Raw genomic sequence first — 57,671 nt, 5'->3', positions numbered from 1 at the left:
CATCCAGCGTTGGTCCATCTAAGAGTTCATTTACAGAGTTATCTACTTTTCGGATTTCCATGACATTGATGCAGTTTTTACTGGCAGGGGAAATCTGAATAAAAGTTCCGCCTACATTTCTTGCAGCACGATAAAATTCATGTCCTTTCAATGGAGCAATGATAAATACCTGAATGCCTTTCCTGCGCATCCGGAGAGCCATAGTCTGCATGGTGAAGGTTTTTCCGGCTCCGGATGTTCCAAGAATGGAAATGTTGGAATTCTTATACTGTTTGGAGTCAAAAATATCGGCGATGACCAAGGAGTTATTATGTTTGTTGACACCAAAAAGAATGCCGTTGTCATCACAAATGCTATAACTGACAAATGGATAACAGCTTGCTGCACCGGTAGTCAGCGTATTGCGTTTGGAAAGTTCGTAAAGTTTTTTGTCCAGGCTGACCAGCGGAAGAGAAGACAGGAATCCTTGCTCTTGCAGAAAGTAACAGGAGCGAAGATCCATGTCTTGAGAAATCAGCAGCTTTTTCATTTCCTGAATCCTCCACTGGAGTTCTTCCAGATTGTTAGCTGTGATTGTAATCAGCAGGTTCATATAGTAGAAGTCTTCATTGTTGGAGAGTCCCTGCTTTAAAAAATAACCGGAACGGATGGCAGAATCCAGATCATCGAAGTCTGCATTCGTATCGGAAGCGTCTTTGATCTTGGAACGATTGATACGAATTTGTTGTCCCAAACGCTGCTGTATCTTATCCTTTGGCTGTTTGTGGAGATAAAAATCCACATCAATTCCTTCGCCGGCATTGATAAGCAGTGACAGCCAACCAGGTGCGACTTTTGGCTTATATCCGTCACTAGGAACCAAAAGATAGGCATGATAGACACCGTTAATCAATACATAGTTACTGTGCTTGAAATCTACGGATTCCGGAGCAATAAATTCATTGATATGTATGGCATCCATTTCAGCTTCCCTGCCGGTTTCTTCATAACGAGTCAGTACCTGATTGATACGCTTTGGAAGTGGAACCTCTGTGGATTTGGTACGGTTTAACAGGGTGTAAAGGACATCCGTAGTAAACTCGTCTTCATTATCGTGGGATACCACTTCATTTCCGCATTGGTACAGGAAGGTTTTGGCGGTCTGGGCTGCGGTTTCAAGAGCTGCCAGAATTTCAGTTTCTTCTACTTTTCGATTTACATTGAATGGTTCATATTCAAAAATCAGGAAGAACCGACGGGATACAGCTTCTCTGGAGCTTAACCGGCGTACAAACTGAATATAGTCTTTCTGAAGTTGTCTGCAGTTAGGATCTGTTTCACGTTCCAGTTCCAACTGAGCCTGGTTCAGATGCTTGTTGATGTCTGCTTTTTTGGAAATCATCTTGATCTGAAGTTTAACCGGGCTGATCTTCAGATAGGAAATAAAACTGAAGATAATGCTTTGCTGCTCTCTGGTACTTCTAAGTAAAAAGTTGATTGGCTCAATTTCCAGAATCTTGACATACCGGTGATCTGTTGTGTAGATGACACCATTGGCAATCTTCTCAATCGGCAGATAATCCTCCAGAGTCATATCCCTGCGTTTTTTCTTCTTTGGTTTAGACGAAGCAGGAGCAGTATTTATATCAGAAGCCGGATGCTCACGTTCTTTATCAGCCTGTTTTGTAGCTTTGATTTCCGCTTTTTTTTGACGATTTTCTTCCTGGACTCTGCGTTTTTCTTCCTGTTTCTGGCGCTTTAATTCTGTGCGTACTGCACGTTTTGCCTGTTTCTGTGCTTTCTTTAGTTGACGATTCTCATATTTCAAGATCCGAATATCTTCACGAGCCTGCTTGCGGATTCCGCGTTTTGTGGAAGTATCAAACTGGCGACGCTCTCTTTTTTTAGAAATTGCTACATCGTGAGAAGAAATCTCATCAGAAACACAACCCTCATATTTGTCAGACTGTCCGGATGCTGTCATGGAAGCTGCTGATTTTTTCTTGGGATGTTTGTGTTTCTTTGCTTTTGGTTCTTTATTCCGCGGTTTTTTGATACGATGCTTATTTTTCGGATCTGGATTTACATCTATGCGGTAGATGACGCGCCGGTTTTTGAGAAAACGCAGGGCGTTCATTAAAAAAGCACTGATACTTTCTCCACCGATTCCAATTAAAGAAATCATAGCTGCCGGAAGGGCTGTCATACAAAGAATGATAATGCGTACCGTCAAAGACAGTGGGAGCTGAATCACTGGAACTGCAATCAAAACAGCTAAGATGCCTCCTTCAATGGCATTGCGGATTTTAAACATACCGCCCATGAAGGTTCCTTTTTCGATGAAGTTTCGAGGAATGAAGACGATGGTTTGCTTTTCAGAATCATTCATGGCTGCACCTCCTCAGCTTCCGTTGTGGTTTTGTGATCAGATGGTTGTTTTTCCGGTTCAGTTTCTTTCGTATCGTCGTAGCCGCCTTCGGGTAACAGTTCAATTTCTTCTGTTGTCAGGACCGGGAGATTTTCATCCGTTTGCTGTTCATAGGTTTTTATTTCTTCTGTACCGGGAGTTCGTTCTTCTCCATAGAAAAAGCGTCCGATGGAAGAACTGTAATAAACAGGAAGAACGGAATCATCCGATAACCGGAAAGAAAAGCCGATGTCAGAAGCATTTGGGTAAGTAGTTTTGTCTGCTAAGAACTGAACGGAAGTTATCGAAGAGTTCCCGGTATCGGTAAGATACGTTTGCAACTCCTGACGTAAAGTTTCTATCTGCCCTTTTGAGAAAAAGTTTTGCAAGGCACTAAAATCCAAAAAGGTGAGTGCTGTCTTATTTGAGGATTGTTCCGTATCCGTAGTTTCTTCCTCAGTTGGAGCAGAAGAAGCAGGCTTTTCTCCCCGTTTCTCTTTAAAAAGATGAGGGAGAACAAATCCGACTGCAATTAAAAAAACCATCATCAGGATGGATAAAATAACTTTTTTTCTATTCATAGGGTATCTCCTTTATTTTTTATCGAAGATCCAATACGCATTGGATGTCGCATGGACTTCAGACATCATATCGAACTCGCGATTGATGTAGTTTTTGGAGCTGTTGTCATTGGGATCGTTGACCAAAACCTTACTGTCTGCAGTTACGCCCCGCAGTACAATGAAATGTCCGCCGCTGGTAAACAGCCCGGCTCTTTGGGAGCTGATTACTGGATGACCTTCCGATAGTGCTTGCAGAACCTGATTGGCATCACTGGTTTGTGTGACGGAGCCACAACCGAAATGGTTGGCGGCTGCCTGAAAATAGGACCAGTAAGTACCGACTCCCGGCATATAATAGGAATTTCCACACCAGGCAACAGCATCTGCCGGAGTTATGGTAGTACCTGTAAGATAACTGGCAATCATAGCAAAGCTTGTCGGACCGCATCCGCTGCTGGCGATGGAACCCCCGCCGTATGGAATGTTTCCATAGTCTGTCTGAAGATAATGCGGGATTTGCATTCCGTTTGCAGGATAGCTGCCACCGTTGTTGGTAATCTGATAATAGCGAAGGACATGCTCTACATACTCTTTGTCTCCATAACGGTCATAAGGCCAGCTTGGTCTGGCACACATCATGTCAGAAAAGGCGATAGCGTTTTCTTTGGTATATCCACCGTCCTGTTCCATAGCCCAGTCAATGTAACCGGATCCGTAATTGTAGCCTTGGAGTGCGAGTTTGATTCGGTCTAAATCGGTAGGACCGGTACATCCTGCCTTCTCCAGTGCATACTTTAGTTCTTGGATTCCGCATTCAATGGAGTATTCCGGATCCGTAATTCCATTTGGTTTATGCGGGTATTTGGTGTTAAATGAGCCTTCCGCCGCCTGCATCACATCCAGTCCTCTGCCGCCGGATTCCTGCATCATAACGGCAAGAATCAATTCTACATATTCACTCATGCCATACTTGGCGGCAATCCGTTCGACAGCAGGACGGTAAGAGAGAACCTCATCAGATAAGTTGATTGCCATGGCAACTCCGGAAGCTGCATTCCCGAAAAAGGTGGTTAGATTTTCTGCATAATCCTGAGCAAGCTCTTTCTGCTCATCTGTCAGATGAAAAACATGATCAGCAAAATATGCATCACCTGCATATTGCACAGTATAGGTGTGTCTGGTAAAGGTAACTGTTTTTGTCTGTGGTTCTGCGTTTTCATTTCCTTCCGGACTATTTTCACCTTCTGCACCACCTTCTACGACTACTTCCATCGTGACTGTTTCTGTTGCAACATCATAAGAAAAAAGCCCATCCTTATTTTTTCGGATTAGGCTTTTTAGTTTCCTTAGATTGATGTTTTCGTAATTATCCTGACTGGCACAGAACTGGGAAATCAATAGATTGGCATTAACGGAAATATTGTATGCGTAGGAATCATTGATACTAGCAGTATCCCCTTCCGGAAGTTTTGTAATGGCAGCATTGATTTCAGAAAGAATGTCTGCATGACTTTCTTCCAGGACTTCTACAATCGCTTCGCGGGATGCTCGGATATTATCATTGATAATGGTATTGCTGTTTAAAGCGCCGGTATCTTCCATGAGACTTCCGAAGATGAGTCCCGGAAGCATGAGAATAAAAAGGACTGGAAGCAGCAATATGGCAATGATAACAATGATGATTTTTGCAATTCCATGCCGGTTGGCAATCGCAATTCCGATTGCAGCAGTAAACGGACCGCCTGCAGCACCAAAACCAGCTTTCGTTATGGTGGAAGCTGTTTTTAAGGCTTTGAGATGGGAAATGGTACTTGTGCCTACATCCATTGCCTCATCAAATCCGGATGATTCGGTTGCCATTTTTAAATGCGATCCTTTCTTGAAGGTGTCGGCGGAAGTTTCTGTACGATGGATTCGTTGTAGGCTACTTTTCCATCACCAGCATCGTATGGTGTTTTAGAAACTGTATCTTCTGCATATTGTCGATACCAGGCGGATCCGTCCACAGAATGTACGGTGTCAAAATTGCCCTGAGTAGGGGCAGTGTATTGATCAGCATGATACATGGCAAATTCCCGACTGGTTCCATCGGGGGTAGTCTCGACTCCGGTAATCCTTCCACCGCCGATTTCTACATTAGTGTAGGAATGGTCCGCTTTATTATCGGCACTGATTCCCATGTAAGACTGGAAAGCAGCTTCCGCCCCTTCTCCGGTAATGGAGCCGACTTGCCCGTAGTTCCCTTGGGCAATATTACTGATTACATTGTTGGCAAAGTCTCCGCCCTTTTCTAAGGAAGATTGATACAGAGCGTTTCCTATACTCGGTCCCTCCGTATATCCAGTAGCTGCATTGACAGCGGAGCGTTCTGCTTGACGTCCTACTGCTCCGGCAAGTCCACCGGAAAGGAAAGTTCCTCCGACGGCAGCACTTCCAGGAGAAGAAGATCTGCCATGGCTGCCACCACCATGACCACGAAACGAATTTCCAAGACTGCGCCCGGCAATTAGAAGTTCTGCCATCATATTGCCACCAGTGTTTCCTACGTTGATTCCAAGACTTGCCATGAAACTGTCAATTTTCTGCGAAACCTTTAAAAAGGCAATGGCACAAAGGAACCAAACAAAGACATTTCCGGTAACGGTTTCCTTTCCCTGTTCGGCGACTGCCTGTTCAACCTGTGCTTCTGTCAGTTCAGCGGCAAATACCGGAAAGGAGCAAAAGAGTACCGTACAGGCAGTAAGTGTCAATAAAATCATTAGCTTTTTTCTGTGTTTCATGTGTTCCTCCCTTCTATATTGACAGTGGATTTGCAATGAAAGTGCCGACCATGGAAGTGAACAGACGTAAGCACCAGGCATTCATCAAAAGAAGAAAAAACTGTCCACCAAGCATCCGAGACCAGCTTTTAAATATGTTTCCGGTTGCCTGAGACGCACCTGTTGCAAAGGCGACTGGTGCAGTATAAATTAGAACTCCCAGCAAGATGTAACGTTCTGCAGCCTCGAAAAGAAGCTTGATGTAATTCCAAGCAAGGATTAGCACTAAAATCAGAGCAACGATAGCAACAGCGCCGTTGGCACACACACCTAAAATGACGGTGATGACAGAGTTGAAGGAACCAAATTCTAAAGGTGGCAAGTCTTCTGTAAGGATCCAACCATAGGGAGTTCCTGCTATATCTAGCAGAAGATCTACAATGTCTTTTGCATAGAAGGTAAGGAAAAGGAACATAAAGGTCCGAAGCGAGAGTTTGATGGGATCTTCCGCATCAATTCCCGTACCCATAAAATAGTTCTTAAAAAGCTGCCATACCCAGTTCAGGAGAATAAGTCCAATCGCCAGTGCCAGAAAAATCTGATACATAGTTTCGGCTGCCGGAAAGTAACGGAGAAAGGTATCCATAGAGCATCCCAATGCACCTAATACAGAGGTGGTAATCAGATCCAGAATATTCATGACCTGTTCGGCAATCCATTCTACAATTCCGTCAAGTATTCCCATAATGACGACTCCTTTCTCTGTACGTTATCCATTCCATTTTCCACCTGCGAAGAATGGTGTGATGTAAGCCATGATAAATCCGAGCCCATTCAAGATAGCCCAGGTAATGATGATTCGTTTGAGCCATGCGCGGGATTCATCTACGGTTTTTCCGCTTTTTGAAAAATTCATTAGTAATAGTGCAACAGATGCGGTTACGACAGCAGCAATCGTGGAAATTAGAATGATCTGGTTGTATACGTCTTTCATGATTTCTGAAGCTTTGTCCCAGATAGTAGCAGCCATAACTGGCTGCACATTACAGGCAATCAGGGTGAACATCAGAAAGCCTGCGTACAGATATTTTCCATAATCCCGATGGCGTTTTTTGCCTGGCGGTGAATCTTTGAATACATGATATTTCATGCAAAAACCTCCTTCATATAAAGAGGGCAAAGTGAAATACATCACCTTGCCCTGTGCTTATAGTTTCCTGCCTCAATAGCTTCCGGCTGGTCAATACATTGGGAAGCATTTTATATTCAGTTGTAACGGACTCCTTTCCTGCAAACAAAAACACGCCTATACCCGGAAGTGAGGCTGATTTCCGGAAAAGACGTGTCCTGCTTTGCATATTTTTTTGACAGTATCATTCTAGCATGGGTAGATTTCCCTGTAAATCGCAGAACTGTGCCAGATAATGACATTGATGTGCCGGATTAGAGACAAAGAGAGAAAATAGCATTTGAGGGAGATTGCGGATGAAAAAGTGTGAGTGTATAATAAAAACTAAAAGATTCGCTTATAGTGAGGAGATGAGAAGAATGCTCGGTGTATATTTAAGTGGTACGGGCAATACAAAGCATTGCGTGGAAAAATTAACAGCTTTATTAGATCCATCTGCAAAGGCAATACCAATAGAGAGCCGTAACACTGGTGAAGAAATAAAAAGAAATGATATGATTTTACTGGGGTATCCGACACAGTATTCTAATGCGCCATATATGGTGAGGGACTTTATTAAGAAAAATCCTACTTTATGGAAAGATAAGAAAATATTGTGTGTTGCGACGATGGGGGCATTTAGTGGCGATGGTGCTGGCTGTACTGCAAGATTGTTAAAAAAATATGGAGCAATTATTCTTGGAGGACTTCATATAAAGATGCCGGATTCTGTTTGTGACAGTAAATTATTAAAAAAGTCTATTGAAGAGAATAGGAAAATTGTAAGAGAAGCGGATGAAAAAATAGAAACTGTTTCACAGGAAATTAAGCGTGGAAACTATCCGAAGGAAGGAATAACCTGGATTTCTCATTTGGTAGGACTATTTGGACAAAGACTTTGGTTTTATGGAAAAACGCAGAACTATACAGATAAGCTGATGATTCACGAAAGCTGTATTGGTTGTGGATTGTGTGCAACGTTATGTCCAATGCATAATATTTCAATTTCTAATGGAAAAGCAATGAGTGGTAAAAATTGTACGATGTGCTATCGCTGTATTAGTAGTTGTCCGCAAAAAGCAATTACCTTATTAGGAAAAGAAGTGAAAGAACAGTGTCGATTTGAAAAGTATTATTAGGACGGACAGAAATAGAAAGTGAGGGGAAGGTTATGAAAAGTATTCTAAAATCCATAGGATATATACTCTTTTATATGGTATTCCAAATGATCATAATGTCTATGGTTTCAATGGTAGTAGGTACTGCAAGTGGAAGCAAAGAGCAGATGGAAATGTTTGTGAATAACAATATGATGCTTTTGACTGTAATTAGTAATATTTTAACTGTTATTATACTAATTCTTTTCATTAAACTTCGTAAAAAAGCTTGTTAGAAGAACTTCAGGCAAAAAGAGTAGATATTAGAAACCATATTCTACCTTGTGTAATTACATTTACATATTCTATGGCGTTTTCATTACTTACCTATAATATGAGCTTTGAAAATACTAAGATAGTACAGAATGGAGTGGAGTATTATTCTGGGTTAATGCCACACTTGGGAATGATATTGCAAATCATAGCTCTTTTACTCGTAGCACCAATAACGGAAGAATTTATTTGCAGAGGAATTATTTTAACACAACTACGCAAGGAACATGGGGTAATGGTTTCGATTGTGTTAAGTGCATTACTTTTTGCATTTCTTCATATAATGGCAGGCGGTGTGGTTTTAGTATTGGCTTCATTAATAGTAGGTGTGATATTGGGAGTAATTTGTATAAGAACAAAATCTTTGTTACCTGCAATAGCAGCACATATATTTGCAAATCTACCTGATTTTATAATTCCGATCCTACCTGAATTGACAGCGACATTACGATATGGATTAGTAATAGTATTCGCTTCAGTCTTTGTATGCGTAATTTATATATTTATGAAGAAGAAATAATTGATAAATTATAGGTTTTAGAAAAAGGAGGAACAGTATGAAAACTATTTTTCAAAGGGACAAAATAACAGAGCCGGCGTTGTTCACACCAGTTGATACTACGAAAAAAATAGAGAACTTTCCAGAAATCTGTGTTTCCACATTCTCGGAAAAAATCATTCAAAAATTTTCTTCTTTAAAAGATGTAGAAAAAATTGCAGAGCTTTACACAGCAAACGGAGCGATGCCCGTTTATAAGATGAGATATAAAAATCAAGAGATTGCGTTTTATTTGTCCAGAGTCGGTGCGCCGGCATGTGTGTCTGGATTTGAGGAAGTTGTAGCGATGGGAGCAAAGAAGTTTGTCTTATTTGGTTCCTGCGGGGTGTTGGATGACGAGAAGGTAAAAGATCATATAGTGATTCCAGTTTCTGCAATTCGTGACGAAGGAACAAGCTACCATTACATAGCGCCATCAGAGGAAATAGACATGGAGGATCATGCGATTTACGTATTAGAAGATGTACTGAATGCCTGTGGATATTCTTATGTAAAAGGAAAAACATGGACTTCAGATGGAATTTATAGAGAAACTGTACCTGTTATTCAGGAACGTAGAGAAGAAGGCTGTCTGGTGGTTGAAATGGAATGTGCATCTATGCTGGCTGTCTCCAAGTACAGGGAGATTCCGTTTGTGCAATTTTTGTATGGAGCAGATAATCTAAGTTCAGAAAAATGGGAAATGCGGGATTTGGAATTATATGGGTTTACTGAGGCAGAGAAATATATGTTGCTGGCATTTGAAATTGGGTTAGTATTGTAAGCGATTACAGGAGAAGTTATGGATAATAAAATTAAAGTAGGATTGGAAGATGAAAAAGTTAAAAGTTCTAATGAAATAAATGATGAAGAAAGACAAAGTAATTCAATGATTGCACTAAAGGATCTTCTTCAGCATAAGAACTATGTTGTTGTATTAGATGCAAATATTCTTTTAAAAATATATCGTTCATCGCCAGATTATGCGGAATTTGTTTTGGAATGTCTAGATAGTATAAAGGATTATGTTTGTATTCCATTTAATGTTTATTGGGAATATGAGAAACATAGAAAAGAAGAATATAGTAAAAAACAAAAATCCATAAAGAAATCGGTTGAAGCGTGTAGTCAACTTGTTTCAATTATAGAAAATAAAATAAAGAGCCAATGTCATGAACTATCAAGAAATGGTTATCCAGATATAGATAGACTTGTTTATAATTTGATAGACAAGGTTGGCGAACTTCAAGATGAATTTGATTCATATTTTGAGGAACACCAAAATTTGGATTTCTTGAATAACTGGGACGAAGATAAAGTTCTTAATTTAATGAATTCATTTCGCAAAATGCCCGAACCTTCTGCATCCTTTATATATAAACTATGCAAGGAAGGTGAGTATAGATATAAGTCACAAACACCTCCGGGGTATAAAGATGCAAAAAAAGATGGCGTTAGTAAGTATGGAGATTTAATTGTTTGGGCTGAGACGTATGAATACGCGGTATTGAATAATAAAAACATTATCTTTGTTACAGATGATGTGAAAGAAGATTGGTGGGAAAAATTAGATGATGGGAGAATTCTATTTAGAAAAGAATTAGTTAAAGAATTTTTGCGTAAGACCAAGATTAGAAAAGACACAGGCAAAAATTTAAAATTGATTCCGTTGGTTGGATATGATCTATATCAAGCAATTGCGAGGGAGTTTATGATTGAGGCTCCAGATGCAATATCATTGATTTTGAATGCTACAGATGAATTTTTTGTAGATGAAGTACAGAGGCAAGTATTTGAATCTGTTTGGAGCGAAATTGCTTACTCTGGAACAAGTTTTATTGATGAGAATAATTCTCATATTGGTTCGGAGGGAGTAGATGAGTGGGAGTTAGATGATGTTGAATTTGATGATTTTGAAAGAATAGATGTAGATTCTGGTACGGCAACATATATTATTTCTTATTTTATAAGAATATCAGGTGTATCATATGAATACTGGGGAAGAGATGACGATACAAAAGAAATAATTACTTCTCCAGGAAGAAGACATGAGTGTTCTGGTAAAGTTGAAGTGTTAGTCACAAGAGCATTGGATACAGTAATTAACTGGAATGAGAATTTTGAATATCAAGATGCAGAGATTGAGACTGCATCTATTACAGAGGAGTCGTATGAGGATGGCGATTCTGATTTTGATATATATTGTGCGGAATGTGGAAAAAAAATAGGGTATGAATGGGAATCATTTTATAGAGACTATAAAGGGGATCCTATATGCGATGACTGCATGACTACGAATGAAAATGGATTTGTGTGTCCAGGATGTGGAGAAAAGTGCCCTGAAGAAATGAGAGGGGGATCAGGTACATATTGTATTAAGTGTGAAGAAAAATACGATGTCTGATTGAACTATTAGGGAATAGAGTATAGAAGCGATTGAAATGACTAATTATTAGTTTTACTCATTTGTAAAGTACTTGAAGCTTTCAGCCTTCAGTTGTGTTGAGTAAACAATGGCAATTAAAAAAGGGGGACTTGATTTCTCATGCCCCCCAGTGTATAATCTAATCAAGAAAGGTAATCAGATGCAAGATCTGATGCCCTCAGTAAAATTTAATTTATTTCTATGTTAAGACATAGCATCCATCAAACTTTCTCAGGGTTTATCGTGGATGCTATTTCTTATTATGTCGATTATCTATGTAAGTCAGAGCCGCAAAAACTACTAAAAGCAATGTAAGTACTTCCATTGTGTTCATGGGGCATCACCCTCCTTTAAAGACTAGAGGGCTGGTCGAAATTGCATCCGCTTCTCTTTCCCGATTAGTTATACTCGCTCAGTATAACATGAAGAATTTCATATCGCAAGAAAAGATGGAAAGATCGGTATTCTTTTCTTGCTACGCTTATAATTAGATATTTTGTTTGATAATTCGTGTAATGATGCCAACAGCTACATTACGGTCTTCATCAATATGGGTGACAACAAAGGAAACAATGTCTTTTTTCCCAACAGTGCGGTTATCATAGCAACTATGAGCAATAGCGTTGACACCCAGTTCTAACCGTACAAATACGGTCCCTTTGTGGATGTCTTCCACAGTACCGGCATATTTGCCCTGAACATGACATTTCTTTAAGTTTTCTTTGCTGGTATTTCCTTCTACACTCTTTACATCTGCCTGAACTGAGAGTGTAGAAGGTGTATCACCTTCTACGTTCAGAATACGTACCAAAATGTGTTCCCCTACATGGAAACGTTCCCTGGCATCACCAAGCCAGTCGAAGGATAAATCTCTGGCAGGAATGGAAGTTTCTATACCAAAAATTTCAGCGCGGACAACCTTTTCAGCAACCGCAATGACTCTGGCTTGCACGATACGATCCACGTATACTTTGGTTTGCCCGGAAACATCCTGATCCAGATAGAAGATTTGGCGTTTCTTCAGCATGGCTTCTTTGCGACTTGCAACAATGCTGCGTGTTTTGGAATCCAATCCTTTAATGATAAAATCTATTTCACAGCCGAGCATATTGTTGAGGACTTTATTTTGACGCAAAGACAGCGATCCATAATCGTGTGCCTCATCTTGAAGGAGGTTGATCATCATTTCTGTGATTGGAATGACTGCCCGAAATTCTTTGTAATAGATAACAGCAATCAGATTGCCCGCTTCAGTTTTTTCGATACCACCAAGTGTGCCGGTTAGGATTTTTCTGGTGCGGTAGGCATTCTGGATGTCGTGCCAGATAAGATCTGCTTTTGATTGGGCAGTTTCTAAGACTGCATCAGAATCAAGGGTTAAGATGGCTGCGTTTGTGTTTGTTACATCGTTTGGCATAATGTGTCTCCTTTCATACTTATGACATAATTGATTTTTTATCTAACGGAACCATTTCAGAGTCTGGGAAATTATCTTCCGAGTCCTCTGAGAGAAATTCTGGATTGAATTCGTCATAGCATGGTTCCTGATAAACAGGTTCAGATATATATAGTGGCTCCTGCACTTTTTTTCTGGCTGTATTTCCAGACGCAGAGCCGCGTTTTTTTCGCGTGGCAGTAGCCGGAGATTTTGGCATATAATCCGATTCTTCATGAATTCCGTTTTCACGCCACGCCGGAATATGATCTGATGCTTTTCGTGGAATTAGTTTCTTTGCGTCCGGATGCAGTGTATAATCGTATTTTTCCACACGAAGTACCTTCTGTCCGCGCAGAATAATCAACGCTTCATCGAGTGGGAGGCGTAAGATTTCATCCGGAGTTAGGAGCTTGCGTTTTCCGATAGATTTTGTACGGCGGTATTCCGGCGTGTAATCGGAGACTCTCCAGCTATTGAGTTGTTTGGCTTCGCTGCTGACACCGACAGTTACATCGCCACTCCGATTACTGATAAATGTAGCTGTAACCTCATCAGTACATCCCAAAAATAACTGAGTATCACAGTTGCCGATGATTTCCTGCCATTGGTTGAATGGATAGCGGTTCTGCATCTGAGGCAAATTTTGAAAGATACAGGAAATGCTAAGATTACGGCTTCGGATTACACTGATTTTCTTATTCAATTCCAGAATAGCCCCAGTGTTGGCAAGTTCATCAGCCAGTATATGTACAGCAACAGGTAGCTTTCCATCTTCTCCATACTTGTCTGCATAACGAACCAGTTTGATAAAGATGAAAGTCATAAACAGAGAGGACAAAAAATCAAAGGTACTGTCCTGATCAGAGGTAATGCAAAAGTAAGCACATTTCTGTTTCCCTGGAAGTGCCAGATCTATTTCATTATAAGAGGTAATTTGCCGAATGAGTTTATTCTGAAATACCTGAAGTCTGGCACCTAAGCCGATAATAACACCGCTTCGCACAGTATCACTAGCCTGCTTGTAGATACAGTAGGGAACTTTCGCTGGATGGGATACCGGAAGCAGATCGAACAGGCTGTTTAGTTCTTTTTCTGAACTCATAGTCAATAATTTGTAAACCTGTCCGATATTTTTTGCTTCTGCAGGAAATCCTTGATCCACATAGAGGACTAAGGCTTTTAGCAGATTCATCTCCGCATTATCCCAGAAATGATCTCCTTTTCCGGAACCCGTATTCTGGATAATGACATCTGCAAATACTTGAGCCATCGTTTCCTGCCCGTTGATTTCACCCAGACAATTCCAACTGTCGGAGTTTTCCGGATTGACCAGATTAAATGCTTTTACTGTATAACCTTCATTTTCCAAATAAACAGACATACTTTCATAGAGTTCGCTTTTGGGATCAGTAATGATTAAACTTTCTCCTCTGGCAACACACTGGAAGATCATATTGCGGGCAAAGGCGCGGCTTTTCATACTTCCGGATGCGCCGTAGACAGCAATGTTTCTATTTAGCCGCGTTTTATTTGGAAGACATACAGCTTTCCCATTCAGTTTTCCCAGAATGGTTCCCTGATTTTTCTTTACATCTCCAGCTAATTCCAAAACTTTAAACATTTCATCCGATGTCATAAATCCGGAAGTGCCGTAGGTTCCCTGCGTGGAGTAATTAAAATTTCGGTCACGATCACTGATTTCTCCATTTCGGTCATTTCCCATTCGCATCAGCAGGAAGGTAATCAGTCCAAATACAGTCAGACACAGAAAAATCCCATACAGATTGTACGGGAAATGGTGTAGGATTGTATGGATACAGTCAAGCGGATGAAGGGAGGCTGGTTTTGGATAAGTACCGTTCCCGGCAAAGTTTCCAGCCGCCGTCCATTCCTGATAATTTTTTATGAATTGTGCTACATACCCTCCAGCATAGACGGTACAGGCACAGATGGGGAGCAGATAAAGAAGCTTCCACCAGTTACGGCTTTTCATGGAAAAACCCCCTTTTGAATTTTTGAAAGTCAATACTGGAAAACTGTATATCTGCGGTTAGATATTTCCGCAGACAAGGAATCTGAAAGTCAAAGCATACCAGGATTCCTGAAAGATCATATACATTCAAACCAGTATTGAAACGGTTGATTCGTTGCATGTCAAAATCATAAGCAAGCAGGACGGGATGGTTCTGGCTATCTATGCCATCATGCTCAATCGGTAGTTCTTCTTGGTGAGAGAAATAGTCTGATAACAATAACCGATCAAGTTGCTGCAGCATTTGTGGTCGCACAAGCAGACGCAACAGATATTCGCCATAAATATTATTGGGCAGATAGTGGAAATGCTCATAGGTAGTATCTAAAAGAAAGAGCGATTTTCGGTATCCGCCAGTGCTTGTCAGTAAATGATAGGCAGTATCCATATCTTTTCCGGTCATAATTGCTCGTACAGCAGGTCTTCCATGGTAGGGGCGTCCCTGCAGGTAATGCTGCAGAAAAGCAGTAAGTCTCACTTCGGTCTTATATTCCCATTTCAGGACACTGTTCCCAGTATTATAGAGTGCGTAAACATACTGTGGGGATAACAGAATCCCGACGCTTCGAGAATTTCGGATTTTCGTTGTATCATAACCGAGAGTTTTTATTTCTCTGGAACTGTAAAAAAGTGGAAGATCTTGTATAAAGGAGCTGTCCGCTTCGCAAGTCCTGCTGAAAATATTAGGCTTTACATCATAGAAGATAGGAATGTTGGCATGTAGTAAAGTCAGATAGATTTCAGCTTTTTGATGCAGACGGATTCTTCTGGGAAGTTCGCTGCGGATCAGATTTGTTTCTGTATTTCCAGTAAGATAGTCATGGAAACGGGGCATATTTTGTGCGAGCAGGAGTTCTTTGGCATGTTTGGTTAAGCGATAACCTCTTAGCCGGTCCCGGTAATGCGTTCGGATCAGCTTTTCGTTTTTCAGCTCAGTTATGATTTTTTCGGCATAAGAGCTGCTTTCTATCAGCCGGTGTAGCTGATTGACCGGAAATTCTCCACTAATTCCGACCATTTCCAGAACCTGATATTTCATAGAGTCTGGTTTTATCAAAACAAGTCACCTCAATTCAGTTATTACCTATGCCAGCCTATACTTGGGTAGCCGGGAAGTATTTTCTGGCATAAAAACAGCAGAGATTATAAGGTCTCTGCAGAAAGATTACCCATGTCGGATATTTGTGTGGAAATATCACGAAATTTCCGATATGGTTCTTATACACTTTTGTCGGCTTTTTATCCAACCGGCAAAGGCTTCGCAATCCATGATAGACACGATAGTATGGTCATGGGTTCCCAGTTCCGTTGTATGATAAGAGTCGCATAATAATCCGGTATCATCTACCAATACATAGGCAGCAATGGTGTCCAGAATTTGTTTAAACTCCAGATTGTCATAATCGCGGACGCGATGCAGTGAAAGGTTCTGGTCATATATCTGGCTAAAACAAACTACACAGTTTTGGTATAGTTGAATGGGATGTTCCAGAATGTAGGTCTGCAAGGCAAGATTTAATGGTTCATGTAGGAAAGCAGTATTGGTTCTTACCTTCCGTTTGGGTAAAAGACCAGGTAGTGTAATGGTTAGTATTTGTTCGGAACTGGAAATTTGGATTCCCTGTACATCTGCAGCCTGTTTCAGATAATCTGATTTTCCACTGGAAGAAATAGTGAATACCAAATTCCTGAGTTGGCATGTAATACGTTCTGATCGCAGGGCAGCACTGGTGCTTAGTTCCTCATAACGCTTGCCATATACTTTTATGTCTGTGGTCTTCAGTGCAAAAAGCGTGTTGTTTAGCCTTTGTATTTCATCTTCAATCTGTTGAAGACGCTCGTAAATGGTTTTATTATTCATAGGACCTCATTTCTTTGTATAGTAACTGACAACTCCGCTGGTAGTATCCACTAAGCAAAAGGCTACCACATTGTCTATGGTGACCTTTCTAGCCTGCCCCTCATTTTCTAAGACAACCAGCCGTTTTACTTGGTCTGCAGATTGTGATTCCATTACATGATTGATAAGATATTCCTGTTCCAGTGGAATATATAAAATCTCATACCATTCATCTTTTGAAAAAAAGTTGAGTTTTATTGGAAAATCTCCGCTTGTATGGTAGACAACTGCTTTTTTGAAGTCCAATAGAACCCAGAATGCGGCGATCATGCCATAATCCGGATTGGATGCTGATTCGGCAGTGTCACAGAGTAGGTCATTCTCTTTGTCGTGGATAATCCTACCTTGTTTGACAAGACTGGTAATCAGAGATTTGATAGAATCTCTGTTTTTGGGGAATAGCCGTAAAGCTTGTTCATACAAAAGTGTGTGATATGTAGTGATAAATCGCAATAGTTCGGCTCCTTCCCCATTGTAGAGTTCGTTTCGTGTTTTCATGGGTATCTCCCTTCTGTTCATATATAGAAAATGTACTTACGCTGTACGTACAATCTACGTTTCTTATTTGATAGAAGTATGCTGTACGTATAGCAGAAGGAATCTTGCTGTCAGCGATTGGTTTTCGGGTACAAAAAAAGCACCATATCAGGTGCGGGAAAAATAGGAATACTATAAGCAATACCTATTGTAACATGGGTAAAATTCCCCTTCAATCGCAGAAACAGGTCAATGTAGTGACAATATTATGCCATCTCTATTCTGGGAAGAATTTATTTAGCGTATCTAAGGTTTCTTTTGCAGAAAATCCCCAAAGGATACTGCTTAATGCATTGATTGCTGCCTGGCGTTTTCGGTAATAAGTGCGGTAGGAGATGTTTGCAATATGTTCTTCCAATGCCTCCAGAATTTCATCGGTATTCTTCAACTCCTGTGGTGAGAGGAAGGCATAGTATAAAATCCAGTAATACTGTTCTCCATGTTTGTGATTTTTGCGGAGAAGATCAACGGAAGAGAGCAGCAACTTGATCATCTTATTGCTTCTGGAGATACTTTTTGCCCATTCCTCTATTTGGCTTCCGGTTAAGTCGGCACCAGCGGTATAGATAGAGTCCAGAAATTCGTCTATGCTGGTCTTATATTCCAGTTGAAACTGTATTTCTACTTGCCGGACAGCCACCTTCAGACTGTAAGTAGAATCCCGATAGCACCGAAGCAGTTTGTATGTATCGTGATACAGCGGGTTATCTTCGGGTGATACAACAGGTGGATAATGTTTTCCTGCCATATCTATTCACCTCCCTTCAGTAGTATTTCCGGTATTTCGGAAAAGGATGGACTAGAAGATTGTGTTTGTGTTCGCACAGACGGAGTGGTTTTAGCTTTCGGTTTTTGCGGTTTGATCTTTAGTTCAAAATGGTAAGATGCACTTCCCAGAGGGCAGATAATACGTAGTGAATATCTATATACTATATCCTTGCAGGCTGATAATGGAGATAATATATACTTGGCTTTTGGGCATCGACAGCACACAATGCCTTGTGTTTCCAGCATTTCAGCCACTTTTCGGACGATGGTTTTTGTGTGCGGTTCTGGAACGCAAAAGCCTTCTTGTGAAACGATGATTTGTTCATCAACAACAGATTCCGGAACGCAGGAAACGGTAGTTTCTTCAGTAGGTACTTCGTCAGGAATGTGAATTGGCAGTTCCATTTTCATAGCGATTTCCTCCTTGTCAATCATTACGTCACTTATATTAAACATGACAGACAGATAATTATTGAGATAGATCATGCTGCCATGTTTTCCAGAATAAGAGATTAAAGTTATCATGTCATTGTTTTCTAGTTTTTTTAGCAGACGTGAGACGGAAGATTTGGATTGCTGCCAGCGTTCTGCCAAGTATTGATAACTGAAGAGTGGATTGCCGGTCTGATTTCTGAAGTAAACAACCGGACCGGAATCAGAACAACGTACAGACGGATCATTATAGACTGCATGGATCCAAAGATCCAGAAGGGCATCCATCTCGGAACATTTTCCCATGTGAATCAGCTTATGAACATTTGTGATTGGAAAGAAGAAAAATCCAATGTCTTTTTTGCAGGGAAAATTGTAGGAAAGCGCTGTATTGTCTTTGGGCCAGTCCACGATCTTGTATCTGATGATGCGATTTTTCTCATGCAAGGTGTAAGTCAGGAAATTTTGTTCTGCCAAGGTATCCAGAACAGAAAGGACCTGGTGCTGAAACCGGAAACGGAACTGATGCTGCAGTTCTTTCAGTGTGCAGATCCATTCTCCCGGAGCAACAGTATAGGTCAGATGTTCTATGTTACGGTAGGATGAAGAGTAGTTTGCATAGGAGCAGAGAATCAGGAAATAAAAAAGACAGGAACTTCCGTTTGTACGAATGTTTCTGTCCTTGATGAGCGTTTGTATAAATTCCCGGTAAATCCGGCAGCGTGGAAAATCCACAATTTGTTTTAATTCTAATTGGTAATCCATAGACAATAATTCCTTTCTAATTGCGTAATAAGGTTTATGTGTGGTAAAATACTCTAAAAGAGTTCCGTGCATAGTGTGTATGCATATAGTCTTTTTACGTTCTTTGTGGGAAGAGAGCCTGCTAATTGCTTGGTGGCTGAACGTAGTTCAAATCAAATTGTCGCTAATTAAATGCTAAGTACACAGCAGAATACGTCAGGGAATGGGATGGAATTTGAGGCTATTCCATCCCGTTAAAATCCTCAAAAAACCCAGGAAATTAGGGACTTCGCAGGGTATGAGAGGAGCTTAGGTGATACGTTAGTTAATTTGGTTGCAAGTTCTCCTAAGACTAAATTATAGGTTCGATTCCTATACGAGACGCTGATACAAGCGTTCGACTGTTAGCTGAAAAGCAAATAGTGGGGCGCTTTTTTTGAAAAATATCGCTTAAAAAAATAACATTCGAGAATGAAGTTCAGCTAATACAATTCAAAAATGATTAGCGACAGCTAATGACAAACGAAATGCTCGTTTGGAACTGATTTGAAAAAGAATCGGATCCAAGGTTCTGTTTTGTTTGAGGACAGCAAAGTGATTCATCAATGCAAATAAATGAGAAATTGGAGGATCATTTTACATACTGTTTACAAAACTTTGATAGCAAGATATTACGGGAAAAAGTATAATATCAAACATGTGGAGGATATCTCATGGCTATTAAGTTATATTTGTTTGTTCTGGCATTTTTATTTTCTGCATTTGGATTACATCAACTTTTAACAGGGAAGCAAACTGTTATCTCAAAGAAAATACTACAAAAATATAATCTGTCCCCCAATTTTATAAAAAAACATGGATTGCTATGTCTGTTGATTGGCTGTATTATTTTCGGAATCGTGATTTTTTATAGTATATCGAATAATATTTATATTTTGTATGCAGGAATCCTTATTTTAGAAATATTGTATTGTATGGAATTATTTTTGATCATAAAAAATCAAAAAAATATAGATGGTATTCGGTTCAGAACAATTGGGAGAGCGTGTTTTCTGCTATTATTTACAACGATTTTTGTTGTATATTTCCGACCGATTCCTTTGTCTGATTTATTAGAATCTGCTGAAACTATTCAAGTATCTATACAAGAACCGGGAATTGATAACAGTAGTACAGCTTATGCCAATGGATTTGATTGTGTCAAATTATCTGTTCAGGAAAAAGAGGATGTTACTACAGCAGCAAAATAGTATAGTTATAACAGAAACTTTTCATCCTTGTTCAAATATACTGGCAGTAAGAATGATATCCCGGCTAAAGTAGTGATGTTGTATGTACAAGAAGATTCTCAAATAAAAACAATTTGTATTACTTCTATGCAGGAAATAATTATAGATAATCATTCTTATACAATGGTAAATTCATGGGAATTTATAGAGGTCCTTCAATCGCTTTTGTAAAATTAAAATGAATTTTTGGCTCTAAATCAACAGTTGGGGTGGGATTAAAAAATCCCACTCTTTTGTTGTATTTGAAGCTGAGTATGAAGATTGTATGTCTTTATGTCCGGCACTTTTTTATGTTTTTTTATTAGGATGTCATTATATAATTCCTCCTTCGTAACATAACTTATAATTCGGGTTCTGAGTGCTTTTTCTGAATCGGATTGTGGAGAATTGCTTCCACATTTTGGTTTACAGTTTTCAAATCTTTTGCCAGATTCTTTAAAGATTGAAGGGATGATTTTTGCTGGTTGATCTGTTCCTGTAAGCTGGCTTTTTGTTCTTTTAATGATTTGATAGAGAGCATTTTTCCATCTAGATAAAAAGATTTCAGCCAGTCAAGGGCTTCTTCATATGCTTGAATATCAGCGGAGTGTTCCTTTCGGAATCTGCCTTTGTTTTTTGCTTTTAAAAATTCAGTATAAATTGTCTTGTGTGCAAAATATTGTCCAGTGTAATGAATCTGACGGTTGATGTTTTTCAAATCCTCGTTCATTTCCATAAGCTGATTAGTTGCCTGCTCTAACTGTTTTCGATTTTTGGAAAAGGTATCTTTTAACTCGGTTTGGGTATTGTATCCGTGTTCCTGTACATATATAATGGTATTTGCCATTTCTTGAAGGTTGGATATTTTTACCTGATGCGCATATCCAGGACTTTGCATTGCTTTTACATTTTTCTGCAGATCTACTACCAGCCGTAAATGCGATCTGACATAAAGAATGGTCATCGGATCTTTTCGTAAGAAGAGCTGTTCCAAATGTTCTTTCCCATATTGGGTTCCGAGTGCTTTTTCTGTTATCCGTTTGTTTCGATCCGGATGGAGATAGCGATATCTTCCTCTTTCTTCAATGACAGAAATCTGATATTTTTCAAAAAGCAGTGATTGGAATTCCTGAAAGTTTTTGGAATACAAGCTGCATTCTTCGATAGCATTTCTGAGTACTTGTTTCTGCGTTTAGAATGTGGTGGAAGTTGGTTTTAATCCATCAGCAATGATTTTTTTATTTATCTCTTCTAATTTTTTCTGTCTGGATTTTTGAGCCATATATTCCGCCTGTGTCACTTGAGTGGAAGGCAGAGCAGGAGCAATTCGAGGTCAGTTGAAAAAGTTGATTGAAGATTAAAATCTTTCACCAGTTGTATTTCATAGTTTCAGACATAGCAGTGTAAACTATAAATTAAAACTAAATGGTGGAGACATCAAAGCGGTTCAGGGAGATTCCGGTCATTCACAGGTTGATATAGTAACAGAGGTATATTCACATATCATGGCTGAGGATCGACAGAGAAATGCAGAATTACTTGCAAAGGTATTGGCAAATCCGGAAATGAAAGCATTGCTGACTTCATTGGCGAAAGCAATCAAGTAATGAAAAATAGTGAAAAAATAGTGTAATTTTAGTGGAAAAATAGTTTATGAAACGATATAATATATGGAAAAAATGGAGGTGGAAAATATGATTAAAGTTACACTAACAAATGAAATTTTAAAAAGGATATCGGAAATAGATGAAAAACGTTTTTCTCTCAGCACGATAGAAATACCACCTGTTACAAAAAATAGACTTAGAAAAAATTCTAAGAAAAAGAGTTCTTATGCTTCTAATAAGATTGAAGGGAATCCATTGACTGAAAAACAGGCAAATGAAGCTATTGAAAGTGATCCTCACAAACATTTTTTTAAACCAGAACAAGAGGTTCGTAATTATTTTCTGGCTTTAAATCTTTTAGAAGAAAAGTTGAAAAAGAAAGAACACTTTTCAAAAGAGATGATTCTGGAAGTGCAAGCAATGGTCGAAAAAGGTGCTTCAAAAGAAAAGATAGGATTAAGAGGTCCTATGCCACCAGGGATGTTATTTGCAGTATATGATTCAAAAACAGGAGCAGCGGAATATATTCCACCAGAGTATATAGATATACCAAACTTGTTGGATGAACTTGTGGAATATGTAAATACTACAGATGACCACCCGCTGATTATTGCTGCTATAGTTCATTATCAATTGGTTACTATTCATCCTTTTGAAGATGGAAATGGGAGAACAGCTAGGCTAATGTCAGGATATATCCTCGATTATCATGGCTATGGTTTTAATGGGATAGGTTCTCTGGAGGAATATTTTGCTTATGATTCAGATGAATATTATGCATCGCTGCAAATGGGATTGCCTGCTTTGTATTATTCAGGAAGAGAAAATCCTCCTCATCCGGAAATTTGGGTCAATTATTTTTTGAGAATGATGGAATTGTATTCTAAAAAGGTATACGAGTTATCCAAAGAATCTGAGAATGATGAGCTAGATGGAAGTCTGTCTTATTTAAATGCAAAAGAAAAGGAATTCTTAGTATTTCTATTAAAAAATCGATTATACGAGTTTACACCAATTGAGGTAAGCAAAATAATTGGAGTAACAAATAAAACGATTATTAATAGATGTGTGAAACTTGTAAATAGTGGTTTATTGATTCCGATCATTGTTAAGACAAGAGTTAGATCCTATCGGTTAAGTGACTTCTCAAGAATAAATGAGAAGAAGATTTTGAAAAAATTATCGTAGCCCATAGAGAAATGCAGAGTTACTTACAAAGGTATTGGCAAATCCGGAAATGAAAGCATTGCTGACTTCATTGGCGAAAGCAATGAAAAGTTAGAATGGTTTAATATTGTGTTTTTATATATTTGAAACGGCAGTTTTATCCAATTATTGAAAGTTTCATTCTGAATAGGGTATAAATATAGACGAAAAAAGGCTGGATGATGAACCTAAGGAAAGTCGGTGTATGATGTTGTTAAAACCTATGTAACTGAAAAAAATAGGTGATTTAACCGGTTCGGAGGTTATTGCAGCATGTCCGAGAGATAGTCGATTAGCTGTTTTAAATGAATTGAATAAGCTTACAAAAAATGAACGGATTACAAATGATTTATTGAATAAGTAATTTGGCGATAGGGATTATTATAAGATGGATTTAGTGGCAGATATCTTAGTGGAAAAAGAAATCAGCGGAATATTGCTAGAGAAAAGAATAAAGGATATAATTTGATTGAGATAGAAGAGAATCGCCTTCTTTTACAAATTTTCGGAGAGAGCTTCAATGGAACTGATGCTCAAAGATGGGAGTAGTTCTCGAATATCTTGCTTTGTGAACTTTCCAATCTTATTTTGTGTTGTCTTTCTTACCATTTCCACTGCTAGTAGCTCTATTTCTACAATAGAGAATCTGTCTTCAATCCTTATAAGCAGCAAGAACGGTGCTCAGAATATATTTGATGAAAGGAACTGCATCTTCACAGCCTTCATATCACCCATCCTGGGATCTTGCAAGTGCATCATAGTAAAGGTCCTTCGCTTTTGCAATTTTGGCTTCCAGAGAAATGTATTTCCCTGCATAGCAAGCAGATCTTTCAATTTGAATTCTCTCCTAATTATTTATAATTATTTATCCAGTTTCGAACCATTTTCCCTTGAGAAACTCTATACTTCTTCGCTAAAAAGTCAGACCTCTTTCCACAAGATAAACATTCAAGAACTATTTGTTTCTTGAATTCAAATGAATAATATTTTGCAATGAAAAAATCGACCTCCCAATCGTTAGATTTTTGGTCTAACTTTTGGGGGGCGGTTTAAGTTGAATAAATAAGGAAGAGCCTTTTTAGATTTGATTTTAATTTATTAATATGACGATCAGTCTTAATATAGAAAAATTTCAAATTCTATTTAAAGGGTACAAAGAATCTTGCCTCTATGTCCGAAATATCCTTTTTCTTTAATAATAGAGAAATGAATATTAAAAGAAGGATGTTAATTCCAAATGCCCACATAAAACCAGGCCAACCAAGTGGAGATACATTCATAATACGTGTGGCAAAAAGAATAATTGTACCGGCAGTAAGTCCGGCGATAGCACCCTCTTTTCTAACACCTTTCCAATAAAGTCCGGCGATAAAAGGCGGAGCAAGCTGCGCAAGACCTGTATAAGCCACATCCTGCACTAGCTGTACTAGGGTCTGAGGTGGCCGCAGAGCAATAAGGCTGCATATTACAGCTATAGCTATAATGATTATACGAGAAAGAAACATATTTTGTTTATCAGTAACTTGATCTTTTCGTTTGAAGAGTATTAAATCTTGTGAAACAATTTGTGATGTAACCAAAAGCATAGCATTCATGGTTGAAAGCCCGGCGGACATTGCTGCTCCCATGATAAGGGCGGCAACGAGCCAATGACTGTAGCGAGTCATCATCATAGGAAGAATATTATCTGCGGCGGTGACTTCTGAAGCTGGAATAAGAATATGACCTGCCAGACCAATAAATAAAGCTGCTACTCCGTAAATAATTATCATAGACAGCGGAATACTGAATGCCGAACGGGACAAGGCTTTTTCATCCTTTGCCATTAAGGACTTATTCCACACATGTGGACAGAGCCATAAACCAAAAGGAAGTACAATAAATTGCATGATCCAGTATTGATCGGTGTAAAGCCCTTTAGGACCTGGGCGACTTAAAAGTTCAGGTAGGGAGGAAGCGGTTGTATTGAACAAAGCGTCAATCCCTCCTGAAGGTCCAAGGGCAATATAAGCGGCAACAACGATGCCTACTATAAGGATAATAGCCTGAATAGCGTCTAAGAGTACTACACCGCTGGCGCCTCCGATCAAAACATATAAGAGGGAAAAGACAACAGAAACAAAGATCGCTGCTTCATAGGGAACTATTTCTCCGGTAACCATAGATAGAGCACGTGCATTGCCGACATATTGCATGGCGAGGAAAACCATGGTCATAAGGACTGCAATACAGGAGGCAAGCACTTTCAGGTAAGAGCTTTTATATCTATCCTGAAAATAATCGCCAATGGAGAGATAGCCGTATTTTTTCGCCTGTCTGCGGATTTTATTTCCAAAATACAGAATCATCAGACAGACCCACATTTGGCTTAAAACAATGGCGAAATAGGAGATACCATGGTTATAGTACATTCCCGGGGCTCCCAGAAATGCAAAGGTACTCATCACGGAAGCGATCATAGTCAGAGGAAGAAGTACGGAACTGACACCGCGGCCGGCTAAGAAGAATCCCTCCGCGTTTTTTTTATGTTTTTTTCTTCTCCCGTTTATAATCGTAACTATAAGCATAAAGAAAAGATAAGTAATAATTATCAAAAAACTAAGTATCTGTTTATTCATTCGTTCCCCTCCTTTTCCTGTGATACTTTGACAAAATGTCTGCAGACACAATATATAAAGATCAGGTCTATAAACATCAATATCCACCAATAAGCAAGAGTGACAGGTAACCATCCAAACAGGAGAACAGGGGATTGTTTTGTAAAAGGAAATGGGATGAAGCCTAAAAGAAACAGTACAATGAAAATAGGAATAATGACTTTATTATTCATAGACCTTGGTCTTTTGCTGTTTTCTAAACAGATATTTCCTTTCATATGGTTTTCTTTCATAATTTTTCTCCTCATTAAAGTATTAAATTTTATTTGGAACAGCAGAAATAAATGGATCCATTTTAGTTTATTAAATTTTCAAAGTGCATGCATTTGAAAAAAAGTTTTCAGAATTTATGTATTTAATCAGTGAAATGTGAAATAAATTATCTGTACTTAATATATAATGCCAAAATAGTTTTGTCAATAAAAAAGATAATTTATTTTAAAAAAAGATAATCTTTTTCTATTGACAGATAAAAAATATTTGATAGAATAAAAGACAGAAAAAAGTGTATGCATTTAGAGCAGAAACAAAATTTAATCAGAGAGAAAAATGAAAAACAATGGAGGAAATTAAGAATGAAAAAATTAGATTTAAGCGGCATTCCTGCTATCGATAACCATTGCCATCCATTTCCATATGGACGTGAAGCAAAAGATTTTGAACGTGCTCTTTGCATCGGGCTTTATCCGGTAGAATCTGAAGATATGAGACATACGATACTATATCATATGATGACCAATGAGTTAAAAAGATTTTTCAAAATGGATGCAGGAGCTTCGCAGGAAGAAGTAGTCAAACAGCGTAATAAAGCGCGCAGTATGAATACTTACGTGCAAGATTTGATCAAAGATGCCGGATTGGAGGCCCTTTTAGTAGACTTTGGATACCCGATCACGCGCAAGACTCTGACTAGCCAGGAAATCAGCGATTTCTATAAGGAAGTGGGAGATACAAAGGTATATGGTATCAATCGTATTGAATGGGTGGCAGAAAAAATTCTCGCAGAAGAACCTTCTTTTGATGAATTTACGCGGCGGCTGAAAGAGGATACAGTAGCAATGATTAAAAATGAAAATCTTGTAGCAGTAAAATCTGTGATCGCATATTTGACCGGATTAAAGGTAGAAGTATTATCAGAAGAAGAATTCCGCAGCGGATACTATGCATATCTGGCAGATCCGCAGGATATAGTTGCCGAAAAGAAAGTACGTGATTATACTTTCCTAAAAGGGTGTGAGATTTGCAGAGAACAGGATGTGCCGCTGCAGATACACACGGGTTTGGGGGATAGTCCCGACTGCAATATGTTACAGTGCAATCCTCTTCTTCTTTTTGACGCAATAAATTCTTCCTACTGTCAGGGAACAAAAATAGTGCTTATTCATGCGTCCTATCCATATTTGGAGGAATTGGGGATACTTCTGAACCACTACACAAATATCTATGCAGATGTCAGTTCCATGATACCGTATGCAAGTTTTGCCGCAGATGACAAGCTATTAAAGCTTTTTGAAATGGCTCCGCTCAATAAGATATTCTATGGAAGTGATGGTGCAGGAGTTCCTGAACATATGTGGCTGGCGGCTAGATTTGTAAGAAAATCTCTGGCAAGAGCGTTGGAGACGCTTATGGATAGAGGATATATTACCGAAGAGTATGCAATGAAGGCGGCACGTAACATCCTATGTGATAATCTGCGCCGTGTATATAAAATATAGTTCGCAGGATAAGCAGATAAATATAATTTTATTAACAAAAGGAGCATAAGCGAGGAGCAATAGCTTTGTGCTCATATGGACAGTGTAAAAAATATATGGTAAAATAGATTGCAAAACTACCCCGGATGACGTGTCATTCGGGGTATTGGAAGGAGATGACGGATTTGAAGTTTGACTTATTAGAACGGATAGAACAACAGTCATCAAATTTTACTAAAGTATTAACAAAAATTGCGGCGTATGTAAAGAAAGAGTATCTGCGTATTCCCTTCCTTTCTATTCAGGAAATCAGCAGTGAATGTGGAGTCAGTGCGACAAGTATTCACCGGTTTTGTACAAGCCTTGGGTACAGTGGTTATTCTGAATTACAAAAAGTAATACAAGTCTTGATGCAGAAAGAGCTGGTTATAAAAGAGACAGAGACGTATCGTGGCTGGGGGAAAGAAGAAGGAGGCATTCTAAAAAAACAAATTGAATCTAATACAGAGATATTAAAAGAAATGTATACAGAGGATTTGAATGAAAATTTCTTGAAAGCTGCAGGCAAAATAAAAAATGCGCGCCGGGTATATATCTTAGGCTTACGAGAAGCCTATTCAGTGGCATTTTATCTTTATCATCTTTTAAGCGATTACATGGATAATGTCATATTACTTACTATAGGTGTGGATGATATATATGACAGGATTGCCAATGTCAAAGAAGGAGACGTCCTGGTTGCCATTGGATTTAAGGCATATACGAAAAATACAGTAGATGTGATTCGATATTTTCATTCTCAGAAAGCAAGTACGATCGCACTTACAGATTTGTATACATCACCACTTGCCATACAGGCAGATATCAGCCTCATTCCAGGAAACAAAACACCCTCTTATGGATATGTTATGGCGGTTACAATTATAAAAGCACTTTCTGTCGAAGTCTTAAGTTTACATAAGAACGAAAGGATGAACGAAAACTTTAAACAAAAAGAAGAGCTGTTGAAAGCAATGGATATCTATACAGAGTAAAAAGATAAAAAATAGTAATATAGTTATTATATGGAAATAAGAATACGAAAAATCAACAGAATGCCATATTTTATAAATGGCATTTTTTTAAGTATTAGGAAAGTTCTCTCTTTTAGAAAAAGAGAAAAACAGTCCATATCCAGAAAGTCACTGTCGTTCATGTATTTAATATGATAGTAGGTCATGCTTTCCAGATGAGATTCGATGTATTGCTTTCTGAGTTTTTCTGCAAGTTTATGTTCATTTATGGGTTTCAGGGGAATGCGGTCTCCGTTTCATACTTGATATTTTGATTAATAATTACAGGAAATAGAGCCTGCTGCTATGGAGGTTAAAGAATGAGAAAATCAGGAAAACAGATTTTACTTATGATATTGGCTGCTGTGCTTATACTACAGCCATCATGGAAAGTACTGGCAGAGGAAGTGCAGACAGATCAGAATGTGTCTGAAGAAGCAGAAATGACAGAAGAAGAAAAGCAGGCAGCAGAAGAAAAAGAAAAACAAGAATCCTATGAGACAGTGCCGGATACAAATGTAATAAAAGATTGGCCTCAGGGACCAAACATATACGGAGCGTCTGCGATTGTTATAGATATGGACAGCGGCGCCGTACTTTATGAAAAAAGAGCAGATGAAAAACAGTATCCTGCAAGTATTACAAAACTTCTTACTACTTTAGTGGCACTGGAAAATGGAGAACTTGCGGATGAGATTATTTTTTCGGAAGACAGTATTTCTTTTTTGGAATATGGGGATGCCAGTATAGGAATGACACCTGGAGAAATTCTGACATTGGAGGAAGCTTTATATGGGGTACTTTTAGCGTCCGCAAATGAAGTTTCCTATGCGGTGGCAGAAAACATCGGACAGAAAATGGGTGGAGGATATGCTGCTTTTATCCAGAAAATGAATGACCGTTCAATAGAGCTGGGCTGCACAAGATCGCATTGGGTCAATGCAAATGGGCTCCATGACGAAGAACATTATACGACAGCACACGATATGGCGCTAATTGCTTCCGCAGTTTATAAAAAAGAAGTATTTCAGACGATCATGCAGTCTCTTTCTTATACGATCCCTCCGACTAATTTGATGGAAGAAGAAAGGGTGCTCTGGCAAAATCATAAAATGCTCTGGCCAGAAAATTATTATTATTATGCATACTGTACCGGCGGAAAAACCGGATATACAGATCAGGCTAAGACCACTCTTGTAACAATGGCAGATAATGGCTCTATGCGGCTGGCAGCAGTAGTTTTGCACGACTATGGCGTATCTGTTTATGATGATACACGGGCAATGCTGGATTATGCTTTTGAAAATTTTACCAGGCTCCCTTTAACAGTTGAAGAAAATACAGAGTTGAAAAAGAATATAGGATCTTTTAAAGATAATGCATATGTGACGGTACCATTGGGAGTAACTCTTTCGGATCTGGAGTCAGAGATTACAATTATGGATGAGAAAGACAGGACAGGATTTGTTACGTACACATATAAAGGCGAAAATGTAGGAAACGCCCATGTGCAATTGACAAAAGAATATATGACAAGTCAAGGAAGCGAACAGGATATAAAGATTGAACAAAAAGAAAGTGAAGAAAAGAAATCTCCTGAAGCAGGCGATTCCGACAGGAACATAAAGGCAATAGTCAGTATAGGTATTGCATCTATATTACTGGCGCTTATATTGATGATAGGAATGAAATATAGAAAAATATAAATTTAACGTAGCAACAAGCAGTGCGAAAAGGAACAGTTCATGCCCTGTGTCATGCTTGCATGTAAATAGGGTGTGAACTGTTCCTTTTCATTCGGCGACTGCCGATAGCGAAATGAAGCGGAAGCGAAATTGAGCTGACACTGCGGAAGCGTTCAAAAGAAATAGGAAGTCAAACGACAAAAGGGCGCATGAAATGTGTATTTTACATCGCTCGTCAGGGTTGCACCGAAATTCCTCGCTCACGCAAAACATACCTTATCGTGCATAGCACGCCTGCCTGAAAGGCATGTGTTGCGATATGCTCGAATGAGTGCACATTTCATGCATACACTTTCGCCGCTTAAGTTCATGTTCCTGTTTTAAAAAATCGACTTCACGCTGCTACAAACTTCCAAGCAGAAGTATCTATTCCCTTCCGATTGGAGATGTACAACAACGTGAAGTCGTCTTTTTTTCTGAAATTTAATTGAGGAATCTACCTTCTGATAGTGGAGTGAAACTTCTGATTGGAAGAGACAGCGAAGAACCACTATGTCAGATAAGCAGGGCATTGACAGGAGCGTTCCGAATACAGTTCGCCTGGTTCTTAGCGCAGTACATCTGCGTGTTCCAATGGACACGTCGATGTTCTGTGCTTAGAATCACTCGAACGGATGAGGTAAAGCGGGTCCTGTCCTGTGTTCTGACATAGTGGTTCTTTGCGTACCTTCTATAATAAATTTTACTCTTTCTCTATAAGGCAGTTCGTCAGTTAAATTTATATTTTATTTTTTATGAATTTCTGGACGGTTTCTATATCTGTTTCCAACATTTCTGCGATTTCTTCTGCAGAATATCCCTTTTGGACTTTCTTTTTTACCAATTCCTCTAGTTTTTGCAGTCCGCCCTGTGCCAGCCCCTCTTTTAATCCGGAAGCATGACCTTCGCGAATACCTTCTTCGCGCGCTTCATTTCGTTCTATAATTTTTTCTTCCCAAGCCTGCATATACTTCACCCCGATCTTTTCACTGGATTTGATCGCCCGGATGCGTTTCTGGATCTTATGGATCCGTTCGCTGGCGCAAGTTCTGCTTACTTCTTCCGTGGTGTGCTCCATATACTTGAGGAGATCTACCAGTTCTTCTGACACACCTTCTGCATTCTTTCCATGTGTGTTTAGGAAGATACGGACAGCGTTGTCTCCCAGAGAAAGTTCCGGCACCTCTTCACACTGCATGCGGAAGGTATAGCGGTACAGCCCGTAGCCGAACAGGTCAAAGGGACAGATCAGGATGATATACACGGGATTTAATTTGTGGAAGCCTACATTTCCCGGAGTTAATAGATTCGAGTCGATCAATGCTTGGTAGAAGCGACTTCGTTTTGGAAGGTTTCCTGTATTCTTCTGTTGGACTTCTGTGTTATAGACCGTGTCCTGCTCATCCATTGCCCATACATCCAGCCGCACATAGCGATTCAGAGGATGGGTGCGCTGTTCCTTTTCCGTCTGGGGAAGCAGTTTTAATACGACTTCTTTGCCTAAGATGATCTCCAGTATATCCCGCATAGTATCCGGGTCGTCCGCCGCCTGTGCGAATAAAAAACGATCCAATAGGTTCAAATCCTTCAATGGTTTTTGTCTTTGTTCCATATGTACTTTTCTCCTTCCATTATAGGGAAAAGCCCACTGGTTTACAACACTTTTCCCTAAATTGCCTGCGACGTGGATTTTCATTTCAGCGACATATATTTTCCTGCATCTACGTGTGGCATGACACTGAAAAAATTTGTCCGGCACAGGTATGTGATCTTGTTTCTTTGGGTAAATGTTTGCGAATATCCCGGATAAAGATCCGGATATACCGACGTTCCAGTAACTGGATAAATATAGAATGATCTGTATAAAGCAGATCATCAGACTGTGTTTTAGAAAAACACAAAATTTTTTTCTAGATGCGCATCTAAAAAGATACTTTCACTCTAACACAACAAAAGATAAACTACAACAAAAAATATAAATTTGAGCGACCCGGAATCAAAAGCTGTTGTCAAACTTTTGGAATGATGTTTCATAAGTGGTCAGCACAGGATACTTATGATAAAATGGAAATAAGTAGTTGTGCAGTTTCTATATAGATGGAGCCGAAAGGAGGATAAGGTCATTGAAAAGATACAGATGCAGTGTTTGCGGGTATATTTATGATGAAGAGTTGGAAGGAAACCCTTTTTCAGAGTTAAAGGAATGTCCGGTCTGCCATCAGACAACAGAAAAGTTTACTGTTTATAAAGAGGAAAAAACAGGAAAAGTACAAGAAAAGAAAGAAGTAAAATTGGAATATCCAAAGGAATTCGTCCGACAGGATGAAGACAGCAGATATATGCAAGAAATCCATGAAATTGCAGTGACCGGGAAAAGTATCTCGGCTTCTATGGGAACAGAACTGCCTATGCCAAACTGGGATGATATTCTCTTATTAGGCGCACAGTTGGATCCTATGCCCTTAGAAGAGAGTGCGGCGGTGAGGACAGAGACGGTGATCGGAAAGCACGCACGTAAACCTCTTATCCTGAAAAATCCGGTTTACATTTCCCACATGTCCTTTGGAGCCCTTTCAAGAGAGGCAAAGATATCCCTTGCAAAAGGCTCTGCTATGGCCCACACTGCTATGTGCTCAGGAGAGGGAGGTATTCTTCCGGAAGAGATGGAGGCGGCGGACAAGTACATTTTTGAATATGTAGGAAACCTGTATAGCGTTACTCCAGAAAATCTGCAGAAGGCGGATGCAATTGAGATCAAGATCGGACAGGGTACAAAGCCGGGAATGGGAGGACACCTGCCGGGTGAAAAAGTAACGAAAGAAATCAGTGAAATAAGAAATAAACCGATAGGAAAAGATATTATTGCACCTGCGAGATTTCCGGGCGTTGAGACAAAGGAAGATTTAAAGAACTTGATCAGTCAGTTAAGATATGCTTCTGAGGGAAGACCCATAGGAGTGAAGATCGCAGCAGGAAGGATAGAGAGAGATTTAGCTTTTTGTGTGTATGCAGAACCGGATTTTATCACGATAGATGGAAGAGGAGGCGCAACAGGTTCTTCCCCCAAATTATTAAGAGATAGTGCAAGCGTTCCGACGATTTACGCATTATACAGAGCCAGGAAATACCTTGACAGTATCCATTCAGATATTAGTCTGATCATTACAGGAGGCCTGCGTGTATCTTCTGATTTTGCCAAGGCGATCGCCATGGGGGCAGATGCTGTGGCAGTTGCTTCTGCGGCTCTGATCGCAATGGCATGCCAACAGTATAAGATCTGTGGGACGGGAATGTGCCCTATGGGTGTTGCGACACAGGATAAGGAATTGAGATCTCGTCTGCATGAAGATGCGGCGGCAGCCAGAGTGGCAAATTTCTTAAACGTTTCTCTGGAAGAATTAAAAATGTTCTCCAGAATTACAGGACATGAGGATATCCATGATTTGTCCGTGGAAGATTTATGTACAATAAACAGGGAGATCAGTGAGTTTACGAATATTCCACATGCATAATGTATGGAAATAACGTGTTTATACTCTTGACTATTTTTAATATTCTACTTATAATAACCATGTATAAACAGAAAGAAAAGGCTGTGACAAAGACAGTAGACTATATTTGAACGTTAAAGCGAGCCGGGGAGGGTGAAAGCCTGGTACCAGTAGGATATTTTCGAATATCACTTTTGAGCCGCAGTTCTCGAAACGAAAGATTTTCTTTTGCAGAAAACGAAGAAGGAGTAGAGACTGACGCAGGTTCCGGCGTTATGAGGGACACATATACAAACCGTCAGGTTTAAGTATGTCGTAACAGGTGGTGAAACGTAAGCAGAAGGCTTTCGTCCTATTACAGGGCGAAGGTCTTTTTTATTCCATAGGGATTTGCTTCCTATGAAATAAAAAGGCTCCGCAAGGAGGCGCACTCGTGTGAAGATGTAACATGCCGCAAGCGATCCGCTTGGCGCAAAGAAAGGAAGAAGAAAATGTATAAGAAAGTTTCCACAGACATGAATTTTGTAGAAAGAGAAAAAGAAATTGAAAAGTTTTGGGCGGATAACCAGATATTCCAGAAGAGCATGGAAGAAAGAGAAGGCTGTCCGGAGTATACATTCTATGATGGACCTCCGACAGCAAATGGAAAACCCCATATTGGACATGTGCTGACCCGTGTGATCAAAGATATGATCCCAAGATACCGTACAATGAAAGGGAGTATGGTTCCAAGAAAAGCGGGATGGGATACACATGGTCTGCCGGTAGAGCTGGAAGTAGAGAAGCTGCTGGGATTAGACGGAAAAGACCAGATCGAAGAATATGGTCTGGAACCGTTTATCGACAAATGTAAAGAGAGTGTATGGAAATACAAAGGTATGTGGGAAGACTTCTCTAGTACGGTTGGTTTCTGGGCGGATATGGAACATCCATATGTCACATATGACAATAATTTCATCGAGTCTGAATGGTGGGCATTAAAACAGATCTGGGATAAAAAGCTGCTCTATAAAGGCTTCAAGATCGTACCTTACTGTCCGCGCTGCGGGACACCGCTTTCGGCACAGGAAGTGGCACAGGGCTACAAGGATGTAAAAGAACGTTCTGCGATCGTAAGATTTAAAGTAAAAAACGAGGATGCATATATCCTTGCATGGACGACGACGCCTTGGACTTTGCCGTCCAACTTGGCTTTGTGTGTACATCCTTCGGAAGTCTATCTGAAGGTAAAGGCAGCAGACGGGCGGGTATACTATATTGCAGAAGCGCTTGCCGATAAAGTACTCGGAAAACTATCAGAAGAAGGAAAACCTGCCTATGAAGTATTAGAGACATATGTGGGAACAGATCTGGAATATAAAGAATATGAGCCTCTTTATCAGTGTGCTGCAGATAGCGCAGAGAAACAAAAGAAGAAAGCCTTCTTTGTCGTATGCGATACCTACGTAACGATGACAGACGGTACAGGTATTGTGCATATTGCGCCGGCATTCGGTGAAGATGATGCCAGTGTAGGAAGAAAATATGATCTGCCATTTGTGCAGCTTGTAGATGAAAAAGGAAATATGGGAGAGACGACTCCATTTGCAGGCGTATTTGTGAAAAAAGCAGATCCTATGGTTTTAAAAGATCTGGATGAAAGAGGACTGCTTTTGGATGCTCCAAAATTCGAGCATAGTTATCCGCATTGCTGGAGATGCGACACACCGCTTATTTATTATGCACGTGAGTCTTGGTTTATCAAGATGACAGCAGTAAAAGAAGATCTGATTGCCAATAACAACACGATCAACTGGATCCCGGAAAGCATTGGAAAGGGACGTTTCGGAGATTGGCTGGAAAATGTTCAGGACTGGGGGATCAGCAGAAACCGCTACTGGGGAACTCCGCTGAATATATGGGAATGTGAATGTGGACATATGCATTCTGTGGGAAGTATCGCAGAGTTAAAAGAGATGTCTCCAAATTGTCCGGAAGATATAGAACTGCATCGTCCGTATATTGATGATGTGACGATTACTTGTCCGGAATGTGGAAAACAGATGCGCCGAGTGCCGGAAGTGATCGACTGCTGGTTTGACAGCGGCTCTATGCCATTTGCACAGCACCACTATCCATTTGAAAATGAAGAGATATTTAAACAGCAGTTCCCGGCAGATTTTATTTCCGAAGCAGTAGATCAGACGCGTGGTTGGTTCTATTCTCTTCTGGCTATTTCTACGCTCTTATTTAATAAAGCGCCATACAAAAATGTTATCGTGTTGGGGCATGTGCAGGATGAAAATGGACAGAAGATGAGTAAGTCTAAGGGAAATGCCGTAGATCCGTTTGATGCGTTGGAGACATACGGAGCAGATGCGATCCGTTGGTATTTCTATGTCAACAGCGCTCCTTGGCTTCCAAACCGTTTCCATGGTAAGGCGGTGACGGAAGGACAGCGCAAATTTATGGGAACATTGTGGAACACGTATGCATTTTTCGTACTTTATGCGAATATAGATGAGTTTGACGCTACAAAATATACATTAGAATATGAAAAATTATCTGTTATGGATAAATGGCTTTTGTCTAAACTAAATACGTTGATCCGCACAGTAGATGAAAATCTTGCCAATTACCGGATTCCGGAATCGGCAAGAGCGCTGCAAGAATTTGTAGATGATATGAGTAACTGGTATGTAAGAAGAAGCCGCGAACGTTTCTGGGCAAAAGGAATGGAACAGGATAAAATTAATGCATATATGACATTGTACACAGCGCTTGTCACAGTTTCCAAAGTAGCTGCTCCGATGATTCCGTTTATGACCGAAGAAATCTATCAAAATCTTGTAAGAAGTATTGATAAGACGGCTCCGGAAAGTATACATTTGTGCGATTTCCCTGTTGCGGAAGAAAAATATATTGACGCAGATCTGGAAGCGAATATGGAAAATGTTCTGAAATTAGTCGTTATGGGGCGTGCATGCAGAAATGCATCTAATATCAAAAACCGTCAGCCGATCGGACAGATGTTTGTAAAAGCGGGATTTACACTTCCGGAATTCTACCAGGATATTGTGACAGATGAGCTAAATGTAAAGAATGTAAAATTTACAGAGGATGTCAGAGAATTTACTTCATATAGTTTTAAACCGCAGTTAAAGACCGTAGGTCCTAAATATGGTAAAATGTTAGGCGGGATCAAAGCGGCGCTTGACGCAGTAGATGGAAACGCGGCTATGGATGAGATAAATGAGACCGGCGCGCTGAAGCTGTATGTGAATGAACAGGAGATCACGCTATTTAAGGAAGACTTACTGATCGATACAGCACAGATCGATGGATATGTTTCAGAAAATGATAACGGCATCACGGTCGTACTGGACACAAATCTGACAGAAGAACTTTTAGAAGAAGGATTTGTGAGAGAAATCATCAGCAAAGTCCAGACAATGCGTAAGGAAGCAGATTTTGAAGTTATGGATAGGATCTGCCTGACTTACAAAGGAAGTCAGAAAGCCGAGGAGATCTTTGCAAAATATAATACGTCTATCGGCGGGGAAGTATTGGCAAAAAGTGTTGTAAATACACAGCCTTCCGGTTATGTAAAAGAGTGGAAGATCAATGGAGAAGCCGTTACAATGGGCGTTGAGAGAGAGGATATGTAACATATATGTATGGTAAAAGATTTGAAAAAGAAACATTTAAAACAGCAGTAAAAGATAACGTGAAGACCCTTTATCGCAAAACGATAGACGAGGCTACGCCGCAGCAGATATTTCAGGCTGTTTCCTATGCGGTAAAAGAAGTGATCATTGATGACTGGCTGGCGACGCAGAAGGCATATGACGAGGCGGATGCGAAGACAGTTTACTATATGTCTATGGAATTTCTGATGGGGCGCGCTCTTGGAAATAACCTGATTAATATGACTGCATACGGAGAAGTAAAAGAAGCGCTTGCGGAGATGAACATAGACTTAAATGTGATCGAGGATGAAGAGCCGGATCCGGCTCTTGGCAACGGCGGCTTAGGCCGTCTTGCCGCCTGCTTTTTAGATTCCCTTTCTACATTGAATTATCCGGCGTATGGCTGCGGGATCCGTTATCGTTACGGTATGTTTAAGCAGAAGATCGAAAATGGATACCAGGTAGAAGAACCGGACAATTGGCTCAAAGAGGGAAATCCATTTGAGTTGAGGAGAGAAGAATACGCAAAAGAAGTACGGTTTGGCGGTAATATCCGGTTCGAGAAAGATCCGGAGACAGGGAAGGATATATTTATCCAGGAGAATTATGAATCTGTTTTGGCGATTCCCTATGATATGCCTATTGTCGGATATGGAAATCATGTAGTGAATACTTTGCGTGTATGGGATGCAAAGGCGATCACCGATTTTCAGCTGGATGAATTTGACAGAGGAAATTATCACAAGGCGGTAGAGCAGGAAAATCTGGCGAAATTGATCGTAGATGTCCTTTATCCGAATGATAATCACTATTCCGGCAAAGAATTACGTTTAAAACAGCAGTATTTCTTTATTTCCGCAAGTCTGCAGGCAATGATAGCAAAATACAAGAAGAGGCACAGTGATATCCGGAAATTATACGAGAAGGTGGTCATTCAGATGAATGATACACATCCGACGGTAGCAGTTCCGGAGTTAATGCGCCTGCTGATCGATGAGGAAGGACTAAACTGGGAAGAAGCATGGGAAGTTACATCCAAAACCTGTGCTTACACAAACCATACGATTATGGCAGAAGCGTTGGAAAAATGGCCCATTGATTTATTTTCCCGTCTTTTGCCGCGTATTTACCAGATCGTACAGGAGATAGACCGCCGGTTTCTTATTCAGGTGAGAGCGAAATATCCGGGCAATGAAGAAAAAGTCAAGAAGATGGCAATTCTTATGGATGGCCAGGTGAGAATGGCAAATATGGCGATCATTTCTGGTTTTTCCGTAAACGGTGTGGCAAAGCTGCATACGGAAATCTTGAAACACCAAGAATTGAAAGATTTCTATGAGATGTTTCCAGAGAAATTTAACAATAAGACAAACGGTATCACACAGAGACGTTTTCTGGCACATGGAAATCCGCTGCTTGCCGGCTGGATCACAGATAGGATTGGGGACGGTTGGATCACAGATCTGTCGAAAATAGCAAATTTGAAGCCTCTTGTCAATGATGAGCAGGCAAGACGGGAATTTATGCAGATCAAGTATAAAAATAAAGTACGCCTGGCAGAATATATTAAGAAGCATAATGGAATCGAAGTAGATCCCCGTTCCATCTTTGATGTACAGGTAAAACGTCTCCATGAATATAAGCGGCAGTTTTTAAATATTCTGCACATTATGTATCTGTATAACCAGATAAAGGAGCATCCGGAAATGTCGTTTTATCCAAGAACTTTTATTTTTGGAGCAAAAGCGGCTGCAGGATACCAGCGTGCGAAGGAGACGATCAAGTTGATCAATTCGGTTGCAGATGTCGTTAATAATGATAGGAGTATCAATGGAAAACTTAAGATCGTATTTATAGAAGATTACCGTGTATCCAACGCAGAATTGCTTTTTGCCGCTGCAGATGTAAGCGAACAGATCTCTACCGCTTCAAAAGAAGCATCTGGAACCGGGAACATGAAATTTATGCTGAACGGCGCTCCCACGCTTGGAACAATGGATGGGGCTAATGTAGAGATTGTACAGGAAGTCGGAGAAGACAACGCGTTTATTTTTGGTTTAAGCTCCCAGGAAGTCATTGATTATGAAAATCATGGCGGCTATAATCCTTTAGATATTTACTTTAACGATTGGGAACTAAAACGAGTCATTGATCAGTTGATGGATGGAACATATGCGAATGGCGATCATGATATGTATAAGAATCTGTATAATTCCTTATTGAATACACAGTGTACTGCGCGTCCGGATGTATATTTTATATTAAAGGATTTCCGCTCTTATGCAGAGGCGCAGAAAAAGGTCGAGCAGGCATATCGGGATGAACAAAGATGGTCTAAAATGGCTCTTCTCAATACTGCGTGCAGCGGTAAGTTTAGTTCAGACAGGACAATAGAAGAATATGTGGAAGATATATGGAAATTAGAAAAAATACAGGTTCCGTCAGGACAGTTTTTTTAGCCTGATGGTGGATAGCAAAAGGAGATGTGGTTTTGGAGTATAGTTATGAATATAGTTATGATATGCCACTGGGAACACAGGAATCAGCTATAGCAGGTGTTTTATCGATTTATCTGATCATTCTGCTTGTCTGCATGGTATTTTATTTGCTCAGTTATATTTTTAAGGCGATCGGGGTTTATACGATGGCAAAAAGACAGAGAATGGATTACCCGTGGCTTGCTTTTATCCCATTTGCCAGAACATACTTGCATGGAGAACTGGCGGGGCGTATCGGGTTAAAAAATAAGACGATTAAAAATCCAGGTATTTGGCTGTTGGCATTTCCATTTATTTATGGGGTTATAGGAATTGTGTTCTATATTATCTTTATTGGGATCATGGGAATCAATGCCTTTATGAGTTTTGCAGGCTACGCGGATGGAAATGTGGGGAGCGCGGTATCTTTTGGAGTAAATTCCATTATAGGGATGATCATCTGGCTGCTCCTATTTGTACTGGTAAGTATACTGTACGAAGCAGTTTATAAAGTACTGGCTATACTTATAAACCATCAGATATTTATGAGGTTTACTTCCAAGAATATGTCGATCGCACATGCAGTGCTTAGTGCAGTGGTCCCACTATATGAGTCAATTTGTTTCTTTGTGATGAGAGATAAGGGGTATAATCCGGGAATGGAGCCGGATATACCGACACCCCCGGTGACACCGCTTCCTCCGATACCGCCTGTACCCCCAGTACCGCCGGAAGCAAAGCCTACGGCGCCATCGACACCACCTACAGAAGAAAAACAGTCTGTATCACCGGGACTTCCGGAAGACTCGGCAAAGTTGGATGCTAAGGAAAAAACAGAACAGGAATAAAGAAAAACAGCTCTTCATATATTAGAATATGGAGGGCTGTTTTTATGGGACAACGGTATATAAGACAAAAATTAAAGGCGCTTGGCGCTTTTATATTTATTCTTATTTTACTGCCTTATGTTATTTCTGTATTTGTAAACGGAGCAGATGAAAAAGAAGACAGGGCAGAGAGAGTATATGTGCGGGTAAAGATACACAGTGCGGATCAGCAGAAAGTACTCGAAGTTCCCTGGAACGAGTATTTCCTTGGCGTACTGGCAAAAGAGATGCCGGAGGATTATGAAGATGAGGCGGTAAAAGCACAGGCAGTACTTGTAAGGACAATGCTTTATAAAGAAATCGAGGAAGCAGAAGATCAGATCTTGACAGAACCCTATCTTACTGCGGAAGAACTGGAAAAGAAATGGGGGGCAAAAGAATATAAAAAGTATTATGAAAAATATTCGAAGGCTTTTACAGAGACAAAGAATCAGGTTCTATTCTATAATGATACTTATGCATGGACGCCTTTTCATCAATCCAGTACCGGGACTACGCGAAGCGCTCAGGAAGTACTGGGGACAGAAGAGTATCCCTATTTGACGGCAAAAGAATGCACACAGGATAAAGAGGCGGAAGATGAAATGCAGGTACATACTTTTTCTTATAAAGAAATACAGGAAAAGTGCAAAGATTTTCTGGTAGCAGAAAAAGAAGAAACGGCAAAGAAAGGATATTCGTTTTCTGATCTAGAAATACTATCCTATGATTCGGCGGGATACGTTTTGGATTTCAAAATAGGAGAAACAGTATGTACAGGTGATCAGTTTCGAGATGCGTTATCGCTTCCGTCCAGTGCGTTTTCTCTAAAAGACAGTGAAGGAAAGCTGAAGATCACGACGACAGGAAAAGGACACGGACTAGGGATGAGCCAATGGACGGCAAATGAATTGGCAAAAGAGGGGAAGACGTATGAAGAAATCCTGCAATATTTTTTTGAAGGTACGAATCTGACAGATGTAGGAGAAATATTTGCAAAAGCAGAATAACCCATTGCTTTTCTGGCAAAAATAATGCTAGAGGTGATGATAATGAATAAAAACGAAAAGCCTTCTATTTTCAGAAGTAAAGGCGCCGCGGCTGGCGTTGTGATCTGTTTTGTTGCAGTGATTGCGATGGTTGGAACATTTACATTCAACAAGTATGAAAAACAGATGGATGAACAGGTGGCGAAAGCTGAAAAACAGGCAGAAGAATTAGCAAAAGACAAAAGTAAAGAGACAACAGCAAATGATATTGTCCTTCCGGAAGCAGACAGAGATACATCTATGCAGACAGAAGAACAGACAGAAGATACACAACTGCAGCAGACAGAAGGAGAACAGGGGGGAAATACAGACGCAGAGACGGCCGGCGATACATCAAATGTTTGGTTTTCAGAAGAAAGTGTCCTTGCATGGCCGGCAAGCGGAGCAGTACTGATCAATTATAGTATGGATCAAACTGTATTTTTCTCAACACTAGAACAATATAAATATAATCCCGCTCTGATCATTGGCGGAGAAGTCGGAGAAACGATCGCTGCTTCTGCGGCGGGCATTGTGATGAATATTGAAGAAAGCGCGCAGACAGGTACTACTGTGACACTGGATATGGGAAATGGATATGCTGCTGTTTATGGACAATTAGCGGATGTCTCGCTGGCAGTGGGAGACTATGTGGGTACAGGAGAGACACTTGGAACTTTAAATGAACCAACAAAATATTATACAGTAGAGGGACCGAATTTGTATTTTGCAGTGACAAAAGACGGAACCCCAGTCAATCCTCTTGACTTTATGTAAAAACTGCGGCGGGATCCTGTTCCTGCCGTATCTTTTATTTTATAGGAAATTCCTTCTTAATTTTTGCTGAGGATCCGGTATTCTATATGCTATAATAAAAATAGAATTTACAAGATAGATGAAAGCGGCAAAGAGGAGAAACATATGAACTATACATATATTGTAAGATGCAAAGACGGAAGCTTATATACAGGATGGACAAATAATCTAGAGAAACGGATAAAGGACCATAATGACGGAAAAGGCGCAAAATATACAAAATCACGCCGTCCGGTCGTTCTCGCCTATTACGAGGTGTTTCAGACAAAAGAAGAAGCTATGAAAAGAGAGTGTGCGATCAAAAAATTGAGCAGAAAAGGAAAAGAAAAACTTGTGGAAAAGAAAGAATGTGTATTCGAATAGAGTATTCGGACAGAGCAGTTGCTTTCATATATAAAAAGTACCTTGATCGTTTGACATAACTTGCTGTATGCCTTACTATCAGGGTACTTTTTAGTTTTCAGCTGTTTTTGCGGCAGTTCAGACGCCATATAAAAATCGGCTGGCTCTAGTAATTTTCAACCTTTCTTTCAAAATAAGCTTTTGGATGTGCACAGACAGGGCAGATTTCGGGTGCCTCTTCACCTTCATAGATAAAACCACAGTTGCCGCATTTCCATCCAAGAGGAGCTTCGCCTTTGAAAGTCTCGCCGGCACGGAAATGTGCTAAAAGTCTGTTATAGCGTGCTTCGTGAGAAGCTTCTACTTTTGCTACGCCACGGAATTTTGCTGCCAGTTCCGGAAATCCTTCAGCGTCAGCTTCTTCAGCCATACGTTTGTACATATCGGTCCATTCGTAGTTTTCACCGGCTGCTGCGTCTGCAAGATTTTCCTCTACATTTCCGATTCCGTGGAATTCTTTGAACCACATTTTTGCGTGTTCTTTTTCCTGTGCGGCAGTTTCTTCAAAGATATTGGCCATCTGTACATAACCGGCTTTTCTTGCAGCAGATGCATAATACGTATATTTATTGCGGGCCTGAGATTCCCCTGAAAATGCATCTATAAGATTTTGTTCGGTTTTTGTTCCTGCGTATTTGGACATATCATTTCCTCCTTTTTATTTATGAATACTGGCATACTGCTGTTGGCGTTACAATTTTATTATAAAAGTTTTTTTGCAGGAAAACAAATCTTTTTTCTAAGATACTATTGATCGGCTGATTTTTACAAAAAGGTGTATATGGGATTTACTTAAGCATAGTATCCCCTCTATGATCACGAGGCTGTTTATGCCCATATATACTATGGTAGATACGGGAATTATCCTTCTTTGTTTAGGTTCTGATTGGTATTTTTTTATTCCCGCAGAATATGAAACAGATTCTATTGGAATTAAAAGAAGCTGCAGAAGAGGCAGTAGAAAGTACAAATCAACAGCTGAAAGCAGAAAATACAAAATAAGAAAGAGAAAAAAGAGCACTGCAATATTTTGCAATGCTCTTTAAATATATACTTACTGATCAAAGATAGAATTAGCCAAAATATCTCTTTAACAGACCCTCGAAAGCCTTACCATGGCGAGCTTCATCTCTTGCCATTTCGTGTACAGTATCATGGATCGCATCCAGGTTTGCAGCTTTTGCACGTTTTGCAAGATCGAATTTTCCGGCAGTTGCTCCGTTCTCAGCATCTACTCTCATTTCAAGATTTTTCTTTGTGCTGTCTGTTACGACTTCACCTAACAATTCTGCGAATTTAGCAGCGTGTTCTGCTTCTTCGTAAGCAGCTTTTTCCCAGTACAATCCAATCTCAGGATAGCCCTCTCTGTGAGCAACTCTTGCCATAGCAAGGTACATTCCAACTTCAGAACATTCTCCTTCAAAGTTTGCTCTTAAATCAGCAAGGATATCTTCGCTTACACCTTTAGCAACACCTACAACGTGCTCTGCAGCCCATTCTCTGTCGCCTGTCTGCTCTTTGAATTTCTCAGCCGGTGCATGGCAAACTGGACATTCAGCCGGTGCAGCCTCTCCTTCATGAACATAACCACATACTGTACATACAAATTTTTTCATAGTTTTCGTCTCCTTTTCTTAATAAATATATTTTCTATGACTTTTTAATGCAGTCACCGCATTTACCATAAAAAAGTATGGAACTGGATTGGATCATGCCGTCAAAATTTTCTCCGGCTGTTCTATTGAATTCTTCGATATTTTTTACATCGATCTCTAGATCCAGTAGCTGTCCACACTCGGTACAAAGAAAATGATTGTGTGGCTCAAGCCTTCCATCAAATCTGTCGCCGCCGTCGGGAGTTGGTATCTTGATCGCTTCTCCAATTTCTGTGAGCAGATTTAAATTCCTGTAAACAGTTCCAAGACTGATATTGGGAAATTCTTTTTTCATATGAAGATAAACCGTATCGGCGGTTGGATGTTCCTTTGTCGTTGAAAGATAATGTTTGATGGATTCTCGTTGCCGACTATATTTTAAAGTTGCCAATGGAATCCCCCTTTCATGCTAAAACGATAACAGTAACAATTACTGTAATTAAAATATAGTACATAAAAATGAAAATGTCAATAGTAAAATCAAAAAAATATAAATTAAAATTAAATAGGAATAATTCGGACAAAATGTTACAAAATAGTTAATAAAAAGTTGCAAGAATTGTTTTTTTCTATATGTTATATGTCGAAAGTGTCGATATATGTATATTAAATAACTATAAAATTGGTTGACAGTCCAAGTATGTGTTGCTATAATGGCAACGTAATAAATTTAACAAATGTGTAACATTTAGAACTTCCTACAAAAGATAAAGACTGAAGATCAAGGAGGTTTTATATGAAAATGACACACATAAGGCAAAAGATAATTATTTCTGCCCTAGCAGGAGTAGTTATGATTCCGGGGAGTGCGATCACGGCAAGAGCCGCAGAACATAAAACAGAAGAAAGTTCTGTTTTGCCCGTCGCAGGAATCGAATCGGTACTGACAGAATGTTATGAAACAGAAGTAAAAGAAAATTTGAATCTGTATTTAGTGCCAACAGCAGAGGGTGAGTATTCAAATATGGCATTTTCTAATGTGGGTGATTTTACCTACATTAGAAGTGCACCGGATGAAACCAGTGACTGGGTTGGAAAATTATATAATGATTCTGCGGCAGAAGTATTAGAATACCAAGGTGACTGGGCAAAGATAAAATCAGGCGATGCGGAAGGATATGTACCGGCATCCTCTCTTTATATAGGAGAAGATGCAGAACAGCATGAAGACGAATTTCAAAAAGAAAAGATGAAAGTAGAGGCATATGTACTGAATGTACGTGCCGGACAAGGAGTACAAGCCGATATACTCACACAAGTGGAATTAAATGAAGAGTATACGGTAACAGGGGAGCCTGTAGATGGCTGGTATCCTGTAGAAATAGGAAATATTTCCGGATGGGTCTGCGGAGATTATATTACAGTTGAGACAGCCTATTCCTACGGTGAGACAAGAGAGGAAGAAGAGGCAAGAGCAGCAGATGAAGAAAATAAAGTACAGCAGCAGGAGGCAGATGAGTCTCAGACGCAGGAAACCGTTGCCGCGCAGACGCAAGAAACGACGGGACAGGCTGTTATTGAGTATGCCTGCCAGTTTATCGGAAATCCGTATGTATGGGGAGGAACGAGTTTAACAGAGGGGGCGGATTGTTCAGGCTTTGTACAGTCTGTATATGCGCACTTTGGAATTTATTTACCAAGAACAACATGGGATATGGAAAGTGTAGGATATCCAGTCAGCTATGATGAGGCCCTTCCGGGTGATCTGGTATTATACGACGGACATGTTGGTTTATATATGGGAGATGGAACTATCGTTAATGCAATGAATGAAGCAGATGGAATCGGTATTTGCAGCGCCACATATACAAATATTATTACAATAAGAAGAATTTTATAAATCACAGATCTGGACAAAAACTGTACTCTGAAAATTAAAAAAGGAGTGCAGTTTTTCATGTCATTAAAAAGAAAAGATAGAAGAAAAATGAAAAGTAAAAACGATATGTGGAAAACAATACCAATATACAAAATGCACAAATTTGTTTAAAATTGTAAAAAAGCGTCGAGGATGGTAAAAAAGAAGTTTTCAACTTATCCACATTTAAAACAGAAAAAAACGTGGAAAACATTAGATTTTAAAAAAGTTATCCACATTATCCACATAAAAACATGTGTTTTTGGTGAATTACTCATGAGGAAAAAAGAACGAGTGTTTTGGTGAGTTATAATGAAATTGGGAATTTGTCGAAAAAAATCGGAAAAAATCTTGACTTTTAAGTAGTCTAAAAAAGTGAAAAAATTAATTTATTTTTCTGACGGTTGATAATTTGAAAATTAGGGATTATAATTAAAATCACTGAAAATAAAAAGGAGGAAATAGAAATGGCACAGATTTCTAAAAATACAACAATTGGAGAATTATTGAATATTTATCCGGAGGCAGCGCCTATTCTTATGGAGATAGGCATGCATTGTCTAGGGTGCCCATCCGCACAGATGGAATCTTTAGAAGAGGCAGCGATGGTTCATGGAATTGACGGGGATCTGCTGGTTGAGAAGATCAATGCAGCGATGGCGGCAGGAAAATAAAATATCGCAAATAAAAATACCGTTCGGGTTTTATACCGAACGGTATTTTTTTGAATCATATAGTATCTGCATTATAATGCGGATAGCTTTTGTACTGCATTAGCTGATATAAAGATTTCACAGTGTTCTTCTAAAAATGCGAGTATCGCAGCAGAGCCCTTTTCAGGAGATCCATACTCAGAAAGCATATTGCAAATCTTATTAAATTCATTCCCTTCGTGTTCTGCTTGTGCAAGAGCCAATATATACATGCGGCTTTCCGTATCATGATATAAAGTATTAGAACCTTGATATATCGGCGCAATCAGACGTGCCGCCTGGATTACGGCGTCAATTGTTTCAAAAGAAAACAAACGCACTGTAAAAGGTGGCGAAACCTCGCCGGTTTTTTTAGAGTCTGTTTTTGTAGTGGTGTTTGCTGCCGCTTCTTTTACCTTATTTAACAGGTTAAGAAATTCTTCTGCGCCCTCTAGTTTTTCCAGTGTGTCAGAGTTCATAGAGTCTGTGTCACCGGAGGAGGTAAATTTCGAAAATCTGGTATCTAATTCTTCGGGATCCTCCACCTTTGTTATGATCAATACAATAGAGTCGGCAGAAGCGGGAATCGCTTCGATCATTAAAGGAATATCCTCTGCTTCGAAACCAAAGTCAAAGGAAGCCTGCTGCATCATATCACGAAATAAAGATTTTGCTTTCTCTGTACCATATGCAAGTTCGCTCAATTTTAGATGGCGTGCGGCCAAATCAGCATGTGTCAAAGTACAACGAATTTGATTCTCATTCAGTTTTTCTATTTTCATATGATCACATCCTTATGAATTGATATATCAAATAGTATATCTTCTCACTATTAGTATAAACAAAAAATAAAAATATGTAAAGTGAAATAAATATAAGATTTAGGTTATCAACAAAATAGATGGACTTATGAACAAAAAACACATTGCAATCAAAAACACAAGTATCTATAATGGCAGTTACAGAAGATAGTATTCCTTGGTAGATATGAGTTTATACGGAAGGAGGAATACCAGTTACTTTTCTTAAATTTCTCGGTACAGTATATTTGTTTCTTCGATAAAGAGGGGGCGAATATATACCTTATTGGGCAAGATGCTCGTCTGGGTATAAAATCTATAGTCCTATGTCAGGACAAATTCAGCAAACAACGATGTTATCCGATGTGATTCATACTATCTTCCATCAAATGTCAGAAAACCGGCAGTATGTCACAAACACCTCTGTATGGTTTTATTGACAGATTTAACATATTTACCAGAATCGCCAGGGAGAGGAGGAGACCATGAGTAGGGATGAGTCAGTTTATAAAGAATTATTTGCAGAGTTAGAAAATTATGAAAAAAACGGAGTGAGTATTTTGATGGAAGACTGCAAGGCAAGTCCTATGCAGATTGTGACAGCATGCATGCTTAAAGAAGAAGGCAGCTATATGCGGGATTATGTACTAAATCCGGAAGGAAACATAGAATCTTTGGCTTTTATCAATATCAGCGGAAACAAATAGACATGGAATACCCCTTTACATGTTGGACAAAATAAAAAGTATATTCTGCAAAACCGCTTAAAATGTCATAAAAATGCCAAAATACTAATGACGGATATAAAAAATATGGTATAATAGCGAAGAAAGCGTATGATATGCTTATACAAATATGCATTTGAGGAGCAGCCGTAATGAGACAATAGTCGAAATGGTATGATATACGCAGATCTGTGTTTAAATATAAAGAAACATAGAATATTAAGGCCTGATTTAGGAGGTGCGGCATGGACGAAAGAGAAAGAAGAGGTGTGCAGACCCGCAGGGCGAGACAGCAGGAAATACAAAGAAGACGCCCAAGCAGCAGTGCCCGAAGGACCGGGGGAAGACCGGAGGCAGACAGAGCGGCTGGAAATCCAAATATGCAGAGAACAAGGCGCAGAAGCAGCCGTGCGAGACGTAGAAGAAGGAATTTGATCATCCGGACGTTTCTCTTTATTATCGTGCTTATTGCATTGATTGTAGGAGTTATATTTTGGAAGAAATACGGTTCATCGAATGAGAAGGCCGATTTGAATCAATACTACGGGTTAGTCAATGAGGATGATATGGCAGTTATAGTAAATAACCAGGTGATACGCAGCACGGATGATGCGGAAGCAGTATCTCCGGGAAAGATGTTTGACGGGATCCCTTATGTAGAATATTCCGTAGTCAGGGACAATATCAATAAAAGGATTTATTGGGATTCGAATGAAAATGTGCTTCTTTATACACTTCCTAATGGAAATGTGGCTGTAGAAGTGGGAAAGAAAGAATATACAGAGATTAATGAGACGAAAACCGAAGAATATGTGATTTTAAAAACAGAAGGTAAGACGGCATATATAGCACTGCCATTTATCGAAAAGTATACGAATATGGTATATTCTGTTTATAAAAAGCCTGGCAGAGCAGTGATCACCAGCGAATGGGGAAAGGTGCAGACGGCCAAATTAAAAAGAGATACAGAAGTCCGTTATCAAGGCGGTGTAAAAAGTCCGATTTTAACAGAAGTAGAAAAGGCGGATAAAGTAACTGTTCTTGAGGATGAGGACAATTGGAAGAAGGTTGCCACTGCGGACGGTTTTGTGGGCTATGTAAAGACGAGTTCTTTAAAAGATGAGAAAACGGAAACTCTTTCCAATGATTTTGAGGAACCTGTATATACAAATATCTCAGAAGACCATACGATTAATATGGCATGGCACAATGTGGAAAATGAAGATGCAAATAATTATGTTCTTGAGACAATAGCAGGGACAAAAGGACTTACAACGATCGCGCCGACATGGTTTAATCTTGCGGATACGGAAGGAAATATTTCATCAATTGCAAATTCTAACTATGTAAATTATGCACATCAATCTAAATTAGAAGTTTGGGCAGTATTAAGAGATTTTCATGGTGGGATTAATTCCTATGACGAGACATACCAGGTATTAAGTTATACTTCAAAGAGAACAAATGTGATCAATCAGGTTATTGCTGCTGCATTACAGTCAGGGGTAGATGGAATTAATTTGGATTTTGAGCTTATTTCAAGCGAATGTGGAGAACATTATATCCAGTTTGTAAGAGAATTATCAGTAAAATGTCGGCAGAACGGACTGGTTTTTTCTGTGGACAATTATGTTCCGCAGCCCTATAATGCACATTATGACCTAGAAGAACAGGGGATTATGGCAGATTATGTAATCCTCATGGCATATGATGAACATACAGAAGGTTCGTATGAGGCGGGTTCGGTATCCTCTTATGATTATGTGAAGACGGGTATTGAGGATGCGCTGAAAATGGTGCCAAATACAAAATTAATTGCCGGTATTCCATTTTATACACGGTTATGGTTGGAAACGCCAAAGACAGAGCAGGAGCTTGCGGAAGAGGAAGGTACAGAGGCGGCTGATTATCCAAATAAAGTGACCAGTTCGGCACTAGGAATGGATGAGGCCGTCGATACGCTCCAATCTGTAGGCGCCCAGGCGGAATGGGATGATAAGGCAAAGCAGAACTATGCTTCATGGGAGACGGATGAAGGCACATATAAAATATGGCTGGAGGACAGTGCTTCCATTGAGGAAAAATTAAAATTGATCAAGCAGAATAAATTAGCAGGTGTTGCTGAGTGGAAACTTGGTTGGGAAAATGCAAGTGTTTGGGATTTGATTCTTCAGTATGTAAACTAGATATAAAATTTCATGAAAGGGACATCCTTCTTTCGCATATAGTATACTATGTGGAAAGGAGGATGTTTTTTGCAAAGAAAAGTAAAAATCGCGGGAGTGATATTGCTGCTGCTTGGAATAGTGATTGCCTGCCGAATAGGCGGAGAATATTTATATGATCACATAAATACGGAAATAGAGACGGCAGGAAAAACGATATCGGACAGAGAAAAACCTGTAGTTGTCGTAGATGCGGGACATGGTGGCGGTGATCCCGGCAAGATAGGAGTAAATAACGCAAAAGAAAAGGATATAAATTTAAGTATTGCTGTATATTTGAAGAAATATCTGGAAAAAGAAGAGATACAGGTAATTATGACAAGAGAAGATGAGGAAAGATTGGCAGACTCACAAGTAGGAGATTTAAAAGCAAGGGTAAGAATGATCAATGAACATAGTCCTGATCTTACAGTCAGTATTCACCAGAACAGTTACCATGAGTCTTCTGTTCATGGCGCGCAGGTATTCTATTATACACATTCACAGGAATCTAAAAAGGCAGCGGAAATTATGCAGGAATCGATAAAAACAGCAGATAAAAGAGGGAGCAGACAGGCAAAAGCAAACGATACATATTATCTTTTGGAAAAGACGAAAACACCGATTATTATTATGGAATGTGGTTTTTTGAGTAATCATGAGGAAGCGGAGAAATTGGTTACAGAAAAATACCAAAAAGATGTGGCAAAGTCGATTTCAAATGGAATCGCAGAATACCTGGAAAGCAGATAAAGTAGTTTTTTTTTAAAGTAAATAATGGTATAATGAAGCGTATGAGAACAAAAATAAAAAAAGTGGATAAAAATAAAATTGAAGAATCTATTATACAGGAAGCCGGAGAGATATTAAGGCAGGGAGGTCTTGTTGCTTTTCCTACAGAGACAGTGTACGGATTGGGGGCGAATGCTCTGGATGAAGAAGCGGCAAAAAAGACATATGCGGCAAAGGGCCGGCCATCAGACAATCCTTTGATCGTTCATATTGCAGATAAGGAGGATCTGAAAAAAATCGCAGCTCATATCCCACCGGAAACAGAAGCATTGATGAATCATTTCTGGCCCGGACCTCTTACGATGATATTCAAGAAGAGTGCAGTGGTCCCCTATGGAACAACGGGAGGCTTAGATACAGTGGCTGTTCGTATGCCAAGCGATCCGATTGCTGCGCAGCTTATTAAAGCAGCAGGAGGATTTGTGTCTGCACCGAGTGCGAATACTTCAGGTCGTCCAAGTCCTACTGCTGCAGACCATGTCGCGGAGGATCTGGATGGCAAGATAGATATGATATTAGATGGCGGCAGCGTGGAAATAGGCTTAGAATCTACAATATTGGACATGACTGTAATACCGCCTATGATCCTGCGGCCGGGAGCGATCACAGCAGATATGTTTGAAAAAGTAATAGGCACAGTTGGTGTAGATGAGACATTATTAGGAAGTGAAAGTGACAAACCGCCTAAAGCTCCGGGAATGAAATACAGGCATTATGCGCCTAAGGCAAAATTAATGATCGTAGAAGGAGATTTAAGAGAAGAAATTTTGGCGATCCGACAGCTGGCATATGAAGGATATAGACAAGGAAAAATGGTTGGGATCATTGCTACAAACGAGACAAATCAATTTTATAAATATGGTGTGATTAAAAATATTGGAACAAGAGAAAATGAAAAAACAATTGCAAGGAACCTGTATCGTATTTTAAGAGAATTTGATGAAGAAAATGTAGAGGTGATATACAGCGAATCTTTTGCGATGCGGGGCTTGGGAAGGGCGATCATGAATCGCCTGGAGAAGGCGGCCGGGCATTTGCGCCTGTCTGCTTCAACAATCGTGCAGGAACAAAAATATCGAAGGATATTGTTTGTCAGCAGCACCGATACAAGTAGAGGCCCGATGGCGGCTGAACTGCTGCGTGCACAAGATCTGGAACAGGAATATGTGATTGATTCTAAAGGTTTGATCGTATTGTTTCCAGAGCCCGTAAATCAGAAAATAGAAGCAATCATGAAAAGTGCTCGATTGAGTCTTGAGAAACATTTTTCTTGTCAATTAAAAGAAGAAGATTTACAGGAAGACACTCTAGTATTGACAATGGATGTAAAGCAGAAGAAAAAGATTTTGGCAGAGTTTCAAAATACAGAAAATGTATATACGTTCAGTGAATTTGTCGGAAACGAAATAGAAGATGACATTCCTAATCCGTATGGACAACCGCTTACATCTTATGGTGAGTGTTATGAAAAAATGTTAAAGTTAATTGAAAAGTTAACAAATAAATTAAATTCATATACTAAAGGAGGAAAATGATGTCAAAAATTCACGTGATGGAGCACCCGTTGATTCAGCATAAAATCAGCTACATCAGGCGGGAAGACGTAGGTACTAAAGAATTTAGGGAAGTAATAGGTGAAATTGCCGGATTGATGTGTTATGAAGCCACGCGCGACCTGAAATTAGCGGATGTGAAAATCAAAACTCCTATTACGGAAACCTGGGGGAAAGAACTAACAGGCAAGAAATTAGCAGTAGTGCCTATTTTAAGGGCGGGCCTGGGAATGGTTGACGGGATGCTTTCTTTGATCCCAACCGCAAAGGTAGGGCATATCGGACTGTATAGAGATCCAGAGACATTTCAGCCGGTTGAATATTACTGTAAACTGCCGGCGGATTGTGAAGAACGAGAAGTGTTTGTAGTAGATCCAATGCTTGCAACAGGTGGTTCCAGCACAGCGGCAATTCAGATGTTGAAAGAAAAAGGGGTAAAGCACATTCGTTTTATGTGTATTATTGCAGCACCGGAGGGTGTTAAGAAGATGCAAGAAGAGCATCCAGATGTAGATCTATACATTGGTGCACTGGATGAAAAATTGAATGATCATGCATATATCGTCCCAGGTTTGGGGGATGCCGGGGATCGGATTTTCGGGACGAAATAGGAGGAGATACAGATGTCTGGAAAAAGGAAAGACTATTTGTCATGGGATGAATATTTTATGGGGGTAGCCATGCTTGCCGGTATGCGATCAAAAGATCCCAACACGCAGGTGGGCTGTTGTATTGTGAGTAAGGATAATAAAATTTTGTCCATGGGTTATAATGGTTTTCCGATTGGGTGTTCAGACGATGAATTTCCTTGGGCGAGAGAGGGGGAAGACCCTCTCGAGACAAAATATGTATATTCCACGCACAGTGAATTGAATGCGATTTTAAACTATAATGGCGGAAGTCTGGCAGGGGCAAAGTTATATGTCTCCTTATTTCCCTGCAATGAATGCGCAAAGGCGATCATCCAGTCGGGAATCAAAGAAGTAATATACGACTGTGATAAGTACGCAGATACTCCCAGTGTGATCGCATCCAAGAGAATGATGGATGCTTCCGGAGTACATTACCGCCAGTATCATCATACAAACAGAGAAGTAAAGATTTTTCTGTAACATAATTATAGTATAAATAGAAAAAAGAGGTGCTGATATTGTGGCGATTCGGACAGTAAATGTAAAGGAAATAACTGAAAATATAAAAGAGATGTGTATAGAGGTGAACCATCATCTTTCTTCTGATATGGTTAAAGCGATGAAACAGGCAGAAAAAAAGGAAAAATCGCCTCTTGGATGTCAGATCCTGGAGCAGCTTCAGGAAAATTTAACGATTGCGTCGGAAGATATGATTCCCATCTGTCAGGATACGGGAATGGCAGTTGTTTTTCTTGATGTCGGACAAGATGTACATTTCGAAGGCGGAAACCTCGAAGAAGCAGTAAATGAAGGGGTACGCTTGGGATATCTAGAGGGATTTTTGAGAAAATCGGTTGTGAGAGATCCTATTGTAAGAGAAAATACAAAAGATAATACACCGGCTGTTCTTCATACAAGAATCGTGGCCGGAGATAAGGTGAAAATAAAAGTTGCGCCGAAAGGTTTTGGAAGTGAAAATATGAGCCGTGTTTTTATGCTGAAGCCTGCGGAAGGGATCGAAGGAGTAAAAGAGGCGGTGCTGACGGCGGTAAAAGACGCGGGGCCAAATGCATGTCCACCTATGGTAATAGGGGTTGGAATCGGAGGTACATTTGAAAAATGTGCTTTAATGGCAAAAGAAGCGCTGACACGGCAAACAGGTCTACATTCTGAAATTTCTTGGGTAAAAGATTTGGAAGAAGAATTATTGAAAAGAATAAATGAACTGGGGATTGGCCCTGGCGGACTAGGAGGCACTGTTACAGCTTTGGCGGTCCATGTGAATACGTATCCAACTCATATAGCAGGTTTACCTGTCGGAGTAAATATCTGTTGTCATGTAAACCGTCATATAACACGGACAGTATAGAGCGAGGAGGTTATTACGGTGAACAGACATATAAATGTACCTATTACAAAAGAAACAGCCCAGACTTTACAGGCGGGAGATTATGTATATATCACAGGAACGATCTATACAGCACGAGATGCAGCTCACAAAAGAATGTATGAGATATTACAGGAAGGCGGTACTTTGCCATTGGATATAAATGAGCAGGTGATTTATTATATGGGGCCATCACCTGCCCGTGAGGGCCGGCCTATTGGTTCGGCAGGACCGACTACGGCAAGCCGTATGGATAAATATGCTCCACAGCTTTTGGATTTGGGGTTGGGTGCGATGATCGGGAAAGGAAAGCGCAGTCCGGCAGTAATAGATGCTATCATAAGAAACAAAGCAGTGTATTTTGCGGCAGTAGGAGGCGCAGGAGCTTTGCTTTCTAAATGTATTAAAAAATCAGACATTATCGCATATGAAGATTTGGGGACAGAGGCTATACGTAGACTTGAAGTAGAGGAATTTCCGGTTATCGTGGTAATAGATTCGAAAGGAAATAATCTTTATGAAACAGCTATTGAGGAATATTGTCTGGAAAATACGTGTGATCGAAGATCGGTATAACAATAGAGGAAGGACAAAAAATTAATGAAACGCATTTTACTGATGGTATTTCGCAATATTTTACTTGTGCCCTATATGTGGGTACGTTTATGTTATAGGGCTGCTCATACAGAAAAGTATACAGAAAGTGATCAATATGCTTTTTTGAAATGGATAGTTATTCATGCCAATAAAGGAGGAAATGTACATATTGATGTACACGGGACGGAAAATATTCCAAAGACCGGAGGCTTTATGCTTTATCCAAATCACCAGGGGTTATATGATGTCCTTGCTGTTTTAGAAGCGTGTCCAACACCGTTTTCGGTGGTTGCAAAGAAGGAAATAGCGAATATTCCGTTTTTAAAACAGGTATTTGCCTGCATGAAGGCATATATGCTTGACAGAGGAGATGTACGTCAGGCAATGAAAGTTATACTGGATGTGTCAGAAGAAGTAAAAAAAGGAAGAAATTATTTAATATTTGCGGAAGGAACAAGATCGAAACAAGGCAATCGTATCGGAGAGTTTAAAGGAGGAAGTTTTAAAGCAGCAACAAAAGCAAAATGTCCAATTGTCCCGGTTGCCTTGCTAGATTCTTTTAAACCATTCGATACGAATACGATCACCCCTGTAATTGTACAAGTACATTTCTTAAAACCTCTCGAATACGAGGTTTATAAAGAAATGAAAACAACAGAAATAGCGGTGTTGGTTCACGATGAAATACAAAAAACGATTGACGCAGCGCAAAATATTTCTTCTTTATAGAAGGAGAGGAGTCGCAGGAATTTCTTTAATGAAAGAACATGTTGGTTTTACGTGCTGTGATCTGCGTATAGAAAGAAGATAAATATCAGAAAAACTTTTATTTTACCGTTGACATTATAAATTCACTTTAGTATAATAAGTCTTGCGTTATCGTATAGAATAGAATATTTACTATAGATGAGTTCTATAGCAGATTTCAGAATCAGGAGAAATACTCAAGAGGCTGAAGAGGCGCCCCTGCTAAGGGTGTAGGTCGGGAAACCGGCGCGAGGGTTCAAATCCCTCTTTCTCCGTTTGATATTATCCAGAAACTACTGGCATAACCAGTAGTTTTTACATTTCAACTATTGGATTGTATGGGTGATTTCATAAAAACACTAAATGTAGTATGTAAAATAGGTGTCAGAAAAAAGTTTAAAAAAAGTTAAAAAAAGGCTTGACAAAAACTGGCAGCAAATGATATTATGTTTAGGCTGACTCGTGAGAGAAAGCGAAACAAAGCACCTTGATAACTGAACAATAGACAACGATCCTTGAAAATTCTTAAGAGAAAATTCAAAGAACGGTTTGAAAAACGAACCAAGAACAGTAAAGAGGGAAAGAATTGCTAGTAGTGATTTTTGACCAAGACAAACACTTATAACGAGAGTTTGATCCTGGCTCAGGATGAACGCTGGCGGCGTGCCTAACACATGCAAGTCGAGCGAAGCGCTTTAGTGGAATTCTACGGAAGGAAAGTGAAGTGACTGAGCGGCGGACGGGTGAGTAACGCGTGGGTAACCTGCCTCATACAGGGGGATAACAGTTAGAAATGACTGCTAATACCGCATAAGACCCCAGTACCGCATGGTACAGAGGTAAAAACTGAGGTGGTATGAGATGGACCCGCGTCTGATTAGCTAGTTGGTGAGGTAGAGGCTCACCAAGGCGACGATCAGTAGCCGACCTGAGAGGGTGACCGGCCACAT

Annotated in this window: 49 protein-coding genes, 1 tRNA gene, 1 rRNA gene and 1 pseudogene (1 of these 52 running past the window's edge); 31 read left to right on the top strand and 21 right to left on the bottom strand. The window is 39.7% G+C overall.

Annotated features, from left to right (window positions below; all coding sequences use genetic code 11):
* The 6 genes in view from BN3282_RS04510 to BN3282_RS04485 are tightly spaced (at most 24 nt apart) and all read right to left on the bottom strand, a layout consistent with a single transcriptional unit that may run on beyond the window.
* A protein-coding gene (locus BN3282_RS04510; protein ID WP_059066975.1) for a TraG/VirB4 family ATPase crosses the window boundary here: on the bottom strand, positions 1–2,368 show its 5' portion. 869 nt of this gene lie to the left of the window's left edge; only the first 2,368 of its 3,237 coding nucleotides appear in the window; it begins with the start codon at positions 2,366–2,368; its stop codon lies beyond the left edge, outside the window.
* Complete coding sequence (locus BN3282_RS04505) at positions 2,365–2,967, bottom strand: DUF5038 domain-containing protein (RefSeq protein ID WP_059066973.1); 603 nt, start codon at positions 2,965–2,967, stop codon at positions 2,365–2,367. The genes BN3282_RS04510 and BN3282_RS04505 overlap by 4 nt, the downstream gene beginning before the upstream one ends.
* Positions 2,968–2,979: 12 nt before the next feature.
* Positions 2,980–4,809 carry a lysozyme family protein gene (locus BN3282_RS04500; RefSeq protein WP_059066970.1) on the bottom strand — a complete coding sequence of 610 codons (1,830 nt, stop codon included), beginning with the start codon at positions 4,807–4,809 and terminating at the stop codon, positions 2,980–2,982.
* Positions 4,810–4,811: 2 nt separating this feature from the next.
* Positions 4,812–5,729, bottom strand: coding sequence for a hypothetical protein (locus BN3282_RS04495; RefSeq protein WP_059066969.1), 918 nt, complete (start codon positions 5,727–5,729; stop codon positions 4,812–4,814).
* Positions 5,730–5,742: 13 nt separating this feature from the next.
* Positions 5,743–6,453, bottom strand: a complete 711-nt coding sequence (locus BN3282_RS04490; protein ID WP_059066967.1) for a conjugal transfer protein TrbL family protein — start codon at positions 6,451–6,453, stop codon at positions 5,743–5,745.
* Positions 6,454–6,477: 24 nt separating this feature from the next.
* Positions 6,478–6,858, bottom strand: coding sequence for a hypothetical protein (locus tag BN3282_RS04485; protein ID WP_055158027.1), 381 nt, complete (start codon positions 6,856–6,858; stop codon positions 6,478–6,480).
* A gap of 398 nt (positions 6,859–7,256) precedes the next feature.
* On the opposite strand from BN3282_RS04485, the gene BN3282_RS04480 reads away from it, so the two are divergent.
* From BN3282_RS04480 to BN3282_RS04460, 4 genes are all read left to right on the top strand, one after another.
* The gene (locus BN3282_RS04480; RefSeq protein ID WP_055158025.1) at positions 7,257–8,015 is read left to right on the top strand and encodes an EFR1 family ferrodoxin; all 759 of its coding nucleotides are present in this window, start codon (positions 7,257–7,259) and stop codon (positions 8,013–8,015) included.
* Between the two features lie 352 nt (positions 8,016–8,367).
* Positions 8,368–8,826, top strand: coding sequence for a CPBP family intramembrane glutamic endopeptidase (locus BN3282_RS04470; RefSeq protein ID WP_205408522.1), 459 nt, complete (start codon positions 8,368–8,370; stop codon positions 8,824–8,826).
* A 37-nt stretch (positions 8,827–8,863) separates the two neighbouring features.
* The gene (locus tag BN3282_RS04465) at positions 8,864–9,628 is read left to right on the top strand and encodes a nucleoside phosphorylase (protein WP_059066962.1); all 765 of its coding nucleotides are present in this window, start codon (positions 8,864–8,866) and stop codon (positions 9,626–9,628) included.
* Positions 9,629–9,646: 18 nt separating this feature from the next.
* The gene (locus BN3282_RS04460; RefSeq protein WP_059066960.1) at positions 9,647–11,248 is read left to right on the top strand and encodes a PIN domain-containing protein; all 1,602 of its coding nucleotides are present in this window, start codon (positions 9,647–9,649) and stop codon (positions 11,246–11,248) included.
* A 508-nt stretch (positions 11,249–11,756) separates the two neighbouring features.
* On the opposite strand, the gene BN3282_RS04455 is transcribed toward BN3282_RS04460, so the two are convergent.
* The 7 genes from BN3282_RS04455 to BN3282_RS15295 form a co-directional block, all read right to left on the bottom strand.
* The gene (locus tag BN3282_RS04455) at positions 11,757–12,686 is read right to left on the bottom strand and encodes a S1 RNA-binding domain-containing protein (RefSeq protein ID WP_059066958.1); all 930 of its coding nucleotides are present in this window, start codon (positions 12,684–12,686) and stop codon (positions 11,757–11,759) included.
* Between the two features lie 19 nt (positions 12,687–12,705).
* On the bottom strand, positions 12,706–14,700 hold the full coding sequence (locus BN3282_RS04450) for a VirD4-like conjugal transfer protein, CD1115 family (RefSeq protein ID WP_059066956.1): 1,995 nt from the start codon (positions 14,698–14,700) through the stop codon (positions 12,706–12,708).
* Entirely contained in the window at positions 14,687–15,778 is a 1,092-nt protein-coding gene (locus tag BN3282_RS04445; RefSeq protein ID WP_242866600.1) for a hypothetical protein, read from the bottom strand. The genes BN3282_RS04450 and BN3282_RS04445 overlap by 14 nt, the downstream gene beginning before the upstream one ends.
* 156 nt (positions 15,779–15,934) lie before the next feature.
* Positions 15,935–16,600 carry a DUF6100 family protein gene (locus tag BN3282_RS04440; RefSeq protein ID WP_059066955.1) on the bottom strand — a complete coding sequence of 222 codons (666 nt, stop codon included), beginning with the start codon at positions 16,598–16,600 and terminating at the stop codon, positions 15,935–15,937.
* A gap of 6 nt (positions 16,601–16,606) precedes the next feature.
* Positions 16,607–17,137 carry a DUF5697 family protein gene (locus BN3282_RS04435; protein ID WP_059066953.1) on the bottom strand — a complete coding sequence of 177 codons (531 nt, stop codon included), beginning with the start codon at positions 17,135–17,137 and terminating at the stop codon, positions 16,607–16,609.
* Between the two features lie 256 nt (positions 17,138–17,393).
* On the bottom strand, positions 17,394–17,924 hold the full coding sequence (locus BN3282_RS04430; protein WP_055158014.1) for a hypothetical protein: 531 nt from the start codon (positions 17,922–17,924) through the stop codon (positions 17,394–17,396).
* A gap of 2 nt (positions 17,925–17,926) precedes the next feature.
* Entirely contained in the window at positions 17,927–18,355 is a 429-nt protein-coding gene (locus BN3282_RS15295) for a hypothetical protein (protein WP_242866599.1), read from the bottom strand.
* Positions 18,356–18,541: 186 nt separating this feature from the next.
* Between BN3282_RS15295 and BN3282_RS15290 the strand changes: the two genes are divergently transcribed.
* Both BN3282_RS15290 and BN3282_RS04420 read left to right on the top strand, forming a co-directional pair.
* On the top strand, positions 18,542–18,982 hold the full coding sequence (locus BN3282_RS15290) for a hypothetical protein (RefSeq protein ID WP_242866598.1): 441 nt from the start codon (positions 18,542–18,544) through the stop codon (positions 18,980–18,982).
* An 851-nt stretch (positions 18,983–19,833) separates the two neighbouring features.
* Positions 19,834–20,370 (top strand): hypothetical protein, encoded by a 537-nt coding sequence (locus tag BN3282_RS04420; RefSeq protein WP_059066951.1) that lies wholly within the window; start codon positions 19,834–19,836, stop codon positions 20,368–20,370.
* Positions 20,371–20,749: 379 nt separating this feature from the next.
* On the opposite strand, the gene BN3282_RS15285 is transcribed toward BN3282_RS04420, so the two are convergent.
* Positions 20,750–21,286: a hypothetical protein gene (locus BN3282_RS15285; protein ID WP_242866597.1), complete on the bottom strand. Its 537-nt coding sequence runs from the start codon at positions 21,284–21,286 to the stop codon at positions 20,750–20,752.
* A gap of 421 nt (positions 21,287–21,707) precedes the next feature.
* Between BN3282_RS15285 and BN3282_RS15395 the strand changes: the two are divergent.
* Both BN3282_RS15395 and BN3282_RS04410 read left to right on the top strand, forming a co-directional pair.
* A pseudogene (locus tag BN3282_RS15395) lies at positions 21,708–21,995 on the top strand (tyrosine-type recombinase/integrase); the annotation flags it as partial.
* Positions 21,996–22,082: 87 nt separating this feature from the next.
* Positions 22,083–23,183 carry a Fic family protein gene (locus BN3282_RS04410; protein ID WP_059066949.1) on the top strand — a complete coding sequence of 367 codons (1,101 nt, stop codon included), beginning with the start codon at positions 22,083–22,085 and terminating at the stop codon, positions 23,181–23,183.
* 1,157 nt (positions 23,184–24,340) lie between these two features.
* On the opposite strand, the gene BN3282_RS04405 is transcribed toward BN3282_RS04410, so the two are convergent.
* Both BN3282_RS04405 and BN3282_RS15185 read right to left on the bottom strand, forming a co-directional pair.
* Positions 24,341–25,819 carry a sodium:solute symporter family protein gene (locus tag BN3282_RS04405; RefSeq protein WP_059066947.1) on the bottom strand — a complete coding sequence of 493 codons (1,479 nt, stop codon included), beginning with the start codon at positions 25,817–25,819 and terminating at the stop codon, positions 24,341–24,343.
* Positions 25,816–26,091: a cation-translocating P-type ATPase gene (locus BN3282_RS15185; RefSeq protein ID WP_242866595.1), complete on the bottom strand. Its 276-nt coding sequence runs from the start codon at positions 26,089–26,091 to the stop codon at positions 25,816–25,818. Before BN3282_RS15185 ends, BN3282_RS04405 begins: the two co-directional genes overlap by 4 nt.
* 342 nt (positions 26,092–26,433) lie before the next feature.
* Here BN3282_RS15185 and BN3282_RS04395 point away from each other — a divergent pair, with 342 nt between their 5' ends.
* The 3 genes from BN3282_RS04395 (at position 26,434) to BN3282_RS04385 (ending at position 30,313) form a co-directional block, all read left to right on the top strand.
* A complete protein-coding gene (locus tag BN3282_RS04395) occupies positions 26,434–27,576 on the top strand; it encodes an amidohydrolase family protein (protein WP_162858214.1) in 1,143 nt (380 codons plus the stop codon).
* Between the two features lie 164 nt (positions 27,577–27,740).
* Positions 27,741–28,589: a MurR/RpiR family transcriptional regulator gene (locus BN3282_RS04390; RefSeq protein ID WP_059066943.1), complete on the top strand. Its 849-nt coding sequence runs from the start codon at positions 27,741–27,743 to the stop codon at positions 28,587–28,589.
* A 338-nt stretch (positions 28,590–28,927) separates the two neighbouring features.
* Positions 28,928–30,313 carry a D-alanyl-D-alanine carboxypeptidase family protein gene (locus BN3282_RS04385; protein ID WP_059066941.1) on the top strand — a complete coding sequence of 462 codons (1,386 nt, stop codon included), beginning with the start codon at positions 28,928–28,930 and terminating at the stop codon, positions 30,311–30,313.
* A 757-nt stretch (positions 30,314–31,070) separates the two neighbouring features.
* Here the strand turns inward: BN3282_RS04385 and BN3282_RS04380 are convergent.
* Positions 31,071–31,943, bottom strand: coding sequence for an Rpn family recombination-promoting nuclease/putative transposase (locus BN3282_RS04380; protein WP_059070268.1), 873 nt, complete (start codon positions 31,941–31,943; stop codon positions 31,071–31,073).
* Between the two features lie 511 nt (positions 31,944–32,454).
* On the opposite strand from BN3282_RS04380, the gene BN3282_RS04375 reads away from it, so the two are divergent.
* From BN3282_RS04375 to BN3282_RS04345, 7 genes are all read left to right on the top strand, one after another.
* A complete protein-coding gene (locus tag BN3282_RS04375; RefSeq protein ID WP_059066938.1) occupies positions 32,455–33,843 on the top strand; it encodes a glutamate synthase-related protein in 1,389 nt (462 codons plus the stop codon).
* A 470-nt stretch (positions 33,844–34,313) separates the two neighbouring features.
* Positions 34,314–37,469, top strand: a complete 3,156-nt coding sequence (ileS, locus tag BN3282_RS04370) for an isoleucine--tRNA ligase (RefSeq protein ID WP_059066937.1) — start codon at positions 34,314–34,316, stop codon at positions 37,467–37,469.
* A 5-nt stretch (positions 37,470–37,474) separates the two neighbouring features.
* The gene (locus BN3282_RS04365) at positions 37,475–39,949 is read left to right on the top strand and encodes a glycogen/starch/alpha-glucan phosphorylase (protein ID WP_059066935.1); all 2,475 of its coding nucleotides are present in this window, start codon (positions 37,475–37,477) and stop codon (positions 39,947–39,949) included.
* 32 nt (positions 39,950–39,981) lie between these two features.
* Positions 39,982–40,815: a hypothetical protein gene (locus tag BN3282_RS04360; RefSeq protein ID WP_059066933.1), complete on the top strand. Its 834-nt coding sequence runs from the start codon at positions 39,982–39,984 to the stop codon at positions 40,813–40,815.
* Positions 40,816–40,859: 44 nt separating this feature from the next.
* Positions 40,860–41,843: a SpoIID/LytB domain-containing protein gene (locus tag BN3282_RS04355; protein ID WP_059066931.1), complete on the top strand. Its 984-nt coding sequence runs from the start codon at positions 40,860–40,862 to the stop codon at positions 41,841–41,843.
* Positions 41,844–41,885: 42 nt separating this feature from the next.
* Entirely contained in the window at positions 41,886–42,638 is a 753-nt protein-coding gene (locus tag BN3282_RS04350; protein ID WP_059066929.1) for a M23 family metallopeptidase, read from the top strand.
* 144 nt (positions 42,639–42,782) lie between these two features.
* Positions 42,783–43,040: a GIY-YIG nuclease family protein gene (locus BN3282_RS04345; protein ID WP_059070267.1), complete on the top strand. Its 258-nt coding sequence runs from the start codon at positions 42,783–42,785 to the stop codon at positions 43,038–43,040.
* Between the two features lie 145 nt (positions 43,041–43,185).
* On the opposite strand, the gene rbr is transcribed toward BN3282_RS04345, so the two are convergent.
* The 3 genes from rbr to BN3282_RS04325 form a co-directional block, all read right to left on the bottom strand.
* Positions 43,186–43,722, bottom strand: coding sequence for a rubrerythrin (gene rbr / locus BN3282_RS04340; protein WP_059066926.1), 537 nt, complete (start codon positions 43,720–43,722; stop codon positions 43,186–43,188).
* 430 nt (positions 43,723–44,152) lie between these two features.
* Positions 44,153–44,695, bottom strand: coding sequence for an NADH peroxidase (locus BN3282_RS04330; RefSeq protein WP_059066922.1), 543 nt, complete (start codon positions 44,693–44,695; stop codon positions 44,153–44,155).
* A gap of 34 nt (positions 44,696–44,729) precedes the next feature.
* Positions 44,730–45,125, bottom strand: a complete 396-nt coding sequence (locus BN3282_RS04325; RefSeq protein ID WP_059066920.1) for a Fur family transcriptional regulator — start codon at positions 45,123–45,125, stop codon at positions 44,730–44,732.
* Between the two features lie 345 nt (positions 45,126–45,470).
* Here BN3282_RS04325 and BN3282_RS04320 point away from each other — a divergent pair, with 345 nt between their 5' ends.
* A complete protein-coding gene (locus BN3282_RS04320) occupies positions 45,471–46,574 on the top strand; it encodes a C40 family peptidase (protein WP_059066918.1) in 1,104 nt (367 codons plus the stop codon).
* A gap of 485 nt (positions 46,575–47,059) precedes the next feature.
* Positions 47,060–47,266 (top strand): DUF1858 domain-containing protein, encoded by a 207-nt coding sequence (locus BN3282_RS04315; RefSeq protein WP_059066916.1) that lies wholly within the window; start codon positions 47,060–47,062, stop codon positions 47,264–47,266.
* A 71-nt stretch (positions 47,267–47,337) separates the two neighbouring features.
* On the opposite strand, the gene BN3282_RS04310 is transcribed toward BN3282_RS04315, so the two are convergent.
* A complete protein-coding gene (locus BN3282_RS04310) occupies positions 47,338–48,066 on the bottom strand; it encodes an adaptor protein MecA (RefSeq protein ID WP_059066913.1) in 729 nt (242 codons plus the stop codon).
* A 503-nt stretch (positions 48,067–48,569) separates the two neighbouring features.
* Here BN3282_RS04310 and BN3282_RS04305 point away from each other — a divergent pair.
* The 11 genes from BN3282_RS04305 to BN3282_RS04255 form a co-directional block, all read left to right on the top strand.
* Positions 48,570–48,791, top strand: a complete 222-nt coding sequence (locus tag BN3282_RS04305) for a hypothetical protein (protein ID WP_059066912.1) — start codon at positions 48,570–48,572, stop codon at positions 48,789–48,791.
* A gap of 263 nt (positions 48,792–49,054) precedes the next feature.
* Positions 49,055–50,995, top strand: coding sequence for a glycosyl hydrolase family 18 protein (locus BN3282_RS04300; RefSeq protein ID WP_059066909.1), 1,941 nt, complete (start codon positions 49,055–49,057; stop codon positions 50,993–50,995).
* A gap of 69 nt (positions 50,996–51,064) precedes the next feature.
* Positions 51,065–51,766, top strand: a complete 702-nt coding sequence (locus BN3282_RS04295) for an N-acetylmuramoyl-L-alanine amidase family protein (protein WP_082667467.1) — start codon at positions 51,065–51,067, stop codon at positions 51,764–51,766.
* Between the two features lie 41 nt (positions 51,767–51,807).
* The gene (locus BN3282_RS04290) at positions 51,808–53,340 is read left to right on the top strand and encodes an L-threonylcarbamoyladenylate synthase (RefSeq protein ID WP_059066905.1); all 1,533 of its coding nucleotides are present in this window, start codon (positions 51,808–51,810) and stop codon (positions 53,338–53,340) included.
* Positions 53,340–53,969: a uracil phosphoribosyltransferase gene (upp, locus tag BN3282_RS04285; protein WP_059066903.1), complete on the top strand. Its 630-nt coding sequence runs from the start codon at positions 53,340–53,342 to the stop codon at positions 53,967–53,969. The genes BN3282_RS04290 and upp overlap by 1 nt, the downstream gene beginning before the upstream one ends.
* Positions 53,970–53,981: 12 nt before the next feature.
* Positions 53,982–54,470, top strand: a complete 489-nt coding sequence (locus BN3282_RS04280) for a deoxycytidylate deaminase (RefSeq protein ID WP_059066901.1) — start codon at positions 53,982–53,984, stop codon at positions 54,468–54,470.
* A gap of 46 nt (positions 54,471–54,516) precedes the next feature.
* On the top strand, positions 54,517–55,359 hold the full coding sequence (locus BN3282_RS04275; protein ID WP_082667558.1) for a fumarate hydratase: 843 nt from the start codon (positions 54,517–54,519) through the stop codon (positions 55,357–55,359).
* A gap of 18 nt (positions 55,360–55,377) precedes the next feature.
* Positions 55,378–55,953, top strand: a complete 576-nt coding sequence (locus tag BN3282_RS04270; RefSeq protein WP_059066899.1) for a Fe-S-containing hydro-lyase — start codon at positions 55,378–55,380, stop codon at positions 55,951–55,953.
* A 24-nt stretch (positions 55,954–55,977) separates the two neighbouring features.
* Entirely contained in the window at positions 55,978–56,703 is a 726-nt protein-coding gene (locus BN3282_RS04265) for a lysophospholipid acyltransferase family protein (protein ID WP_059066897.1), read from the top strand.
* 205 nt (positions 56,704–56,908) lie between these two features.
* Positions 56,909–56,996, top strand: a tRNA-Ser gene (locus BN3282_RS04260).
* Between the two features lie 345 nt (positions 56,997–57,341).
* A 16S ribosomal RNA gene (locus BN3282_RS04255) occupies positions 57,342–57,671 on the top strand; the annotation flags it as partial.

It is taken from the genome of Mediterraneibacter massiliensis, from assembly GCF_001487105.1.
GTDB classification, from domain to species: Bacteria; Bacillota; Clostridia; order Lachnospirales; family Lachnospiraceae; genus Mediterraneibacter; species Mediterraneibacter massiliensis.
Note: the sequence above shows the minus strand (reverse complement) of the source record. Positions and strands in the feature narration are given on the sequence as shown.

What these genes read in the sequence shown, in the direction of transcription:
- BN3282_RS04410 (WP_059066949.1), top strand. Translation starts at nt 22,083, where the DNA reads ATGATTAAAGTTACACTAACAAATGAAATTTTAAAAAGGATATCGGAA.
- BN3282_RS04300 (WP_059066909.1), top strand. Translation starts at nt 49,055, where the DNA reads ATGGACGAAAGAGAAAGAAGAGGTGTGCAGACCCGCAGGGCGAGACAG.
- BN3282_RS04445 (WP_242866600.1), bottom strand. Translation starts at nt 15,778, where the DNA reads ATGAAATATCAGGTTCTGGAAATGGTCGGAATTAGTGGAGAATTTCCG.
- BN3282_RS04460 (WP_059066960.1), top strand. Translation starts at nt 9,647, where the DNA reads ATGGATAATAAAATTAAAGTAGGATTGGAAGATGAAAAAGTTAAAAGT.
- BN3282_RS04450 (WP_059066956.1), bottom strand. Translation starts at nt 14,700, where the DNA reads ATGAAAAGCCGTAACTGGTGGAAGCTTCTTTATCTGCTCCCCATCTGT.
- BN3282_RS04380 (WP_059070268.1), bottom strand. Translation starts at nt 31,943, where the DNA reads ATGGAACAAAGACAAAAACCATTGAAGGATTTGAACCTATTGGATCGT.
- BN3282_RS04305 (WP_059066912.1), top strand. Translation starts at nt 48,570, where the DNA reads ATGAGTAGGGATGAGTCAGTTTATAAAGAATTATTTGCAGAGTTAGAA.
- BN3282_RS04420 (WP_059066951.1), top strand. Translation starts at nt 19,834, where the DNA reads ATGGCTATTAAGTTATATTTGTTTGTTCTGGCATTTTTATTTTCTGCA.
- BN3282_RS04265 (WP_059066897.1), top strand. Translation starts at nt 55,978, where the DNA reads ATGAAACGCATTTTACTGATGGTATTTCGCAATATTTTACTTGTGCCC.
- BN3282_RS04280 (WP_059066901.1), top strand. Translation starts at nt 53,982, where the DNA reads ATGTCTGGAAAAAGGAAAGACTATTTGTCATGGGATGAATATTTTATG.
- rbr (WP_059066926.1), bottom strand. Translation starts at nt 43,722, where the DNA reads ATGTCCAAATACGCAGGAACAAAAACCGAACAAAATCTTATAGATGCA.
- BN3282_RS04505 (WP_059066973.1), bottom strand. Translation starts at nt 2,967, where the DNA reads ATGAATAGAAAAAAAGTTATTTTATCCATCCTGATGATGGTTTTTTTA.
- BN3282_RS04365 (WP_059066935.1), top strand. Translation starts at nt 37,475, where the DNA reads ATGTATGGTAAAAGATTTGAAAAAGAAACATTTAAAACAGCAGTAAAA.
- BN3282_RS04290 (WP_059066905.1), top strand. Translation starts at nt 51,808, where the DNA reads ATGAGAACAAAAATAAAAAAAGTGGATAAAAATAAAATTGAAGAATCT.
- BN3282_RS04490 (WP_059066967.1), bottom strand. Translation starts at nt 6,453, where the DNA reads ATGGGAATACTTGACGGAATTGTAGAATGGATTGCCGAACAGGTCATG.
- BN3282_RS04440 (WP_059066955.1), bottom strand. Translation starts at nt 16,600, where the DNA reads ATGAATAATAAAACCATTTACGAGCGTCTTCAACAGATTGAAGATGAA.
- ileS (WP_059066937.1), top strand. Translation starts at nt 34,314, where the DNA reads ATGTATAAGAAAGTTTCCACAGACATGAATTTTGTAGAAAGAGAAAAA.
- BN3282_RS04330 (WP_059066922.1), bottom strand. Translation starts at nt 44,695, where the DNA reads ATGAAAAAATTTGTATGTACAGTATGTGGTTATGTTCATGAAGGAGAG.
- BN3282_RS04430 (WP_055158014.1), bottom strand. Translation starts at nt 17,924, where the DNA reads ATGGCAGGAAAACATTATCCACCTGTTGTATCACCCGAAGATAACCCG.
- BN3282_RS04485 (WP_055158027.1), bottom strand. Translation starts at nt 6,858, where the DNA reads ATGAAATATCATGTATTCAAAGATTCACCGCCAGGCAAAAAACGCCAT.
- BN3282_RS04315 (WP_059066916.1), top strand. Translation starts at nt 47,060, where the DNA reads ATGGCACAGATTTCTAAAAATACAACAATTGGAGAATTATTGAATATT.
- BN3282_RS15285 (WP_242866597.1), bottom strand. Translation starts at nt 21,286, where the DNA reads ATGCAAAGTCCTGGATATGCGCATCAGGTAAAAATATCCAACCTTCAA.
- BN3282_RS04310 (WP_059066913.1), bottom strand. Translation starts at nt 48,066, where the DNA reads ATGAAAATAGAAAAACTGAATGAGAATCAAATTCGTTGTACTTTGACA.
- BN3282_RS04465 (WP_059066962.1), top strand. Translation starts at nt 8,864, where the DNA reads ATGAAAACTATTTTTCAAAGGGACAAAATAACAGAGCCGGCGTTGTTC.
- BN3282_RS04345 (WP_059070267.1), top strand. Translation starts at nt 42,783, where the DNA reads ATGAACTATACATATATTGTAAGATGCAAAGACGGAAGCTTATATACA.
- BN3282_RS04320 (WP_059066918.1), top strand. Translation starts at nt 45,471, where the DNA reads ATGAAAATGACACACATAAGGCAAAAGATAATTATTTCTGCCCTAGCA.
- BN3282_RS04395 (WP_162858214.1), top strand. Translation starts at nt 26,434, where the DNA reads ATGAAAAAATTAGATTTAAGCGGCATTCCTGCTATCGATAACCATTGC.
- BN3282_RS15185 (WP_242866595.1), bottom strand. Translation starts at nt 26,091, where the DNA reads ATGAAAGAAAACCATATGAAAGGAAATATCTGTTTAGAAAACAGCAAA.
- BN3282_RS04480 (WP_055158025.1), top strand. Translation starts at nt 7,257, where the DNA reads ATGCTCGGTGTATATTTAAGTGGTACGGGCAATACAAAGCATTGCGTG.
- BN3282_RS04470 (WP_205408522.1), top strand. Translation starts at nt 8,368, where the DNA reads ATGAGCTTTGAAAATACTAAGATAGTACAGAATGGAGTGGAGTATTAT.
- BN3282_RS04495 (WP_059066969.1), bottom strand. Translation starts at nt 5,729, where the DNA reads ATGAAACACAGAAAAAAGCTAATGATTTTATTGACACTTACTGCCTGT.
- BN3282_RS04385 (WP_059066941.1), top strand. Translation starts at nt 28,928, where the DNA reads ATGAGAAAATCAGGAAAACAGATTTTACTTATGATATTGGCTGCTGTG.
- BN3282_RS04350 (WP_059066929.1), top strand. Translation starts at nt 41,886, where the DNA reads ATGAATAAAAACGAAAAGCCTTCTATTTTCAGAAGTAAAGGCGCCGCG.
- BN3282_RS04500 (WP_059066970.1), bottom strand. Translation starts at nt 4,809, where the DNA reads ATGGCAACCGAATCATCCGGATTTGATGAGGCAATGGATGTAGGCACA.
- BN3282_RS04405 (WP_059066947.1), bottom strand. Translation starts at nt 25,819, where the DNA reads ATGAATAAACAGATACTTAGTTTTTTGATAATTATTACTTATCTTTTC.
- BN3282_RS04355 (WP_059066931.1), top strand. Translation starts at nt 40,860, where the DNA reads ATGGGACAACGGTATATAAGACAAAAATTAAAGGCGCTTGGCGCTTTT.
- BN3282_RS04435 (WP_059066953.1), bottom strand. Translation starts at nt 17,137, where the DNA reads ATGAAAACACGAAACGAACTCTACAATGGGGAAGGAGCCGAACTATTG.
- BN3282_RS04455 (WP_059066958.1), bottom strand. Translation starts at nt 12,686, where the DNA reads ATGCCAAACGATGTAACAAACACAAACGCAGCCATCTTAACCCTTGAT.
- upp (WP_059066903.1), top strand. Translation starts at nt 53,340, where the DNA reads ATGTCAAAAATTCACGTGATGGAGCACCCGTTGATTCAGCATAAAATC.
- BN3282_RS15295 (WP_242866599.1), bottom strand. Translation starts at nt 18,355, where the DNA reads ATGAAAATGGAACTGCCAATTCACATTCCTGACGAAGTACCTACTGAA.